Below are 41,618 nucleotides of genomic sequence, written 5' to 3'. Positions count from 1 at the left end.
GCGCCGCGAGGCGCTGCCAGTGCCGCGACGTTGCTCGGAGACGGCGCGGCAGGCGCGCTGCCCAGCGCAACCGTGCGATCGGCCACTGCGGCCAGGCTGGTGCGGTGTGACACCACCACCAAGGCAGTCTGCGGCAACCGCTGCCGCAACATCAGCAGCACCTGCTGTTCAGCCTCCGCATCGAGTGCGCTGGTGGCTTCGTCCAGCACTGCCAGACTTGGCGCGCGCAACAACACCTGCGCCAGCAGCAGCCGCTGCAATTCACCGCCGGACAGGCGCCCTTCCTGGCCATGGATGACGGTGTCCAGCCCCTGCCCGTCGCGTTGCAGGCGGGCACCCAGCCCGACATCGCGCAGCACGTCCCACATCCGCGAATCGGACGCGCCCGGCAGCACCCATTGCAGACAATCGCGCACGCTGCGCTGCCAGGGGCGCACGGCCTGGCTGACGTAGGCGCTGTTGCGGATCAACTGGCGGTAGGCCGCAAAATCCAGCCGACGCCCCTCCACATGCGCCTCGAACAGCAACGGCGGCGTCTGCCCGGAGAGAACGTCCATCAGGCTGCTCTTGCCGATGCCGGACGGGCCGATGACCAGCGTCATCTCGCCTGGGACCAGCAACAGCCCATCGATCGCCAGCGCCGGCAGCGGCGGCGCCAGACCGATGTGCTCCAGGTGCAGCACACCCGGCAGCCGTTCGCCCGCCTCGCACGACACGGGTGTGCACGCCGTGTCCAGCTCCACGTAGCGCCGCCACAGCTGCAATGCCGGCCAGGCCGATCGCAGCTGCTGCACGCTTTGCCGCGTGGTGACCAGATACGGCAGCAGGCGGCCGAGCAGCAGGCCGACCGCGATCAGTGCAGCGCGGTCGGCACCCTGCCACAGGTTGGCCAGCACCAGGATGCCGGCGATGACAGCCACCGCAGTGAGTTCCAGCACCATCCGGCTGCCGGCCACCAGTTCCTGCTGACGCGCATAGCCCTGCCCCAGGCGGTTGGACATGTGCTCGTAATGCCGGAGTTCCACCGCTTCGCGCTGAAACGAACGCACATGGCGCAGGCGGCGTGGGAAGTCCTCGCTCAACCAGAACAACTGGGTCATGTCGGCCACGTAGTCGCGGCTGATGCGCGCCTGTGTCTCGCTGCCGGAGATGCGCAGGCCCAGCCAGGCCAGCAGCGCGAGCAATGGCGCGGCGAGCAGCAGCGCCGGAACGATCAGGACCGCCACGCACATGCTGACCAAGGCCGTGATGCCGGCCACCAGCAGCTGCAACACCGCACTGAACCCCTGCGTGGCGATTTCGACGTTGTAGGTGAGCACGTTGGCGATTTCTGCCGAACTTGCGCCCGACAGGGCTGGCAACGGCGCGCCCATCAGTGCGCCATGGACGCGGCGGCGCAGGCCGATCGCATAGCGGCTGGTCAGGCGTGCGGCCAGCCGTGCGCCATGCCAACGCGCCAGCGCGAACACCATGCTGACGACCACGAACAGCCCTGCCTGCACCGCCAAGCCACCTGGCAAGATCAGCAGATGGCCGGCCAGCTGCACGCTGTGCCCGGGCTGCACCAACGGCAACAGACACACTGCCGCGATGCTGCCGACGCATGCAGCCGCCAGCGACACCGCGACGTACATCGCGACGGCCAGCCGGTCTGCCCGCTCCAACGTATCGACGAAGCTGCACAGCGCGGCCCGGATCCGATCATGCGCACCGCGAACCATCAGTCGCACGCATCGCCGCTGGTGCCGGCCTGTGCATGCCGCCGGTGCTGCAGTGTCCTCATTGCAGCAGGTCCAGCAAGGCGTTCAGCGAGGCCTGCGGGTGCGGGCCGCGGTGCAGGGTGAACATGCCGATGCGCTGTACCTGCGCCACGAAACGTTGCCAGCCCGGCTGGCCGGCGGCATAGGGTTGGTCGCGCTGCAGGCACTGCGCAATCTGCGCGGACGGCACCGCCGCCAAGCCAGTGGCCGATGTGCGGGACGGCAGTGGCGAGAGCATCACCACCGCGCATAGCTGCAAGGGCACCGGCGCAAGCGTGGCATGCCCGTGGCGGATGTCGACTTCAAACTTTTCCACGCCGCTGCGGCGGCGGATGACGGGCGAGGCGCCGATCCATGCGCGCGTTTGCGCATCGACCAGCGCCAAGGCTTCCGGCCTCAGATGCAGGAAGTTGGCGACACCGGTGGTCAGCAGGCTGTCCGGCGCCACGAACACGCCGTCTTCGGCGATGAAGTCCAGCCCGTGCAGCAGGCTGTGCAGCGCCAGCGTGGACTTGCCCGCCCCGCTGGCACCGAGCAGCAGCACGCCGCGGCCGCGCCGCCCTACGCAGGCGCCATGCAGCGGCACCAACCCCATGCCGCGCGCCGCCAGCAGGAACACCGCAAACTCGATCAGCTCGTAGCGCACGTGATACGCATGCGCCAGCATGTCCTCGGAGACCACCAGCATGGCGCGGCGCTGCGGTACCGACAGCATCAGATAGTTGCAGGCATCCATGACGCCACAGACCAGGCCGCCCGCCGCGTGCGTACGCACCGGCGGCGGCTCGCCGGCGACGCTGGCCTGCGCTGCGGGCACCAGATCCAGCGTGATCTGGAACTGCGGCGCATCGGGCAGACGATGCGCGGGAAGCCCGGCGTAGGCGGTTTCGACCAGGGCCAGCAGCGCGGGGCTGTCGCTGTGGAAGTGAAACCGCGCACCGAGAATCTGCCGCTGCACGCTGAAAGCGCGCAGGCGTTGTTCGCCGAACGGGTCTGCCGCCACGGCCGCCTGCGCCGCGTCGCGTGCGCGCTCTTCCAGCGGCTGGTATTGCGCCAACGCAGCCGACTGCGGCATGCCTGTCATCCAATGCACCGATCAGCCGGTGTGTGCCGGCTGCACGCGCAAAGGTTGCATCGCTGTAGGCACTGAACAGGGGTCACCGGTTGCCACCTCACGCAGCGCAGCAGCGCAACCAAAGACGCCTGTGCGCGCACCTACTGCCGAGCCGAATGCCGGTATATGCGCAGCCCGTTGCGCGTTGCCCGGCGTCAGAACGAGAGCCGCGTGCAGATGCTAAAGATTCAGGTCAGTCATTCGTATTTCCTGCGTTACGACCCAAAACAATGGGAGCGCGGCAAGCCGTATCCGCCGCTGGCCACCCTGCAGATCGCCGCATTGCTGCGCGAGCGCGGACACAGCCTGAGCCTGTTCGACGCGATGCTGGCCGACGATGTCGAGGACTACACCAAGGCCTTGCACGATGCGCAGCCGGAGTTGGTGGTCTTCTACGAAGACAATTTCAACTTCCTCACCAAGATGTGCCTGAGCCGCATGCGCGAGGCGGCTTGCCGCATGATCGGGCAGGCGCGCGCGGCCGGCTGCCGGGTCTTGGTGGCCGGCTCGGATGCCTCCGACAACCCGGACGTGTTCCTGGCCGCCGGCGCGCATGCGGTATTGATCGGCGAAGGCATCGCCCCGTTGATCGCGCTGCTCGAACGCCTGGAAGCCGATGCGCAGCTGGACACCACAACCTGGCTGACGGGCGTGCAGCGCATCGCCACCGGGCAGCCTTCCGGGGCGTTGCTGCATCCAGGCGCGCAACCACCGGACGCGCGCCTGAGCGGGCTGCCTGCCTGGGACCTGGTCGACATGCCGCGCTATCAACGGTTCTGGCGGCAACGGCACGGATATTTCAGTCTGAACATGGCCGCCTCGCGCGGTTGTCCGTTCCGCTGCAACTGGTGCGCCAAGCCGATCTGGGGCAACCACTATGCCCGGCGCGGCGCAGAGGACGTGGCGGCCGAAGTGATCCACCTCAAACGCAACTTCCAGCCCGACCATCTGTGGATGGCCGACGACATCTTCGGCTTCCATATCGACTGGGTGGAGACATTCGCGCAGCGGCTGAGCGAAGCCGATGGTGTCGTGCCGTTCACCATCCAGACCCGCGCCGATCTGACCAGCGACCGCATGGCAGCCGCCCTGGCGCGCGCCGGGTGTTCCGAAGCCTGGATCGGCGCGGAGAGCGGCAGCCAGCGCATTCTGGACAAGATGACCAAGGGCACGCAGGTGGCCGAGGTGATCGCGGCCCGCCAACGACTGGCTGCACACGGCATCCGCGTGGGCTTCTTCATCCAGCTTGGCTACCTGGGCGAGGAACTGGACGACATCCTGGCCACGCGCGCCCTGGTGACCCAGGCCGATCCGGACATCATCGGCGTCAGCGTGTCCTATCCACTGCCGGGCACCAAGTTCTATGAGGAAGTGAAGAATCAACTGGGCGGCAAGACGCATTGGCAGGACAGCGACGACCTGGCGATGATGTTCCGTGGCGCCTACGACACCGAGTTCTACCGCAGTGTGCGCGATCTGCTGCACACGCAGGTTGACCTGCAGCAGGCGCGTACGCGCATGGACGCCGCTGCGCTCGCGCAGGCGTCCGAGCAGTTGGAAGCGCGTTGGTCCGCGCTGATCGCCTCCGAACATCTGCACCGCAACGTACCGCTGAGCGAGGTTGCCGCACGCGCGCGGCGGCCACTGGCTGCGGTGCTGGTGGGCTGAGCGCGTCGCACGCGAGCCGGGCCGACGCCGCTCACCGGCATCACCGTCCGATCCTCATCAGGCAAGCATCGTTCTGCCGATCTTCTTCCGATTCTCCGGGATACCCATGCAGCCTTCGCTACGCACCATCAGACACGGCCTGCGCACCGCCACCGAGCGTCTTGCGCAGGAGCTGGCCCAACCCGGCAACGACGCGCCGCAGTGGAGCCGGCTGCAGTGGCAGCTGGCCGCCGCCGCCGCCGCTGCGCACGGGATCTCGCCACTACTGCAGCGACGCTCGCTGTGGCAGAACGCCGACTGGACGCATTTCCTGAGCGAACAGCGCCTGCATGTCGAGGACCGGCATCGGCGTATCGCGCTGCTGCTGACCCAGATCGACAGCGCCGCGCGTAGCGCCGGCATCGCACTGGTGGGGTTGAAGGGCACTGCACTGCACCGGCTTGGGGTGTATCTGCCGGGCGACCGCCCGATGGCCGATATCGACCTGCTGGTGGAACCGGACGATGCGCCGGCCGCAGCGGCACTGTTGTGCGCGCTCGGCTACAAGAGCGCGTTCGAACAGTGGAAACACCAGGTGTTCACGCCAACGCACGGCGCTGCGATCGCCGGCCTGGGCGAGCACCGCGATGCGCCGATCAATATCGAGTTGCACACCCGCATCCAGGAACGTCTGCCGCTGCGCAGCGTGGACATCACCGCACGCATCCGGCCCGAGCGCCCGCAACCGGGGTTGAATCCCTACCCCGGCGTCGGTGCGCTCATGTGCCATCTGCTGCTGCATGCCGCCGGCGGCATCTGCCATCGCAGCATCCGGCTGATGCATCTGCACGATCTCGCACTGCTGGCCACGCGCATGGGCCCGCGCGACTGGGACGTCCTATGGGAAGACCCGGAAGTGACGCCCTGGTGGGCATTGCCGCCGCTGCTGTTGCTGCAACGGTACTACCGTACCGTGGTGCCGACGCAGGTGATGACACGGCTGCATGCGCACTGCCCGCGTCTGCTGCGCCTGCGTGTCGCGCAGCAGACGCTGACCACCGCGTCCTGCTCCAACCTGTGGCTGTCCGCACTGCCAGGCATCGCATGGTGCGCCTCGCTGGAGGAGGCGCGCCGGTATCTGCACAATCGGGTGGCACCACCGGCAGAAAGCCGCAAGGAACGCGCGGACATGTTGCGGACCCAGCTGTGGCTGCAGGACCGCCCGTGGGTCCGCCAGACCCAGACCCAGCGCCTGCTGACACGCCTGACCCGGCCGGTGCCGCGCACCGATATGCTGTACGTGGTGCGCGCCGCGCTTGACGGGTATCTGCGGCCGGCGTAGCGCCTAGCGCCGCGCGTTGTTTGATCGCGGCAGAGCGAGCATCGTCGTGATTCGACGAGCCAAGACGTCATGAACGCCGTGGTGCAGGCGCCATCGTGCAGGAACGCGGCCACGCGCGAAGACCTTATCGGTCACGCCTGTCGCGCCCGGGTGCGCTCCTACGCACGATGCGTTGTTTCTCGCAATGCTCGGCGCGTACCGGATGGCATCATGCATCGCCTGGCACGCATGCATCGCCCGATCACGCTGCGTGCCTGGCGGACTGGCCGCGACATATCCTCGGTCGACGGGCGCCGCACGCAGGATACGTCCTCAGGACAGCGGGCGCTGTTCGCACAATCGGCGATGGATCTGCTCGAAGGCACGCGTGGTGAAGCCTGCGTCTTCGCGCACGGCGCGGCACTGCGCAGCCCAGGCCAGGCGCAGGCGCAGCTCGTCGTCGGCGAGCACCTGACGGATGGCCTCGGCCAAGCCGGCCCAGTCGCCCGGTGGCACCGCCAGCGCGGCGGTCGGTGCCCATTCGAGCAGGTGCCCGACCCCGGTGCCTACCGTCGGAACGCCGGCGACCGCCGCTTCCAGCAGCACCATCGGCCCGGCTTCGTGCAGCGACGAGTGCACCAGCAGATCGGCCGCCAGCATCAGCGGGCGCAGCTCCCGCTGCGTCTTGAAGCCGACGAAACGCACCTGCTCGTGCAGGCCCAGCTGCCGCGCCAGACCTTGTATCGCCCCGTCCAGCGTATCGACGCCGACCACCTCGAGCACGAAGGCCACGCCGGCGCGCTTGAGCGCAGCCATCGCCTGCAGCAGGGTGGTCTGGTCCTTGACGGGATTGAGGCTGGCCACATGCAATAGCCGGGCAACGCCGCTGGCGCGCGCGCGCGGCGGCGCGATCGGCCAGGCGCGCAGATCCACGCCCAGCGGCACCCGCTGCGCGGCGATCCCCAGGGCCTGCAGCGACGCGATGATTGGCGCACTGGCGGCGGTGACGCAGCCTGCCATGCGCAGGATCACCGCCTCGCGCAGACGCCCACGCCATTTGCGACGACCGCCGTAGCCGATGGCATGCAACGCGATCAGCTCGCCGCCGGCGATATGCACCAGGCTGGGCCGCCGCAGCAGCGTTGCCGCAGCCACGGCGATCAGGCTGCAGTGGCCGGAGAAGATCGCCTGAATCACATCGAATGGTGCACGTCGGTGTTCGTCGCGGATGGCGGCGATGGCCCGCAGCCGCGTACGCGTCGCGCCGATGTTGTGGATGGTGGCGCCTCGCAAGGTCCAACTGCCCGGCAGCGGCTCCTGATGCAGCACGAACACATGTACCTGGTGATTGCGCGCCAGCCATTCGATCAAGGTCAGCACCACCGGGATCACCCGCCTGTCGCCACTGCGGTCCACTCCCCCCGGCACCACCAGGGCCAGCTTCATGCGCCCTCCCCCGGCACGCGCGACAACAGCCGTGCATACGCCTGTGCCCAGCGCTGGCCCACCGCGGCAAACGACAGGCGCGCATCGAAATGAGCCCGTACCTGTACCCGTCTGGGCGGTTGCCGGGCGATGCGCAACAGCAGGGCTGCCAACGCCGCGGCATCGCCCACCGGCCATAGTTCACCCATCGTGCCGCTGTCGCTGAGCGCGCGAAAGGCCGGAATATCGGTGAGCAGCGGCAGGGTGCCGCAGGCATAGGCTTCCATCGCAGCGTAGCCGCAACTCTCGCGATGGCTGGCGGAAACGAACAGGTCGCTGGCACGCAGCAGCTCCTGCACGTGCGCATGCGCTGCCTTGCCGAGCAGATGCACGCGCTCGGCCAACAGCGGATCCTCGCGCAGACGCTGCTGGATCTGTTCCAGCAAGGGCGCCTGGTCGAACACGCACCATAGCTGCGCCTGTGGCAGCTCGCGCACGACGATCGCCATCGCATCGAGAACGCACAGCGGATCCTTCTCCGCGCTCAGGTGTCCGACCCACAGCACGCAGGGCTCGCCATGCAGCTGCGTTCGCGCGCGCGCACTCACCCGATCGCCAGGGGTGAAGCGGCTACTGCACTCGGGAATCGCAAAGAGCGGCATGTCGGCGCGAAACAACTGCGCACGCTGGAATGGCCGTGCCAGTTCCAGCGAAGTGAAGGCGATGGCGGCGACAGCGCGGTAACGCACACGCCACCGCCACCGGCTCCACCAGCGCGGTGGCGGGTTGGCATGGTCCTGCAGCAGGATCGGCCGTGTCGGCAGCAGCCGTGCAAGCCGCTTCGCGTCGGCGGCGAATTCCAGCCCATGCACATGGATCACCTCGCAGCCGAGCTGTTGCAGCAGCGCGGCCAGCGTTGCGGCGCGCGCGGCGCTGCCGCGCATGCCCAGATCGACGAAGCGGTAATGCACGCCCTCGCGCACGATGTCCTGCGCGAGCAGGGATGCCTGAATCACGGTGACGCGTACCCCGGCACTGGCCACGGCTTCGGCGATGTCGGCCAGCGACGGCCACTGCGCAAACACCTGCTCGACGCTTGCCCCTTCGGGGGTGGGAACCAGATTGAGCTGCGCGACATGCAGACTCATCCGGCCCGCCTCGCAGATGTTGTTCGCGCGCAACCGAGATATCCGCGTTGCGAATGCGCAATAGCATCGTCGCACCAGCCTGCGCCCCGCGCGCGGCAACCGTGCATGCTGGATGACCCCATGCTGGTCATGCAGTGCGCCGCAGCCGCAACACCAACGCCACCGGCACCCGCAACGCAGCCGGATCGAAGCGCGCACCGGCGGGAATGTCGGCCGGATCCAGCATTGGCTCGGCCACTGCCTCGATCGCAAAGCCCAAGGCAGCGCATGCAGCATGCCAATGGCTGTACAGATGCTGGGTGTGGCGTACGGCGTAATGCCCGCCGCCGGCCTTGAAGTCGCGGCGCCAACCCAGCGCATGGCCGATCGGATGCACGTCGCTGCACAACACGATGCCATTGCTGCGCGTGATGCGATACAGCGCTTCCAGTGCCGGGCATAGCCGCTCCAGATGTCCGACCACCAGCCCGCAGATGCTCAGATCGGCAATGCCCTCGGCCAGCGGCAGCCGTTCCAGGCTGCCCTGGCACAAGCTGACGCACGCAGCCGGCCACTGCTGCTCCAGTTCCATCTGCGCGCGCCGCAGCATGGGGAGCGACAGATCCACCCCGGTGATGTGTCGGGCGCCGCGGTGCAAGGCGTGCAGCATGTAGCGGCCGCTGCCGCAGCCGACATCCACCACGTGTTGGCCCTGCAGGTCGGCCGGCAACAGACCGAGCATGGCGCGTTGTTCGGCCTGCATCACCGGATTGTGCGCGTGCGGAGGATAGCTCTGTGCCCACAGCGCGTAGGCGGCTGCGGGATCCAGCAGCGGTGGCGCGCTCACGATATCGCTCCGATGCGTGTGGTATCCGGTAGCGACGCACTCCTCATGGCCGACACTGGCTCGATAGCCGGCTCCAGCGCCAGCACGGCTGGATCTGCCAATGTCGCCTCGAGCAACTTGGGGCGCCCATCCAGTAACACCGGCACGGTCTGCAGCCCTGCAGCCTCGAACCAGGGAGCGAAATCCGGATCGGCGATGCGTGGCTTGCCGTCGCGGATCACCGCACGCAACTCGCTGCGCGCGCAGCCGACGATGCTTGCCGCCGGCTCACCGCCGCGGTCGTGCGCGATCACCAGATCGGCCACCGCACCCGGCGCGATGCGCCCGCGTTCCGGCAGGCGCAGGATGCGTGCCCCGTGGTGGGTGACCAGCCCAAGCAGCAGATCCGCAGCCAGCCCGCTGTCGGTGGCGATACGCAACTCCTCCAGCAGATCGCGTGCGCCGCTGAGGCGCGAGTCGCTGCCGAGCGTCAGCCGCCCGGCCATGCACAGGCGCCATGGATCGAGCGTGCGCCCCAGCAGCGCCAGATTGCTGGACGGGCACCACACCACCGCTGCACCGCACGCGATGACGCGTTCGATATCCCGCTCGCCCATCCCCACGCCGTGGATCAGTACGGTGTTGGACGCAAGGCAACCGAGCCGATCCAGTGCGTCCAGCTCGGCCGATGCCACTGCATCGGTGCCTTCGGCCAGATGGATCATCCACGGAAAGTCCGAAGCGGTAGCGGCAAAGCTGCCTTGCACGGGAGGGCCGTAGCCGGTCCAGCCCAGCGCATAGCTCCATCCGAAATCACGCAGCAGGCCGACCGGAAAGTCAGCTGCGTCCAAGGCAGCATGCCAGGGATCGTGCTGCGCAACGCAGGTGACCCCTGCCAGCAAGTTCTTCAGCCCCCCGTGGCGTAGCCGCACTGCCTTGGGCACACGCAGCGCCGCCGCGACGGCCGGATGCCCGAAATGGGTCTGAAACGCCTCGATCCACGCATAGCTGTTGGGAAACGGCGCAACCTGCGGCAACGGCGGCACGCAGTTCACCTGCAAATGATCGTGGGCGTTGATCAACCCCGGCACCAGCACATGCCCGCGCAGGTCCAGTCGCAGGGTGCCGATGCCGAGCGTGCCGCCGAAACGGCCCCCACGCAGGTGCAGCGGCGCGTGCGACGGGCCGGCCAGGGTGAGCGTGCGTGCGCCCTGCAGGCAGACGTCGGCCATGGACATTGCCATCCCCCTCAGCGCTTGCGCAGCACGATCAGGAAGTGATCGCCCATCTCGCGCAGCAACGGCAATCCACCAAGGCGGTCATCCAGGCGACCCAGGCCTGCAGACAGCCGCGGATTCCGCTCGCAGAACTCCACCAGGTAGGGCGGCGGCAGGAACAGACTCAACGCGCGATAGCTGTGCAACGCGAAGTGCGGCTCGAACGCGCGATAGAACTCGCGCGGCAGGTGGTACCAGGTCCAGATGGTGTGACCGTTCATACCGACGGCCGTAGCCCCTCTGGCTGCGCGTACCGCCGCGCGCCTGAAACGCCCGCGCAGCGCATAGTGGCCGATTTCCCACGGGCAGATGCGCCCGATCACCGAGAACACCAGGCAGCCATCCGCACGCAGTAGGCGCGCGCATTGCGCAGCCACCGCCGGCAGATCCGGCGCACAGTTGAGCGGGCCGAAATTGGAGTACATGCCATCGAACGGGCCTGCGAGCTGATCCAGCTGCTGGATGCCCACATGCGCGGCGGCCAGTCGCGTTTCCAACCCCTGGGCGGCGGCGCGCTGGCGGGTTCGCTCGACCATGGCCGGCGACCAGTCGGTTGCCAGAACGCGGTAACCACGACGCGCGAATTCGCCGGCATCCAGGCCCGTGCCGCACCCCAGATCCACCAACGATGCACCCACCGGCAGCTGCGCCGCCACCGTGTCCCACAAGGTGGTACGCATGCGCTGGATCAGCGCATTGTTCCCACGCGGGCCGTCGTAGTCCGGCGCCACGCTGTCGAAGGCGCGCTGAGTGTCCAGCAACTGCTCGGGCGCGACCGTGCCGCCGCGCGCCGCATGCTCACTGGCCAACGCCATGCGCCACCTCCCTCGCCTGTCCTGCTGACTTCACTGCACTCTCCACATGCGCGATGCCTCCGCGGCATCGTCGATAGATCGGTGGGTGCCGCCCGCTGCCGGTTTGGTTGCAGCTGCGTGGGGCGCTGTCCACCCCGGGGCGGACAGCGCCAACATCCGGCGGGCACCCGGCCGGCGTGCACGGACAGTGCGGCGCCAGATCGGCGATATCGTCCACAAGGGCTGCGGCCATCGCGCCACCGGCTGCACCGGGCCAATCGTGGGACTCAGGCGGTGACGCCTGCGCCCACCTGCCTGCGGCGGCGCCAGGCATTGCGCACCACCGCCATCAGCACGCCCAGCCCTGCTCCGGCCAGCAGACCGACCGCCCACACCATGATCGCGTTCGGAAACGCCCGCTGTTCGGGCACGTACAGCGGCCACGCCAGCGAGGTCTGATAGGTATAGCGTGCGGTCAGCCGGGCGACCAGATCGTCGCGCTCGCCCTTGATCGCGCGAATGGTGGTGTTGCTGTCGGTCAGCAGCACCCCGGCCAGTATCTGCCCAGGTGTGGCAGCGGCGGCATCGTCTGCAGCCTGCAGTTGCCGCTGCAGCTGCGCACGATTGAGCAGAGCCACGCGCAGGTCCTCGTTCAGCCCCTGCAGACGCGTGCGCGCCAGCGCCAGCGCCGCGGCATTGGTCTGGCCATGCAGGGTCTGCAGTTGGGCCAGCGTTGCCTCCGCCAATGCCCGCGCCTGCTGCTGCGACGCGGCGCGGATCGTGATGCCGATCAGGTTGGCGTACGGGTCCGGATCCGGTTTCAGGCTGCTGCGGTACATCTGCGCGGCACGGCTCCTGAGCGGCACCCCGGCCTGGCGCAGGACCGCATCCTGGAACAACCGCGTCCTCATGCGATCGATCACCCGCTGGAAGGGTTCGACCTTGGGATCGCGCCCGGCTGGAGTCGGCCCGATTTCGCCCACCTGGATCCAGGCCGTGGCTTCCCACTGCGGCTGGGCCACGCGCAGGAAAGCGAACGTGATGCCCAGCACCAACACCAGGGCGGCCAGTGCCCAACGCCACTCACGGCGCAGGATGCGCCACAGGTCGATCAGATAGATTTCGTCGTGCTGGGTCATGGTGCGCTGGCTCGAAACGGAAGAAACGGAGAAGCCGCGGTCACGCCGCGGATGGAAGCGCTGCGTTGCGATTGGGCAGCAGTAGCGTGCAGACATGCAGCAGCAGGCACAGCGCGATGAAGCCGAAGTTGGTCCAGGTGAAAGCCTGCGGTGCGAATGGCGACATCAGGCAGGCATAGGCCAGGCGCAGGAAGATCAGCACATGGAAGATCGACACCGAATCATTGAGGCGGCGCACGCTCCACACCAGCCCGGCATACAACGCCAGCAGCGCGACCACCGCACCCGGTGCGCCCCAGGCCATCAGAAACGGAAAGAATTCGGTCCCCACGTTGATGTTGGGCGCATCCAGCGGGATGCTGGTGCCGGCCGTAGCGACGGACCCACTGAACGGCACGATCTGATTGATCAGGAAACTCGCATTGACGTAGCCCTTGGCCAGAATCGCGCTGAAGTTGTAGGGGCCGGCACTGATGTACAACAGCAGCCATTGCACGCCCTGCGGCATGGCCCGATAGAACGCACCGAACGGCAGCGCCACGCTGGCCAACGAACCGGAGCGCAGCGCGCCAAGCAGCGAAAACACGCCGCCGCCGGCCACCGCCAGCAGGCAGATACGCTTCCACGGCAGCCGCTGCGCCGGGTCGCGCCGCAACAGCATCACCAGCACGAACGAGAACAGGCCGGCAAAGATGCGGTTGCGGTCGATCACCATGATCGGGAACACGAACCCCAGCGTCACCATCGCCACGCGCAGCCCGCGGTGACGCACGCAGAGCAGCGCGATCGGCGGCAGGATCCAGCACATGTTGGAGACATGCCGCACATGCGAGCGCAACGGACTCAAGGTCGCATACGAGGACGGATCGCTGAACAACGGAATCGGAAACAACACCACGTCCACGATGCAGAACGCAGTCACCCCCGCCGCCAGCGCCAGCGCAAGGAATGCATCGCGCGTGCCGGTGTAGCGATAGTCGCGGAACCGCTCGGCGCCAGGCAGCCGCGTTCCCAGAGCCGCATCCAACAGCATGGCCGCCGCCGCGGCAATCGCCAGCAAGGCGACACCTGCGATGTAGTCGCCGGGCAAGCTGTAGGTCAACAGCGTCAGCGCACAGGCGAGCAACATTGGCAACGCCAGATAGCTGGCAGGCCGGCGCAGCAACGCCTTCATGCCGGCTCCGAGGCGCCGCGCACCGACCCGGCACGACGCGAAAAAGGCGATGACAGCCAGGCAAAAGCCGCCAGATGGCCGACCACGTGATGAGGTCGGCGACGCAGGAACGCCACCTTGGCTGCGATGTAACGTGCCTGGGCGCGCAGCAGCGTGCGTTCGGGCTCATCGAACAATGCCACGCAGCGCAGCGCAACCTGACGCGATTCATCGAGGTTGGCAATGCGCGAAGCGACGTCTGCCGTCTTGCTCAGATTGCTCCCATGCAGGCGATAGGCGCATACCGGCATGTCGATGAATCCCAAGGCGTTGCGTGCCGCCAGCCTCAGGAAGAAATCCCAGTCTTCGATACGTAGTGATTCGTCCCAGCCATTGCGTACATCGAACGCGGAGCGCCGCAGCATCGCGACCGCACCGCTGACCGCCCAGTGACGGATCACCGCGCGTGCGATAGTGGACGTGGAACGATACAGATCGACATCCACCCCGTGCAGGTCACGCATGGCACTGGCATGCAACAGCTGCCCATCCGGATCGACCACACAGGCATCGCCGATCACCGCCAGCGCCTGCGGGTGCCCGCGCAGATAACGCACCTGCGCGTCCAACCCACCTGCCAGCAGATAGTCGTCGCTGGCGCCAAGGCGCAAGTACTCGCCGTTCGCGCGCAAGGCCAGTTCGTTGAGCGTCGCCGCGACCCCGCGGTTCTCGCGCCGGACGAATTGCACCGGCAGCCGCCCCCCGTGCATGGCGACCCATTGCGCGATCTTCTCTGCGGTCGCATCGCTGGAGCCGTCGTCGACGATGACGATCTCCTTGCTCGGGTAGGGATCCTCCAGCACGCTGTCCAGGCAGCGCTGCACGAAACGCGCGTGATTGAACGCCGGGATCAGCACCGACACCAGCGGCCAGCGCGCGCGCGCGGATGGTTGCGCCTGATCGCTCATACCGGCCGTACCAGATATCGCCGCACTACCAGCACATTGAACAGCAGATAGAGCGCATAGTTGGCGACGAAGGCGTACATCGCGCCGATCAGCCCGAACCATGCGCTGAACAGATACACCAGTGCCAGGTAACTGGCGGCGAATACGCACTCCGACACCACGAACAGCCGTGTCATCGCCTTGGCCAACATCACATAGGACAGCACGAAGGCGGCGATCTTGATCACATCGCCCACCAATTGTGGCGCGTACAGAGGGACAGCGTCCGCGAAATTGGTATCGAACAGGAGCCATGTGATCCAACCGCGGCAGGCATACACGCCCAATGCCATCGCGACCACGGCTGGCATCACGTGGCGATACGCGCTGCGCAGTTCGCGCGCCAGGTCGGCGCGTTCGTGCAGGGAGGCGAGCTTGGGCAAGTAGTACACATTGATGGCGGTGGTGAAGAACAGCAGATACGCATCCGACACCCGGCTGACGGCTTGCCAGTAACCGACCTGTTGCCATCCGAATTGCGTGACCAGATGATCGCGCACCAGGATGATCGACAGCTGCGGCACCAGCGTGGACGTCAGCGTCATCAGCGAGAACGCGGCCAGCCTGCGGGTCATCGCCGCGTCGAACCGTATCCGAAACATCTCGCGGCGGAAGTACGGGCTGCAACGCACCGCCGGCACTCCGGCCAACAGCCATAACACCTGTCCCAAGATCAGGCCCAGCAAGGCGCCCTGCAATTGGGCACGGCTGGACAACCAGGTCACCAACGCCACGCTCATCGCCGCTCCGCTCACCTGCACGAAGGCAAGGCGGCGCACATCCATGAAGCCGTTCATCACTGCCAACCCATAGTTGACTGCGGCGATTCCCAGTTGGGCGATCGCCAGCACGCAGATCAGCGGTCGGTAGCTGGCATCTCCCAACAGGCGTTCGGCGATCGCTGCACTGAACAGCAGCGTCAACGCTGCCATCAGGCAGGCGGCCCAGAACGCGTACCACAACGCCGCCCCGAACAGGCGCGCCAGTGCCTGAGGATCGTCGCGATACTGCGCCACATACTTGACGACCCCAGCGCTGATGCCGCCGCCCGCCACGACCGCCAGCACCGACATCAGATTGAGGAACTGGCCCAGCCGGCCGATGCCTTGCGGCCCGGCATGCACCGCCACCAGCTTCACGACCACCAGTGCAGCCAGGAGCTTGGCCAGGGTGGCGATACCGGTATAGACGCTGCTGCGAACGACATTCATGCGCTGCCTTCGAATGCCTGGCATGCGGCAATCACGCGGCCGACCGACGCCGCGTCCAGGGTCGGACCCATCGGCAGACTCAACACTTCCTCGTGCAGGCGTTCGCTGATCGGAAGGTGGGCGTCGCCCAACGTGGCGTAAGCTGGCTGGCGATGTGCGGGGACTGGATAGTGGATCTGGGTCTGCACGCCATGCTGTAGCAAATGTGCCTGCAAGGCGTCGCGCCGTGGGCTGCGTACCACGAAGAGGTGCCAAACGTGCTGCTCATCGGACACCACGCTGGGCAGGGCGATCATGGGATGATCGATCTCGCGCAGATAGCGCTGCGCCACGGCACGTCGCAGTGCTACCTCCTCGTCCAGATGCCGGAGCTTGACCCGCAGCATCGCCGCCTGCAGTTCGTCCAGTCGTGAGTTGACCCCCTGGCACTGGTGGTGATACTTCACCTCCGAACCATAGTTGCGCAAGGCGCGAATGCGCTCAGCCAATCGTACATCGGACGTCAGCACGGCCCCGCCATCGCCCAGCGCTCCGAGATTCTTGGTCGGGAAGAAACTGAAGGCGGCTGCATCCCCGAAGGCACCCGCACGTACCCCGTGTGCGGCAGCGCCGTGCGCCTGCGCGGCATCCTCGATCAGCAATAGCCCGTACCGGTGTGCCAGCGTGCGCAGCGATGCCATGTCCGCCAGCTGCCCGTAGAGATGCACCGCCATGATCGCGCGTGTGCGTGGGCGGATCGCTCTTTCCACGCTGTTCGGATCCATGTTGAAGGTTGCCGGATCCGGCTCCACCGGCACCAGCACCAGCTGGTTCTGACTGATCGCCAGATACGTGGCGATGAAGGTATTGGCCGGCACGATGATCTCGTCGCCTTCGCGTAGCACGCCTAGCTCGCGATATCCACGCAGGATCAACGACAACGCATCCAGGCCATTGCCCACGCCCACCGCATGGGCAGCGCCGCAATAGCGGGCGAACTCCATTTCGAACGCGGCCAGCTCCTGGCCGAGTACGTACCAGCCGGCATCGATCACCCGCGCGGCGGCGGCCTTCAGCTCATCCGCATAGCGCGCGTTGACCGAGCGCAGATCCAGGAACGGCACAGTTATCACAAGGTCCACCGATAGGAATCCTGCACCACCGCACGCGCGCCAAAGCGCTCCTTCTGTTCGACCAAGCCCTCATTGAGCACCTGCCCGCCTTGTTCGGTGGAGATCCCGAAGCTGAAGCATTCGCGCTGCGCATAGACCCGGGTGATCAGCTCCGACAGCAGCAGGCTCAGCGCATCGAGTCGGCGTCCGTGCTCGGACACAGCCAGATACTGGGTGTGCACGCTACGGCCGAAATCCAGCACCAATGCTGCCGCGAGCAACTGCCCCTGCGCATGCGCCTCGTGCAGCACGATGTGATGCGGAAAGCGCCGCTGCAGCAGCTGCAGCTCGTCCAATCGGTGCGTGGGCACCACGCCGTGCCTGAGCAGGACCTCGCTCAGCAATGCGTGAAACGCCTCCAATGTGGTGCCGATCTGCACCTGTACCCCCGCCTTGCGTGCCTTGCCGATCGACCGCCGCCGCTCGGCACTGAACGTGAACGGCTGGCGCAGCGCAATCACCGAGGACAGGTCGCGCCGGTACAACTGCGCACCGACACGATGCAATGCGTACAGCTCCTCTTCTGCCGGGTAGGTGTGGAAGACATGCGGCACCGGCTTGTACACGATCTCGTTCACGCCACGCGCGCGGTAGTGTTCCGCGATCTGCTCGAACACCTGCAAGGTCGCCCCGGCGCGAAGCGCCATCGACGACAGCAGCCCGGCGTAGGTCAGCCCGGCATGACTGCTGACGCGGTCGCCGCAGACATTTGCGGGAAACGCCGCGACCGGCTCACCGCCCCGCTCGATCAGCAGGGACGCATCCACGAAGCGATCGGCGTGGTAGTCCATGTAGCCGCGTCGGTGCAACAGATTGCCATTGCGCGAACACGCCACCAACGCATCCCAGGCGGCCGCATCGCTGGGGAGATAAGGTCTAACCGAGTACATGGCCGCCCTGCAGCTCCCTTGGCATCGCGGCGTCGGCCAGGCCGAAGCCGGCATGGCCCATGGCATTGCCGTTGTAGAACATCAACACGCGCTCGCCCTGCTGGATCAGTGCCGGATAGCACAGCGCCTGCGCATCCCAGCCCGTGTCGGACAGCTCCACGCCAAGCTGGCAGTCGTCGCGTTTCCAATGCAGGCCGTCGTTGCTGAAGGCGATGCCAGGAAAATAGCCACCCCTGACATCCCCGCGGGTGAAGTACATCAGGTAGCGCTCGCCAAACCGGTACACGCGTGGACGCCCGATACGGTATTCGTCGCCGAGCGGCAGCAGGCAGGCGATGTCGTCGCTGGAGATGCTGTGCAGGTCGTCGGTCTCGACGTAGCGGATGTGATACCGCGGATACGGCTGGCCATGGATGTACTCCCAGTCGTTCCCTGCCGCATACCACAGCCGCCAACGGCCATCTTCGTAGCGCACCGAATGCACGGCAGCGATCGTGCTACGGCCGGAAGCACGGTCCAGCAGCGGTGTCTCCTGACGACGCTGGAAGGTCCCACCCCCATCGTGCGACACCGCCAGGCCGGTGAAGGCAAGAAACTTGGCCTTGGCCACGCGCTGAAATCCCACGTAGAACATGTAGAGCCCATCCGGCCCGGTCACCACGTCGCCCAGGATCATGCCGTTGTCGTCGAAACAACCGTCGCGCCCGATCTCCAGAACCGGCTGCCGACTCACTCCGACGACCCGGGTGGGCGCGTCGGCACATACGTCCACATAGCCGATCCGGCTTACCCCTTGGGTGTCGCGGAAACCCGCATAGATCCGCAGCACCTCAGCCGAGAGCCGGTACGGCGTCGGGGTCAGTGCCGCATGCTGCATCCAACCGCCCACTCCGTCGCGCGCGACATCGAATACCAGGCCTCGCTTGCGCCAGACGAACATGCCGTCAAAGCTCCACATCGAAACTGGACTTGCCCGCCACTGCGCGCGCCGGCGAACCGACGTAGACCCGTCCGGCTTCGGTATGCCGTGTGACCAGCGCGCCGGCGCCGATGATGTTGTCCGCAGCGATGCATACCTTGTCGCTCAATGTGGCGTTGACGCCGATGAAGCTGCCACGGCCGATTTCGCAGTAACCGGAGATCACCGCATGCGAGGCGATGAACACGTGATCCTGAACGACCGTGCGATGGCCAATGTGATTACCGCTCCACAGGATGCAGTTATCGCCAATACGGGTGAAGGGCTGGATGACATTGCCTTCGAAGACGAAGCAATTGGCACCGAGCTGCGCATTGCGCCAGACGAATGCGCGCGAACTGACGTAGCTGGCACAGTGATACCCTCGCCGCAAGACGTCATCGTAGAAGCGCATCCGCAGGCGATTCAATCGCGTCGCAGGAATCGCAACGAACACTTCATGCTCATCGGGACGATAGCGCTGCTCCAGCTCTTCGTAGGCGACTACCGGCAACTCTGCCAAAGTGGGGCGGATCAGGTAATCGCGTTCCACGCTGAAGGCGACCACTTCATAGTCGCTGTCGTGTCGAAAATATTCGCAGGCGATCTGCGCGAATTCTCCTGCGCCAACGATCACCAGCCGCTTGCGTGCGCTCATGCTTCCAGCCTGCACGCTTCGAGTCGACGTTCGCCACGCACCTCGCTGAGGAACTGATCGTAATCCAGGATGTAATCCGTCGGATCGTAAAGCTGATCGGCCAGCACCATCAGGACGCAATCGGGGGTGAACCGATACAGATCGCGCCATACCAGGCGGCCGAGCAACAGGCCTTGCGATGGATCGTCCAGCACCACTTCGGTTGGCCCGTCACCCTTGCCTTCGTCCACCAGGATGGTCACCGAACCGTGCAGGGCCACCGCCAGCTGGGTGAGCTGGCGATGCGCGTGCTGCCCGCGGTGCACGCCGGGGCGGGTTCCGAACAGGTAATACACGCGACGTATGTCGAACGGGACATTACGCGCCTGCTCCAGGGAAATGAGCAGGCCACGATCGTCGCCGTGGGTGTGCAACTGGATGCGTTCGATAGCCATGATCGGTGGGCGTAAGCGCTGACTGCACGTGGTGCGACATGCCTGAGTGCGTCGGGGTGCGTGAAAGGTTGCGCCCCGTCGCGGCCCACGAAACGATGCGCGCGAACGCGTAGCTGCGAACCAGCAGTCCTCCTGATGCGAACCTGCGACAAGACGCCCGTATCGCAGCCATGCAACCTTTCGTCGGCATCGCCGCACATATCCGTGCACGTTCACCTGGCCGCAGTCCGGCCGGCGTGGGGAGCCAGGCCTGGTCGCGCAGCGCGCGTCCGGAACCAACGACCACCACCGGTGAGGACACCGACCCAATGCATTCTTCTCACCAGGCGCCCGAGCTCGCCGCCGCCGACAACGCCACGGCGCTGCCGTTGCCCGAAAACGCGTCATCGCCTGGGCGCGTACTCCCCCTGCCCAAGCCGATGCGTGTGCTGCACTGGCTGACCGTGGCCTGCCTGATCATGGCCGCAAGCCTGATCCTGCTGCGAGCGGAGCTGGATGGGCGCGCCCTGCGCCAATGGCTGCTGGAAGGGCATCGCCACTTCGGCCTGATGGTGTTGCTGCTGTTCTTCCTGCGCGTCGGGCTGCGTCTACGCCTGCGCAGGCTGCCTCCCGGCCCGCCATCGCCGCTGCTGCTGCGGCTGGCCGCCGGCGGTACCCACGTTGCCATGTACGGACTGATGCTGGCCCTGCCGCTGATCGGCTGGTCGCTCAGCAATGCCTTCGGAAAGCCGGTCTACCTGTTCGGATTGACGCTGCCGTCGCTGGTCGCGCCGGATGCGGATCTGGGCGACACCCTGGGCAGCTGGCACTTGAATGCCGCCTGGGCACTGCTGGCGCTGGTCGTCCTGCATATCGTCGCTGCGCTCTGGCACCACCTGGTGCTGCGCGACGGCCTGCTGCACCGCGTGCTGCCGCGCAGGCAGCCGTGATGCCCGGCACTCTCGTTGATTCCCTCACCGTCGAATCCCGCACCGTCGAACAAGGATTTTCCATGCCTACGCCCTCGCCCGCTTCGCGCCGCTCCGTCCGGACCCGCACCGCGCCCCTGACCTCGCTGCTCTGCATGTCCGGCCCCTTGCTGTTGCTGGCCAGTACGCAGGCGCAGGCGATCCCGTCGTTCGCACGCCAGACCGGCTCGTCCTGTGCGGATTGCCACGTCGGCTCCTATGGCCCGTCGCTCACGCCGTATGGCATGCGCTTCAAGCTCGGTGGCTTCACCGACACCGACGGCAACGGCACCAAGATTCCGGCCTCCGGCCAGCTCACTTGGTCCAGGCGCAATCCAAGCCGAGGCGACAGCACCGCACGGCTCACCCAGGCCGACCTGTACCTGGCCGGCCGGGTCAACGACAACATCGGCGGCTATTCCAAGATCCGCTCCAACAACAGCGGCAATGCCACCTTCACCACGCAGCTGGACGATGTCGACCTGCGCTTCGTCAGCAAACCGTTCCAGCTCGCCGGCAAGGACGCCATGCTCGGCGTCAGCGTCAACAACAACCCCGGCATCTCCGATCCGATCCACGTGCTGCCGAATGCGTCCACCTTCACCCCGGCCTCAGTGAGCAATGCCTCCACCATGCTGAGCTCGTCCGCGCTCTCCAACCGCGTGATCGGTGCCAGCGTGTACGGGCTGTACGATCGCAACTGGTATGGCGAAGTGGGCAGCTACAGCGCGCTGTCGGTCGATGCGCAGGATCACCTGGGCTGGCAGCCCAATGGCGACCCTGGCAAGCTGAGCGACACTGGCTATGCACGCCTGGCTTACATGAAAGACATGAAGCGGCAGTTCTTTTCGGTCGGTCTGAGCGCCATGACCACTCGCCGCCAGCGCCCGCGCACCGGCCCCAGCGACGAATTTACCGATCTGGGCTACGACCTGACCTACCAGTTCCTGGGCACCCGCGAGCATGTGCTGTCGCTGGCCTACGTCAACATCTACGAGCGCCGCAGGTACGGCAGCCCGCTGCTACCGAGCGACCCGACGCTGGCCCCGCTCAGCCGCGGCAGCGTCCGCGATCAGACCATCAGCATGAACTACGCCTTCAAGCAGACCTACGGCGTGCTGGCGGCGCACATGATGAACACCGGCTCGTTCGACGCTGCTCGCTACCTGCCTTACGGCCTGCCGGACACCACCAGCAACCTGATCCTGCTGTACTGGACCCCCTTCGGCAAGGAGGGCAGCTACACCTCCAACGCCAACGTGCGCGTCTCGGCCAGCTGGTTCCGCTTCGACAAGTTCAACGGCAGCACCACCAATGTATTCGGTGGTGGCAACCCGATCACCAATCCGCGCGATCTGGACAGCTTCGCGCTGTCGCTGAACGTGTCGTTCTGATCCCCCAGCACGCCCAAGGACCTACATGAAGTCACGCATCCCCCGCTTGTTGTGCGCGCCACTGGCCGGCCTGTTGCTGGCCGGCGCGCTGCCGGCCCCGTCGGCACACGCAGCCGACGGCAAGAGCACCTTTCTCGCCGAATGCGCCGAGTGCCACAGCGCCGCCCAGGGCAAGAACAAGAAAGGCCCCTCCATGTTCGGTGTGGCCGGGCGCACCGCTGCCAGCCTGCCGGACTACAGCAACTACTCCGATGCGCTCAAGGCCAGCAAGTGGCAGTGGACGCCGGCCCAGTTGAAGACCTATCTGTCGCAACCTTCGTCCAAGGCGCTGCCGGGCACCAAGATGAAGTACGACGGCCTGGACGATCCGCAGGAACTCGATGCACTCATCGCCTATCTCAATACCTTGCGTTGACCGATGGGTAGCGATCACACGACCGGGTTCGCGGGGGCAGGTCGTCTGGCCGTGCCGGCGGCCGTCGGCAGATGGAGCCAGCGTTAACTGAATGGGCGCCTTCGCGTTTACGAACGGAACCTCCGCAACGGCGGTTCCGTTCTGCGGGAAGGGCCATTATCGTCTCCAGCTTCGCGTTCATGTTCCACGCCCTTGCCAATCGCCCTCTTCGCCAGGCCAGTCCGACTTCGCCCGCCGCGCCTTGATGCGCGCGGAGCGGCGACGTGGCGGGCGACGGAGGCCGCCGAGGGGGCGTTCGGGCCTGCGATCAAGCCCGCTGCTCTGCGCGACCGGCGGGCGGGAAACCGGCCGCTGCGACCCACAACCTGCCCTGGGCCGATACCCCGCTGGCTGTTGCTGGCCCTGATCCTGCCCCCGGGCGGCAGTGCACTGGCCGACAACGTCGGCGGTGCGGTGGCGGTGGCCTCGAGCCTGATCGACCGCGGCATTTCCATCGCCCCCGACCGCGTCACCCTGCAGGCGGCCGGCTACTGGTTGCCATCGCCGGGCTGGTCGGTATCGGCGTCTGCGGCAGTGCAATCGCCTTCGCTGAGCAAGCCGGTGGCGCTGACCGCACAGGCCGCACGTGCCTGGATGCTGGGCGATCGCTGGCAGCTGCAGGCCAGCGTGCTGTATTACGCCTACCCGGCGGATCGCCAGTCGCGCAGCTTCGACCGCCAGGAAGCCAGCCTGGCCTGGTCGTACCGGGATGTGCTCACGCTCTCGCTGTCCACCTTCAACTTCCCACGTGCGCAGCGCTCGCCGTGGGAGACGGCGATCGACGTCACGGCCAACCTGCCGCTTTCGGCAGAGTTCAGCGTTTCCGGCGGAGCCGGGGTATCGGAATTTCCGGCGATGGCCTACGGCGCGGCCAGCGCTGGCCGCTATCACTACGGGCAGTTGGGCCTGAAGTGGAGTCGCGCCGGGTGGACGGTGAAACTGGAACGCATCTACACCAGCAACGACACCCCACGCGCTCAGGGCGGACCTGGCGAAACCCCGTGGCTGGGCATGATTTCCAGGACGTTCTGATTCCCAACGCAACCTTTTGCCCGGTTGCGGGCACTGACAGGCGTCCAAAGCCATGCCCGATGCGATGACTACCTCCGACACCCTGGGTGATGCGACCGACCGGATGCTGCTGCGTCGCATGGCGGCCGGCGATCGCGATGCCCTGGCCAGCATGTACCACAGCTATCACGGCCGGCTGTGCCGGTTCCTGTCGCGGTTGACCCGTCGCCCCGACATCATCGAAGAGGCCATCAACGACTGTTTCTGGATCGCTTGGCAGAAGGCGGGCGACTTCCGCGGCGACTCCCAGGTCTCCACCTGGATCATGGGCATCGCCTACCGCTGCGGGCTCAAGTGCCTGCGCCAGCACGACGGCGACGGCATCGACGATACCGCCCAGGTGGAGGATCACGCGCCCAGCGCCGACGACAACGACGATCGCGAACTGCGTGACTGGCTGGACAAGGGCATGGAACGGCTGTCGCCGGATCAGCGACTGGTGATCGAACTGGTCTACGGCGTCGGCCACAAGCTCGAAGAAGTCGCCGACATCATGCAGTGCCCGCTGGGCACGATCAAAGCCCGGCTATTCCACGCCCGGGTCAAATTACGCAATGTGCTGCCCGGCCTGGCCGGTAGCGCCCCTTATTCGGAGACACTGCTATGAAGACCTTCTTCATCGCGCCTGGCAAGGAATGCTCGCACGCTTGGGAACTGATGCCAGCGGTGCTGCTGGATAACGCCACCGAGGAAGAAAACAGCTGGCTGATCGCGCATGTGGCCAAGTGCAGCGCGTGCAGCGCAGAGTTCGCCCAGCAAAGCCGCTTGCGTCAGGCGCTCGCGCTGCCCTCGGCAGTGGCCGTAGACCCCGATGCCGGTCTGCAGCGATTGCTCGGCCGGCTGGATACGGCCGAACGATCCGTCGCCGCAGCACCCACCGCGCGCCGCACCGGCAGTTGGACCGTGCGGGCGCTGGCTGCCGCGGCCCTGGTCCAGGCCATCGGCCTGGGCGTCATGGGCGTCAAGCTGGCCTCGCCCGCTCCAGCGCACGACTATCGCACGCTCAGCACCCCGGCTGCAGCGCCGGTGTCGCAAGGCGCCATCCGCGTGGTGCCCGATGCCGGGATGACCGTCGCCGACTGGGACCGCCTGCTGCATGCGCAGCAGTTGCAGGTGGTCGGCGGACCCAATGCGATGGGCGCCTACACCGTGGTGCCTGCCGCGCCGCAGTCGTCGCAGCAGACCCTGCAGCAGTTGCGCGCCACGCCGGGCATCCGGCTGGCGGAGATCGTCTCGGCGCCATGAAGCGGTCTCTCTTCCTCGGCGGCATTGCCGCGCTGATCGGCCTGTGCGCGCAGCTGGTTGCGCAGGCCACGACCACACCGCCGCCGTCAGCGCAGCCTGCCGACCGCACCGATGCGACGGCGGAAACGAACACGCCTGACAGCAGCCGCGACATCCTGCTGGCGGTGGCCAATCCGCTCAGCGCGCCGCCGGCGCGTGCCGGCTCCAGCCTGATCGGCTATGCCTCCAGTTACTACGGCGCCGGTCAGAAGGCCGCCGCGCGCATGCAGGCCATCAAACAGCGCTACCACCTGCGCGAAGTGTCCGGCTGGCCCATCACCTCGCTGGGCCTGTACTGCGCCGTGCTGCAGCCGCCACAAGGGGTTTCGCGCGACGAGCTGGTCAGCGCGTTGGCCGACGACGACGGCGTGGAACTGGTGCAGCCGGTCCAGGAATTCTCGGTGTTCTCCACCGATGCCTCGGACAGGCACACGCCGCTGTCCGGCTACAACGATCCATACGTGGACATGCAGCGCGGCTTCATCGCCACCGATGCGGCCAGCGCGCAGACCGTCACCCAGGGCCGTGGCGTGGTGGTGGCGGTGGTCGATACCGGCGTGGACATCAGCCATCCCGATCTGAAGGCGCGCATCCGCGAGGTGCACGACCTGGTCGGCGACACCCAAGCAGGCTCCAGCACCGATTCGCATGGCACCGAAGTCGCGGGAATCATCGCTGCCGGCAGCAACAACCACCAGGGGATCGTGGGCATGGCACCCAAGGCCATGCTGAGCATCTACAAGGCGTGCTGGTATGCGCCCACGGTCGGCGCCACCGCACGTTGCAACACCTTCACCCTGGCCAAGGCGCTCGCGGCGATCAACGACAGCTCCGCGCGCGTGGTCAACCTCAGCCTGGGCGGCCCGGCCGATCCGCTGCTGAGCAGGATGCTGCTGCGTCTGGTCAAACAGGGCCGCATCGTGATCGCGGCGATGCCGCCGAACGGGCGCCTGGATGGGTTTCCCAACGATGTGCCCGGCGTGTTGGTGGTGCGCAGCAGCGGCGCCGGCGCCGTCATGCCCGGGGTGCTGAGCGCGCCCGGCAACGACATCCTGACCACCCAGCCCAACGGACGCTACGACTTCACGTCCGGCTCGTCGATGGCCACCGCGCACGTCAGCGGCACGGTCGCGCTGCTGTTGTCGATGTCGCCATCGATCGATGCCAGCGCGCTGCGCGAGCTCCTGCAGCGCACCAGCAAGGTCAGCGAAGGCCAGCTGCAGGTCAATGCCGGCGCCGCAGTCGATGCGCTGTCGCCTTCCAGACATTCCAACTGACGACACCGGCATGGCCAAGTGGATCCCGTTGTGGCTGCACAAGCTCGGCTCACCGCCGATCTTCTACCGCGTTGCCGGCAGCGTGCGCCCATGGGCGCTGGCGCTGGCGCTGCTGCTCGGCGCGGTGGCTGCCTACGGCGGGCTGGTGCTGGCGCCACCGGACTACCAGCAACGCGACGCCTACCGCATCATCTTCGTCCATGTGCCCAGCGCCTGGATGAGCCTGTTCGTCTACGCGGCGATGGGCGCCTCGGCTTTCGTCGCGTTGGTATGGCGGATCAAGCTCGCCGAAGTGGCCACCATGGCCTCGGCGCCGATCGGCGCGGCCTTCACCTTCATCACCCTGTGCACCGGCTCGCTGTGGGGCAAGCCGATGTGGGGCACCTGGTGGACCTGGGATGCGCGGCTGACCTCGGAGCTGTTGCTGCTGTTCCTGTATCTGGGCGTACTTGGCCTGTATCACGCGGTGGAAGACCGCCGCCAGGCGATGCGCGCTGCCGGATTGCTCGCCCTGGTGGGCCTGGTGAACCTGCCCATCGTGCATTACTCGGTGGTGTGGTGGAACACGCTGCATCAAGGCTCCACCGTGCGCCTGCTCGGCCCCTCCAGGATCGGCATGGAAATGCTGTGGCCGCTGCTGACCATGATGCTGGCCACCAAGTGCTATTACATCGCCAGCCTGTGCGGACGCATGCGCGTGGAACTGCTGGCGCTGGAAACCGGCAAGGACTGGGTGCGCCGCATCGTGCTGACCGAGCGCACCGCATGAGCAGCCTGCTGGCCATGGGCGGATACGGTCACTACGTGTGGACGGCCTATGCGCTGTTCGTGCTGGTGCTGGCTGCCGACCTCGCAGCGCCCTGGCTGCGCCGCCGGCGTCTGCCGCGCGAACTGCGCGGCCGGTTGCAGCGGCAGGCGCCACGCAGTTCGCGTGAGACAGCGGCCCCGACGCTGGAGCGAGACGTGCCATGAATGCCACCCGCAAACAACGCCTGTGGCTGGTGATCGGCGTGCTCGCCGCCGCCGTACTGGCCGTGACGCTGATCGTGCTGGCGCTGCAGCGGAACATGAGCTACCTGTTCACCCCCAGCCAGGTCCGTGCCGGTGAGGCATCCGGTTATCGGCAGTTTCGCCTGGGTGGCATGGTCAAGGCCGGCTCGATCCAGCGCGCCAGCGACTCGTTGAAGGTGAGCTTCACGGTCATCGACAAGCACGCAGCCACCCAGGTCGACTACACGGGCATCCTGCCGGACCTGTTTCGCGACAACCAATCGGTGATCGCCAACGGGCGCATGCAGGGCGGGCGTTTCGTCGCCACCGAAGTGCTGGCCAAGCACGACGAAACCTACATGCCGAAAGAACTCAAGGACGCGATGGCCGAAGGCCATGTCGGCAAACCGATTCCCGCCACCGCCGCGCCGTTGACCACTCCGCGTTGATGCGGCGCCAGCCGCGTCGCCCCGCACCGATGACCTCCTCCTGCCGCAGCGTGTGACTTCCCATGACGCCTGAACTCGGCCAGATCGCATTGATCCTGGCGCTGCTGCTCTCGCTCGCACAGGGCGTGTTGCCGCTGATCGGTGCCTGGCGCGGCAGCGCCGCGCTGATGAGCATTGCGCGGCCTGCCGCCGCCGGTCAGGCGGTGTTCGTGTGGATGGCGTTCGGCCTGCTGGCCTGGTCGCTGTTGTCGCTGGACTTTTCGGTGGCCTATGTCGCCGCCAACGCCAACCATGCCCTGCCCTGGTACTACCGCGTCGCGGCGGTCTGGGGCGCGCACGAAGGCTCGCTGCTGCTGTGGATCGCCATCCTGTCCACCTGGACGGTCTTGCTGGCCGCTCGCAGCCGGCATCTGCCGCAGCATTTCGCCGCCCGCGTGCTGGCAGTGCTGGGACTGATCTCGATGGGCTTTCTTGCCTTCATCCTGTTCACCTCCAACCCGTTCGGGCGGCTGTCGCCGATTCCGCTGGATGGCACCGAACTCAATCCGGTGCTGCAGGATCCGGGCATGACCTTCCACCCACCGGTGCTGTACACCGGGTATGTCGGGTTTTCGGTGGCGTTCGCGTTTGCGGTGGCGGCCCTGCTTGGCGGCGAACTGGAACAGGCCTGGGTGCGCTGGGCGCGACCATGGACCAATGTGGCCTGGGCCTGCCTCACCGCCGGCATCGTCGCCGGCAGCTGGTGGGCGTATGCGGAACTGGGCTGGGGCGGCTGGTGGTTCTGGGACCCGGTGGAAAACGCCAGTTTCATGCCGTGGCTGGTCGGCACCGCCTTGATCCACACCCAGGCGGTCACCGAAAAACGCGGCAGCCTGCGCGCCTGGACCATCCTGCTGTCGATCCTGGCGTTTTCGCTGTCGTTGCTGGGCACCTTCCTGGTGCGCTCGGGCGTACTGACCTCGGTGCACGCGTTCGCTGCCGATCCGCGACGCGGCCTGTACATCCTGATGTTTCTGATCGCGGTGGTCGGCGGCTCGTTGCTGCTGTACGCGCTGCGCGCGCCCAGGATCGCCAGCGGCAAGCCCTTCGCCGCAGTCTCGCGCGAGACCGGCATTCTCGTCGGCAACCTGCTGCTGACCGTTGCCGCAGCGATGGTATTGCTGGGCACCTTGTTTCCGTTGATCGCCGACGCATTCGGCATCGGCAAGGTCTCGGTCGGCCCGCCCTACTTCGGCCTGCTGTTCCCGCTGTTGATGCTGCCGGTGGTGTTGCTGTTGCCGTTCGGCCCGTACCTGCGCTGGGGCAAGGCCGAGACAGCGCCGTTGAAGGCCTTCGGCACGCGTGCCGGCATCGCGGCGATCGCCTGTGCGCTGGCCGGCACTGCGTTCGCCGATGGCCAGGCCAAGGCGATCGCCGGCATCGGCGTGGCGGCCTGGGTGGCCGCCGGCACGGCGCTGTACGTGGTCAAGCGCTGGCGCGAGTTGCCGCGCGGGCGGCGCTTTCCGGCCGAAATGGCCGGCATGCTGCTCGCACACGCGGGCGTGGCGGTGTTCGTGGCCGGCGTGCTGGTGTCCGAAAGCCTGTCGGTGGAGCGCGACGTGCGGCTGTCGCCGGGCCAGAGCACGCAGGTCGCCGGCTACAGCTTCCGCTTCGACGGTGTGCAGCTGGTGGACGGGCCGAACTGGAAGGCCGAACAAGGCAGCGTGCAGGTCAGCCGCGATGGCCAGGTCGTCGCCCACCTGCATCCGCAAAAACGCCTGTACAGCAGCGAGCGCATCCAGACCGAATCGGCGATCGATCCCGGCATCACCCGCGACCTGTACGTAGCGCTGGGCGAGCCGCTGGACGATCAGCACATCGAAAACGACTGGACGCTGCGGCTGTACTACAAACCCTTCATTCGCTGGATCTGGGGCGGCGGCCTGCTGATGATGCTGGGTGGGTTCGTCAGCGCCTGCGCCCGCCGCTTCCGCGCGCCGGCACCGGCCGGCAACACCGTGATCCCATCCGCTCCCGATGGCCTGGCCATCGCACAGGAGTCGCACCCGTGAACCGCATGCTGCCCCTGCTGGGCTTCGTGTTGATGGCCGCCCTGTTCGGCTTCGGCATCTACTGGACCAGCCAGCACAACCCGCGCGAGGTGCCGTCGCCGCTGATCGGCAAGCCGGCCCCCGCGTTCTCGCTGCCGCAGTTGGATCGACCGCAGCAGCAGATCACCCGCGAGCAATTGCTGGGCAAGGCCTACGTGCTCAACGTGTTCGGCAGCTGGTGCGCCGAATGCGTGCACGAACACCCGGTGCTGATGGCGCAGGCCAGCCGTCTCGGGGTGCCCCTGATCGGCTACAACTACAAGGACGCACCCACCGACGCCAAGGCGTGGCTGGCCCGCCATGGCAATCCGTATTCGGTGGTGATCGCCGATGAGCAGGGGCAGACCGCGATCGACTTCGGCGTCTACGGCGCACCGGAAAGTTTCCTGATCGATGCGCAGGGCAGGATCCGTTACAAGCACATCGGTGTACTCACGCCCGGGGTCATCGACCGCGAACTGCTGCCGGCCATCGCCGCGCTGCGCGAGCGTGCACCGTGAGCACGCGGCACCGCCCTCTGCCATGGTACTGGCGCCGGCAGGGCCGGCAACTGCGCCTGCTGCTGATCCTGTGGCTGGGCGTGCTGCTCGCCCCTTCGCTGTGGGCGCAGGCGGTGGACCCGCTGCCGTTCAAGAACCGCGGCGAAGAAGTGCGTTACCAGCGGCTGACCGCGCAACTGCGTTGCCTGGTGTGCCAGAACGAGAACCTGGCCGATTCCAACGCCAGCCTCGCCCGCGACCTGCGCCACCAGGTGTTCGCACAACTGCAGGCCGGCCGGAGCGACGCACAGATCAAGCAGTACATGGTCGAGCGCTATTCGGATTTCGTGTTGTACGACCCGCCGGTCACACGCGGCACCTGGCTGCTGTGGTTCGGGCCGGCGCTGCTGCTGGGCGCGGGCGCGGGCATGCTGATCCACACCGTGCGCAGGCGCGCCCGCCTGGGAATGCCGGCGGCGGCGCAGGCCGAGGACGAATGGTGATGGCCGGCTTCCTGTTCGCCACTGCCGCACTGGTGGTCGCTGCCGTGCTGCTGCTCTTGCTGCCGCTGCTGCGCCATCGCACGCACGCCGGCATCCGGCGCTTTGGCCTGCCGCTGGTGCTGGCACTGGGTCTGCCATTGGCCACTGCCGGTCTGTATCAGATGGTGGGAACGCCGCAGGCGATCGCGCCGCGCACCTACGCAGCGCCCAGCCCCCTCGGCTCGCCTTCCCCATCCGCTGCCGCCGACAATGCACCGGCACCGGACCCCAACGCTGCCGAACAGGCGCAGTGGCAGGCGCTGGACGCCTGGATGCAGCAAGCCAGAACGCACGAGCGCAACGACCGGCCCGCTCAGGCGCGCGATGCCTATGCGCAGGCGCTCAAGATCGCCCCCGATACCAGTGCCGCCATCGTGGGCTGGATCGCGGCCGACATGGCCACCCGCAGCGACTTCGCCATCGATGCCGGCGCGCGCACGCGGCTGCAGCAGGTGGTCGCCCGGGAGCCGGACAACCAGCGCGGCCTGTGGCTGCTGGGCATCAGCGATTTCCAGCAGCACGCGTACGCGGCCGCCACTGCGCACTGGCGCCACCTGCATGGATTGCTGGAGGACGGCTCGCCGATGCAGCAGGCGGTCGCCGAGAAGATTGCGGTGGCCGAATCGATGGCACGTGCGCGGCAGGCCGCGCCGGCCGCACGCTGACTCGCAGGCGACGCGCTGCCCCACTGCCCGTGGGCGACGGCGCGGCGGACCAACCAGCGCGCTCCAGCGCCTGGATGTACCGCACCGTGCCTGCCGTTGCCCATCACAGCGCGGCATGGCGGCCCGCCCCTACGCACAGCGCGCCGGCTGCGCACTGCCGGCTCAGACGGACGGGCCCAGCACCTCGTGCAGCTTTGCGCTGAACTCGCCCAGCGTGAAGGGTTTGGCGATCATGCTCATGCCTTCACCCAGGAACTCGCCGCGATCGCGTGCGGTTTCGGCGTAGCCGGTCATGAAGATCACCGGCAGATCGCCACGCGACTGCCGCGCAATCTCCGCCAGTTGGCGCCCGTTGAGCCCGGGCAGCCCGACGTCGGTGACCAGCACATCGATCCGTCGCGGCGAGGACAGAATGGGCAGCGCGGCGTCGGCATCGGCCACCACTTCGGCCTGATAGCCCAGCTCGCCGAGCAGTTCGGTGATCAGCAAACGCACCTGTTCGTCGTCTTCCACCACCAGCACCTGCTGGCCCTGCCCGGCACGTACCGCTCCGTCCTGTGCCTGCGGTTGCGCGGCCTGCACGCTGGCCCCGACCGGCAAATACAAGCTGACCGTCGTGCCGGCGCCCGGTTGCGATTCCACCCACACCTGGCCGTTGGACTGCTGCATGAAGCCATAGATCATCGACATGCCCAGACCGGTGCCCTGCCCGATCGGCTTGGTGGTGTAGAACGGCTCGAACACGCGCTCCAGCACGTCGGCCGGCATGCCGGTGCCGGTGTCGGCCACCGACACCACTGCGTAGTCGCCCGGTGCCAGCGCAACGCCGCGACCGAGTTCCAGCGGTTGCTCGGCGACCTGCACATGCCGCGTGGCGATGCACAGCTGCCCACCATCGGGCATCGCGTCGCGGGCGTTGATGGCCAGGTTGAGCAGTGCGCTCTCCAGCTGGTTCTCGTCCACATACGCCGGCGGCAGTTCCTGGCACAACGCGGTCTCCAGGCGTACCGACTCGCCCAGCGTGCGCGCCAGCAGCTCCTGCAGCGACACCACCAGGTCGTTGACCTGCAGATGCCGCGCCTCCAGCGACTGCCGCCGCGAAAACGCCAGCAAGCGCTGGGTCAGCGCGGCCGCGCGCAGGCCCGATGCCGAGGCGACATCCAGGAAGCGGCCCAGCCCATCGAACCGCCCCTGGTCGATGCGCAGCCGCGCCAGGTCCAGCGCCGACAGGATGCCGGTGAGCATGTTGTTGAAATCGTGCGCGATCCCGCCGGTGAGCTGGCCCACCGCTTCCATCTTCTGCGCCTGGCGTAGCGCCGCCTCGCTGGATTCGCGCGCCTGCATCTGCTGCTGCAGCTCGGCGGTGCGTTCGGCCACCTTGGCCTCGAGCAGGCTGGCCTGCTGCTGGATCGATTCCATCGCCATCATGCGCGCGGTCACGTCGGTCGCGAACACATGGAACCCATCGACCTGGCCGCTCGCGTCCCGGCGCGGCATGTAGCGGATCTCCGCATCGCGACGGCGTCCGTCCGCGTGCGGCCAGCGCGTTTCCACGGTCAACGCCTGCCCGGCCAGCGCCGCTTCGATCCAGCCGCGGCGCTCGGCCACCACCGCAGGCCCCACCACATCCACCAGTGGCCGTCCGATCACCTCTGCCGGCGGGATGCCGATCCAGTCTTCATACGCGCGGTTGGCGAAGCGGTACACCAGATGCTTGTCGATGAAGGCGATCAGCACCGGCAGTGCATCGGTGACGCGGCGCAGCTCCGCTTCGCTGGCAGCCAGCGCGGCCCGGCCCTCGGCCAGCTGCGCCATCTGATCGCGGATCAGCAACTGTTTCTGTCGCGAGCGCAGCGCCGTGGAGATAGCGCTCAGCAACGACGCCGAACTCAGCGGGCGCTCCAGTTCGATGACATTGGACATCTCCGGCAGCGGACCAGCGCGGCGCCCTTGATACGCACCGCGCGGCGCACGCAGCAGCACGAAGGGAATATCCGACCACGCTGCCTGGCCTTGCAGGCTCCGCCGCAACGGCAGCAGGTCCCCGCTCACCGCTTCTTCGGTCAACACGACAACGCCCGAGCTGTCGCACAGGTCCCTGGCCAAGGCCACCAGCGATCCATACACCCGTCGCGTCAGCCCCCGCTCGCCGGCGATTGCGGCAATGCTCTCGGCGTCGCGTCCGAACGGCGCAATGATGTGGACGATCGCGCCATCCGCAGCGTCACTGGCCAATGACAGGATCCAGTAGCGGCTCGTCGACGCCCACCAACTGCGGCGTACCGGTCAGGACACCATGGAACTTCTCCAGCGGCCGGCTCAGGCTCAGGCCACCGCTGCCGATATGCAGCTCCCGGATCGAATCCTCGTGCGCGCCGCTCCGGTTCTTGAGCACCGACAACGCCTTGCGGACACGCCCTTGCGCTTCGAAAAAGCGAAACAGCACCACGGTGTCGGCCATGTAGGAGACATTGAGGCTGCCGGTCGCCATCGTGCCCACCAGGCCCTGCTGCGGATTGACCAGGAACGTGGTCACACCGCTCTGGTTGAGATACGAGAGCAGCTCGTGCAACTGCAGCATCAGCTGCTTCTCCTGCGGCATCGAGGTCAGGTAGCCATTGAGACTATCGATCACCAGGATGCGGCAGTCGCGCTCTTCCACGCTGGCCCGCACTGCCCAGGCGAACTCGCCCGGGGTCAGCTCGGCCGGATCCATCTGGTGCAGCTCCAGCACTCCCGACGCCAGGTGTTTGCGCAAGTCCATGCCCAGACCATCGGCACGCGTGAGCAAGGTGCCGGTCCGCTCGTCGAATTCCAGCACGCAACAATGTTCGCCGCGTTCGCAGGCCGCACTCACGTACTGCAGTGCCACGTTGGTCTTGCCCGAGCCGGCCGGCCCGGTCAACAGCGTACTGGTACCGCGCAGCGGGCCGCCGTGCAGCAGCGCATCGATGCGCTGCACACCGCTGGAGACCGCTTCACCGACGAACGGAACATGATGATTCGAGGCGATCAGCCGCGGGTAGATGCACAGGCCGCCGGTCGCGATGGCGACGTCGTGATAACCGGCGATGAAATCGACCCCGCGCAGCTTCTGCACCTGCATCCGCCGCCGCGCCGCCCCGAAGTCCAGCGTCATGCGCTCCAGCGAAATCACTCCATGACACAGGCTGTGCAGATGCGCATCGCGCTGACCGTATTCGCCGGTGAGATCGTCCACCAGGAACACGGTGATGTTGCGCGGCGCGAAAAATTGCTTGAGCGCCAGCACCTGCCGCCGGTAGCGCAACGAATCCTGCGCCAACAGCCGCAGCTCGGACAGGGAATCGAACACGACCCGCGTCGGCTTGACCCGGTCCACCTCGGCCTGGATGAGCTTGATGGTGCCATCCAGCTCCATCTCCCACGGATGCAGGATCGACTGCTGGCGCCCATCGCCCAGGAACGCTTCGGCCGAGGCGAGTTCGAAGACATGCAGCGGCTGCATCGACCACGCATGCGAGGCAGCCACCTCGGTGAGCTCGTCGATAGTCTCGGACAGGGTCACATACAGGCAACTCTCGCCCCGGGCCGCGCCTTCGAGCAGGAACTGCAGCGCCATCGTGGTCTTGCCCGAGCCGGGCTGACCTTCGAGCAGATACAGTCGGTTGGCCGGCAGGCCACCGCGGAGAATGCTGTCGAGCCCCGCTGTCCCGGTCGTGATGCGGTTTGCAAACATAGGCTTCACATTTTCCATCCCTTCAATTTATCACGCCCGCACTCCCCGGCCCCGCGCACGCCTGAATAGATCAGCTTGTTTGGTCGACACTCCGCAGCCTGTCCACCTGCAGACGTGATCGTCGTGCATTTCCGCTGCGTGCGCCATGGATACGCACCGAGGGATGCCTCATTCGGTTGGTACCTCGGCAGCGGTGCGACAACGCTCTGCTATCTGCATGCGTGAGGTCATCGACGAGCGCATCGCGCGTTGTTGCGATTGCCGAGGGACAGCAGTGAACGAGATCACGGAGCAGCGCACGCACTTTCGCTGACAGCGGACAACAATGCCCTTCTTGCGATCGCAACGACCTGTTCGCTCACGCCTGCGACGGCGCTGATCCAGATCTCCCTCTGCAAGGTGCGCGCCGATAAAATTGGACGCAGGCCAAGGAACTCCGCACGGTTGCAGACATGCACAATCACGACGACTTCATCCACCCGCAGGCGGCCGTGGCGCCCGGCTACCTGGCCAATCACGCCGCACGGGTCTTCAACCGGCTGGTCGACGCGCAGCTGCGCCCCCATGGTGTCTCGCTGGCATTGATCGGCCCGATCATGCTGCTGTCCTGGAAAGGCCCGATGCTGCAGCGTGATCTGGTCACCGCCTCGGCAGTGAAACAACCGGCGATGGTGGCATTGCTGGAGAAGCTCGAAGGCCTGAAGTTGATCAAGCGCGTGCCCACGCCGCAGGACCGCCGCGCCGCGCTGGTTTCCCTCACCGCACGCGGCCGCAAGATTGCCGCAATCGGCGGTCAGGTCCTGATCGACATGAACGCGGACGCCCTGCGCGGTTTCTCCAAGGATGAGGCCGCCCGGATCGTCGTGCTCATGCAGCGCCTGATCGGCAACATGGAGGCGCGCGGTCAAAAGATGTAATATCACCTCTGATATTCATTGCTCGAGGTGATTCGGCATGACGCGGCGCATTCTCATCACCGGCGCGAGCATTGCCGGCAATACCGCTGCCTGGGCGCTGGCACGGCTGGGTGTCGAGGTCACGGTAGTGGAGCAGGCTCCGCACTTCCGCGACGGCGGCCAGAACATCGACGTCCGCGGCGTCGGCCGCCAGGTATTGCAGCGCATGTCGCTGGAACAGGATGCGCTCGACCAGGGCACCGGCGAGGAAGGCACGGCCTGGATCGACGCACACGGCAATGCCGTTGCAACCTTCAAGACCGATGATCTGGACGGTGACGGCCCCACCGCCGAACTGGAGATCCTGCGTGGCGATCTCGCGCGCCTGGTGTACGGCGCCGCGCGCGATACCGTTGCCTATCGCTTCGGCGACCGCATCACCCGCATCGACGACGGCGCGGACGCGGCAACGGTCACCTTCCAGAGCGGGCGCTGCGACCGCTTCGATGCGGTGATCGTGGCCGAAGGCGTTGGCTCGTCCACCCGCGATCTCCTCTTTCCAGGCGAAAACGAACCGCGCTGGATGGACCTGACCATTGCCTACTTCACCATCGCACGCACGGCCGACGACGACCGCCTGTGGCGCTGGTATCACACCACCGGTGGCCGCAGCATTTCATTGCGCCCGGACCGGCATGGGACCACCCGCGCCATGCTCTCGCTGCAAAAACCTCCCGAGGGCGAGCAGGACTGGAGCGTTGCCAGACAGCAGGCCTATCTGCGCGAGCGCTTCGCCGATGCCGGCTGGCAGGCGGCCCGGGTGCTGGAAGGCATGGACACCACCGACGACTTCTACTTCGACGTGCTGCGCCAGGTGCGCATGCCACGCTGGCGCAAGGGCCGCGTTCTGCTGACCGGCGACGCCGCCTGGTGCGTGACCCCGTTGGGTGGCCTCGGAGCCACCTTGGCAATCACCGGCGGCTATGTGCTGGCCAATGAAATCGCGCGTGGGCACAGCCTGGAAGACGCCGCTGCGGCATACGAGGCTGCCATGCGCCCGATGGTGGACAGCGTGCAGGGCATTCCCAAGCTCGGGCCACGGCTGATGAACCCACACAGCCGGCTCGGCATTCATCTGCTCCACGCCGCCCTGAAACTCGCCAGCCAGCCCAGCGTGCAGAATCTGGCGGTTCCGCTGATGACACCGTCGATCGAGGAACCGGATCTGTCGCGCTACGACTGAGCCAGCCCAGGGGCAACAGCGCCAGAGCCCACCATCGCCACCCGATGATCGCCAGCAAGCGGCGACCGGCGTTGCCTGGCTGCCGCTGCATCCCCGCATGCGGCTCTGCCCACGGCAGGACGCCAATCAGAGCTGAATCGGCGTCCTTTAGCAGGTCAAGAACCAAAGGCCGAGGCCGCTAACCAACATTGCGCGCATTTCCCGTGTGCAGGCCCGTCGTGCCCACCGGCGGCGTCGCCTCGCCTGCTCTCCACTCCTGCCACGGCCGGGGTGCCCTCTTCTCCCGCCAGTCGGATCGTCGATCTTCCCATGCATCTGCTTTCGAATCTGCGCATTGGCCAGCGCCTGGCCCTCGGCTTTCTCTCGCTCATCGTGCTGATGGTGATCCTCACCGTGGTCGGCATCCAGCGTGTCCGCAGTATCGACCGGCAACTCACCGCCATCAATGAGGTCAACAGCGTCAAACAGCGCTATGCGATCAATTTCCGCGGCAGCGTGCACGACCGCGCGATCGCCTTGCGCGATGTGGTCCTGATGAAGGACCCGGCAGATCGCCACGCTGCCGAGCAATCGATCGACAAGCTCGCCGCCGACTATGCCCGCTCGGCGCAGCCGCTGGACGACATGCTCGCCGCGTCTACCGATGGCAACGAGAAGGCCATCCTCGAACGGATCAAGTCCATCGAGCAGCGCACCATGCCGCTGATCGCGCAGGTGCGTGCATCTCGCGAGGCCGAAGACACATCGAACGCGGAGCAGCAATTGCTGCAACAGGCACGACCGGCCTTCATCGACTGGCTGGCCAGCATCAATGCCTTCATCGACCTGCAGGAAGCCAAGAACCGTGCAGCCGCCAAGGACGCCGTCGCCACCGCGCGTGGCTTCGCCATGCTGATGGTGCTGTCCACTGTCGTTGCCTTGCTGCTGGGCGCAGCCATCGCCTTCCTGCTGACCCGCAGCGTGGTGCTGCCACTGCGCCAATCGCTGCAGCTGGCACAGCGCATCAGTCAAGGCGACCTGCGCAGCACGGACATCGGCGCGCGCAATGACGAATCCGGCCAGCTGCTGCGCGCCATGCAACAGATGCAACGCCGCCTGCAGGAAGTGATTTCGGCCCAGCGCGACATGGCCGCGCGCCACGATGCGGGCCAGATCAGCTATCGCACCGACGCCCAGCGCTTCCCCGGCGAATACGGCCACATGGTGCAGGACACCAACGCGCTGGTGGACGCGCACGTGCAGACCCAGCTCCGCATGACCGAGGTCATGGGCCGTTATGCAGTCGGCGACCTGGCACCGGAGATCGAGCACTACCCTGGCGAAAAGGCCACCATCACTACCACCATGCAGCAGGTGAAACAGAACCTGCGCGCCATCAACGCGCAGATCCACGCATTGACGCAGGCCGCCTGCGCCGGCGACTTCGCGCTGCGCGGCCAGCCGGAGGCCTTCGAGCACGATTTCCGCCTGATGGTGGAGAACCTCAACACCATGATGGCCACCGCCGACACCAACCTGGCCAGGTTCTCCGAACTGTTGCGTGCCATCGCCGACGGCGACCTCACCGTGCGCATGTCCGGCAATTTCCATGGCGTATTCGCGGCCATGCGCGATGACGCCAACAGCACCGTGCACCGGCTCACCGACATCGTCACCCAGATCCAGACCACCTCCAACAGCATCGGTTTCGCTGCCGAAGACATCGCCAGCGGCAATCAGGAACTGGCGCGCCGTAGCGAACAACAGGCCGCCAGCCTCGAAGAAACGGCCGCCTCGATGGAGGAGCTGACCTCCACCGTCAAGCAGAATGCCGAACACGCCGGCCGCGCCAACCAGCTCGCGCTCGGCGCCGCCGCCATCGCCTCGCAGGGTCGCGACGTGGTCGGCCAGGTGATCGCGACCATGACCGGCATCGAGGACGCCTCCAAGCGCATCGCCGACATCATCTCCGTCATCGATGGCATCGCCTTCCAGACCAATATCCTCGCGCTCAACGCCGCCGTCGAGGCCGCACGCGCCGGCGAACAGGGCCGCGGATTCGCGGTGGTCGCATCGGAAGTACGCACCCTTTCGCATCGCTCGTCGGACGCAGCCAAGGAAATCAAGCGACTGATCGACGACTCGGTGCAGCGCGTCGCCGATGGCTCGGCGCTGGTGCACAAGGCCGGCACCACCATGGGCGAGGTCGTCACCAGCGTCCAGCACGTCACCGACATCATGGGCCACATCTCCGCCGCCTCGCAGGAACAGGCCGGCGGCATCGAACAGGTCACCCACACCATCGCCCAGATGGACGAAACCACCCAGCAAAACGTTCGCCTGGTCGAAGCGGCAAGCACCGCCGCGCGCACGCTGGAAGACCACTCCACGCACCTCAGCCGCGCGGTCGAGGTGTTCAAGGTCAACGCTGGGGTGATGTGAGATGCCGGCATTTCCTGCCGGCCATCACGCAGCTGCGAAAGTATGGGACAGAGCGTGTGACGCATCGCCGAGGCTCGAAAAAGATGGGCTGCTCAAGGCTTTGCGTCTATAACTGGCGGAGAGAGTGGGATGTGAAGTAATACCCCTAACCCACTGATTTGCAAGAAAAAAACAGACCAGATTGTGTGCTGGTGTGTGTCTGGCAAGTTTAGAGTCACCCGAGATCAGCGGCAAGTGCGAAGACTTCAGCGGCAGGTCAGGGCATCACCAAAAGATCTCCCTTTGACGCCAATCGCCCCGCCCCGACGAGCGCTTCACAGCGATCAAGAATGACCCTGCGAAGTTGTGGGCTCGTGCTCTTGTAGCCGAGCTGCCGCGAGACCATCGTCACCAACTCCTCAGCCTTCGCGCCCAGATTGTCTTGCACGAGCTTGATCAGAGCCGCATCGATTTCGGAAGGAGGCAAGAATTCTGGCCGGCGCAGGGTCAGTGACTCGACCATAGAACGGTCCCGCACGCGGACCTCTTTCCTCGGAATGGCCAAGAAGTCCTTGTCGACGATCTGCACCCCACCCAGCGACACTACCGACCCAATCGCCTCTTCAACCGCCTGTTGGATGCGCGAGCCAGCACGCTGCAAGCCCCAAAGCGTCCGGGCGCGCGTGACGACCTCGCTGCGATGAATGGGGCTTTCCACCTCAACGATCTGACGCACGATGGTGGCGAGTTGTCCTATTGGGGCCAGATGCAATTCGAATTGATTGCTTGGCACTGTAAAGGACGCCTCGATGTAAGGCTCAGTGTCCGGCGGACTTAGCGCCTCGATGAGTCCCATCTCAGTGACCTCACCGCGATCGACGGTGAGAATCTCCACTGGCACCGCACGGTGCGAAGACTTGGGACTTGGCTCTAAGGTGCCTGACTCCGACTTCGCTCTTTCAATGGCTACCACAAGTTTTTCAAGCTCTGCCTCAGGACGGTGGAACCAGTCCGAACTCCAAATCCGATAAACCTGCCAGCCCTTGTCGCGCAGCACGCTGTCACGCAAGCGATCGCGATCGCGCGCGCTTCTGGCATCTCGATACGACTGCCCGTCACACTCAATGCCTAAAATGTAGCGCCCAGGCTCCTCTGGATTAGACACCGCAATGTCGACGAAGAAGCCAGCAAGGCCCACATCGGTGTGCAGATCGTAGCCTCGCGCGCGAAGTGCTTGGGCCACCTCTTGTTCGAATACGCTGTGCTTAGCGTCTCGCGCCTGGGTGGCGAGGGTAAGGCGGCCCGTCCTTGCGTAGTTCAAGAAGAGCTTTAAAGCAAAGGTGCCCTTACCCTTGGCACGATCGGTGTCGATATCTTCATCGGTGATCGAGGTAAAGACCTCGCAACGCGATTTGGCGCGGCTGATGAGCACATTCAAGCGCCGCTCGCCGCCGTCATTACTCACAGGACCGAAATTCATCGTGATGTGGCGCTGCGCATCACGCCCATAGCCCACAGAAATATAGATGACATCGCGCTCATCACCTTGGATGTTCTCCAAACTCTTCACAAAGAAGGGCTCTGCTGGATGATCGGCGAAGAACCCTTCCGTTTCCGGGTGCTGGCGGCGCAAGAGTTCGAGTTCATCCAAAATGGCGCGGCGCTGGGCTGTCGAGAAGGTCGTGAACCGCCCCGGGAACCCCAGAGGCTCCATTACTTGAGAAGATGGAGCCATGAGCAGAGCAAGCAGGTTTTCCCCAGAGGTCCGGGAGCGATCGGTGAAGATGGTGCTGGAGCACCAGGGCGGGTACGCGTCGCAGTGGTCGG

Annotated in this window: 38 protein-coding genes and 1 pseudogene; 19 read left to right on the top strand and 20 right to left on the bottom strand. The window is 66.4% G+C overall.

The annotated features are described in order from the left end of the window. On the bottom strand, positions 1 to 1,721 hold a 1,721-nt coding region (locus LL962_RS18655), incomplete at its 3' end, for an ATP-binding cassette domain-containing protein (RefSeq protein WP_228317994.1). 58 nt (positions 1,722 to 1,779) lie between these two features. Beyond that, the gene (locus LL962_RS18650; RefSeq protein ID WP_228317991.1) at positions 1,780 to 2,835 is read right to left on the bottom strand and encodes a serine kinase; all 1,056 of its coding nucleotides are present in this window, start codon (positions 2,833 to 2,835) and stop codon (positions 1,780 to 1,782) included. 165 nt (positions 2,836 to 3,000) lie between these two features. Between LL962_RS18650 and LL962_RS18645 the strand changes: the two genes are divergently transcribed. Beyond that, positions 3,001 to 4,542 carry a B12-binding domain-containing radical SAM protein gene (locus LL962_RS18645; RefSeq protein ID WP_228317990.1) on the top strand — a complete coding sequence of 514 codons (1,542 nt, stop codon included), beginning with the start codon at positions 3,001 to 3,003 and terminating at the stop codon, positions 4,540 to 4,542. Positions 4,543 to 4,648: 106 nt separating this feature from the next. After that, the gene (locus LL962_RS18640) at positions 4,649 to 5,863 is read left to right on the top strand and encodes a nucleotidyltransferase family protein (RefSeq protein WP_228317989.1); all 1,215 of its coding nucleotides are present in this window, start codon (positions 4,649 to 4,651) and stop codon (positions 5,861 to 5,863) included. Positions 5,864 to 6,175: 312 nt separating this feature from the next. On the opposite strand, the gene LL962_RS18635 is transcribed toward LL962_RS18640, so the two are convergent. The 14 genes from LL962_RS18635 to LL962_RS18570 all read right to left on the bottom strand — a co-directional run bounded on the left by LL962_RS18635 (position 6,176) and on the right by LL962_RS18570 (position 19,892). Beyond that, positions 6,176 to 7,288 carry a glycosyltransferase family 4 protein gene (locus tag LL962_RS18635; RefSeq protein ID WP_228317988.1) on the bottom strand — a complete coding sequence of 371 codons (1,113 nt, stop codon included), beginning with the start codon at positions 7,286 to 7,288 and terminating at the stop codon, positions 6,176 to 6,178. Next, positions 7,285 to 8,415, bottom strand: a complete 1,131-nt coding sequence (locus tag LL962_RS18630) for a glycosyltransferase family 4 protein (RefSeq protein WP_104588358.1) — start codon at positions 8,413 to 8,415, stop codon at positions 7,285 to 7,287. Before LL962_RS18630 ends, LL962_RS18635 begins: the two co-directional genes overlap by 4 nt. Positions 8,416 to 8,542: 127 nt before the next feature. Then, complete coding sequence (locus tag LL962_RS18625) at positions 8,543 to 9,241, bottom strand: class I SAM-dependent methyltransferase (protein ID WP_228317987.1); 699 nt, start codon at positions 9,239 to 9,241, stop codon at positions 8,543 to 8,545. After that, positions 9,238 to 10,458 carry an amidohydrolase family protein gene (locus LL962_RS18620; protein ID WP_228317986.1) on the bottom strand — a complete coding sequence of 407 codons (1,221 nt, stop codon included), beginning with the start codon at positions 10,456 to 10,458 and terminating at the stop codon, positions 9,238 to 9,240. The genes LL962_RS18625 and LL962_RS18620 overlap by 4 nt, the downstream gene beginning before the upstream one ends. Positions 10,459 to 10,469: 11 nt before the next feature. Continuing rightward, on the bottom strand, positions 10,470 to 11,312 hold the full coding sequence (locus LL962_RS18615) for a class I SAM-dependent methyltransferase (protein ID WP_104588283.1): 843 nt from the start codon (positions 11,310 to 11,312) through the stop codon (positions 10,470 to 10,472). 266 nt (positions 11,313 to 11,578) lie between these two features. Then, a complete protein-coding gene (locus LL962_RS18610; protein WP_228317985.1) occupies positions 11,579 to 12,430 on the bottom strand; it encodes a Wzz/FepE/Etk N-terminal domain-containing protein in 852 nt (283 codons plus the stop codon). Positions 12,431 to 12,470: 40 nt separating this feature from the next. Further along, positions 12,471 to 13,604: a hypothetical protein gene (locus LL962_RS18605; RefSeq protein WP_228317984.1), complete on the bottom strand. Its 1,134-nt coding sequence runs from the start codon at positions 13,602 to 13,604 to the stop codon at positions 12,471 to 12,473. After that, the gene (locus LL962_RS18600) at positions 13,601 to 14,551 is read right to left on the bottom strand and encodes a glycosyltransferase (protein ID WP_228317983.1); all 951 of its coding nucleotides are present in this window, start codon (positions 14,549 to 14,551) and stop codon (positions 13,601 to 13,603) included. The genes LL962_RS18605 and LL962_RS18600 overlap by 4 nt, the downstream gene beginning before the upstream one ends. Next, on the bottom strand, positions 14,548 to 15,801 hold the full coding sequence (locus LL962_RS18595; RefSeq protein ID WP_228317982.1) for an O-antigen translocase: 1,254 nt from the start codon (positions 15,799 to 15,801) through the stop codon (positions 14,548 to 14,550). Before LL962_RS18595 ends, LL962_RS18600 begins: the two co-directional genes overlap by 4 nt. After that, complete coding sequence (locus LL962_RS18590; RefSeq protein WP_228317993.1) at positions 15,798 to 16,910, bottom strand: DegT/DnrJ/EryC1/StrS family aminotransferase; 1,113 nt, start codon at positions 16,908 to 16,910, stop codon at positions 15,798 to 15,800. Before LL962_RS18590 ends, LL962_RS18595 begins: the two co-directional genes overlap by 4 nt. Then, the gene (locus tag LL962_RS18585; protein WP_228317981.1) at positions 16,910 to 17,842 is read right to left on the bottom strand and encodes a GNAT family N-acetyltransferase; all 933 of its coding nucleotides are present in this window, start codon (positions 17,840 to 17,842) and stop codon (positions 16,910 to 16,912) included. Before LL962_RS18585 ends, LL962_RS18590 begins: the two co-directional genes overlap by 1 nt. Continuing rightward, the gene (locus LL962_RS18580; RefSeq protein ID WP_228317980.1) at positions 17,829 to 18,782 is read right to left on the bottom strand and encodes a hypothetical protein; all 954 of its coding nucleotides are present in this window, start codon (positions 18,780 to 18,782) and stop codon (positions 17,829 to 17,831) included. Before LL962_RS18580 ends, LL962_RS18585 begins: the two co-directional genes overlap by 14 nt. A 4-nt stretch (positions 18,783 to 18,786) precedes the next feature. Beyond that, the gene (locus LL962_RS18575) at positions 18,787 to 19,458 is read right to left on the bottom strand and encodes an acetyltransferase (RefSeq protein ID WP_228317979.1); all 672 of its coding nucleotides are present in this window, start codon (positions 19,456 to 19,458) and stop codon (positions 18,787 to 18,789) included. Continuing rightward, positions 19,455 to 19,892: a sugar 3,4-ketoisomerase gene (locus LL962_RS18570; protein WP_104588275.1), complete on the bottom strand. Its 438-nt coding sequence runs from the start codon at positions 19,890 to 19,892 to the stop codon at positions 19,455 to 19,457. Before LL962_RS18570 ends, LL962_RS18575 begins: the two co-directional genes overlap by 4 nt. Before the next feature lie 308 nt (positions 19,893 to 20,200). On the opposite strand from LL962_RS18570, the gene LL962_RS18565 reads away from it, so the two are divergent. From LL962_RS18565 to LL962_RS18500, 14 genes are all read left to right on the top strand, one after another. Beyond that, positions 20,201 to 20,821 (top strand): cytochrome b, encoded by a 621-nt coding sequence (locus LL962_RS18565; RefSeq protein ID WP_228317978.1) that lies wholly within the window; start codon positions 20,201 to 20,203, stop codon positions 20,819 to 20,821. A gap of 62 nt (positions 20,822 to 20,883) precedes the next feature. After that, the gene (locus LL962_RS18560; RefSeq protein WP_228317977.1) at positions 20,884 to 22,233 is read left to right on the top strand and encodes a cytochrome C; all 1,350 of its coding nucleotides are present in this window, start codon (positions 20,884 to 20,886) and stop codon (positions 22,231 to 22,233) included. 25 nt (positions 22,234 to 22,258) lie between these two features. Then, positions 22,259 to 22,648, top strand: coding sequence for a c-type cytochrome (locus tag LL962_RS18555; protein ID WP_228317976.1), 390 nt, complete (start codon positions 22,259 to 22,261; stop codon positions 22,646 to 22,648). 351 nt (positions 22,649 to 22,999) lie between these two features. Next, the gene (locus tag LL962_RS18550; protein ID WP_425478188.1) at positions 23,000 to 23,719 is read left to right on the top strand and encodes a hypothetical protein; all 720 of its coding nucleotides are present in this window, start codon (positions 23,000 to 23,002) and stop codon (positions 23,717 to 23,719) included. Positions 23,720 to 23,783: 64 nt separating this feature from the next. Then, positions 23,784 to 24,365 carry an RNA polymerase sigma factor gene (locus tag LL962_RS18545; RefSeq protein WP_104588353.1) on the top strand — a complete coding sequence of 194 codons (582 nt, stop codon included), beginning with the start codon at positions 23,784 to 23,786 and terminating at the stop codon, positions 24,363 to 24,365. Continuing rightward, entirely contained in the window at positions 24,362 to 25,003 is a 642-nt protein-coding gene (locus tag LL962_RS18540; protein WP_228317975.1) for an anti-sigma factor family protein, read from the top strand. Before LL962_RS18545 ends, LL962_RS18540 begins: the two co-directional genes overlap by 4 nt. Then, positions 25,000 to 26,319: a S8 family serine peptidase gene (locus LL962_RS18535; RefSeq protein ID WP_228317974.1), complete on the top strand. Its 1,320-nt coding sequence runs from the start codon at positions 25,000 to 25,002 to the stop codon at positions 26,317 to 26,319. The genes LL962_RS18540 and LL962_RS18535 overlap by 4 nt, the downstream gene beginning before the upstream one ends. Before the next feature lie 10 nt (positions 26,320 to 26,329). After that, positions 26,330 to 27,088 (top strand): heme ABC transporter permease, encoded by a 759-nt coding sequence (locus LL962_RS18530; RefSeq protein ID WP_104588270.1) that lies wholly within the window; start codon positions 26,330 to 26,332, stop codon positions 27,086 to 27,088. Then, positions 27,085 to 27,291 carry a heme exporter protein CcmD gene (ccmD, locus tag LL962_RS18525; RefSeq protein ID WP_228317973.1) on the top strand — a complete coding sequence of 69 codons (207 nt, stop codon included), beginning with the start codon at positions 27,085 to 27,087 and terminating at the stop codon, positions 27,289 to 27,291. The genes LL962_RS18530 and ccmD overlap by 4 nt, the downstream gene beginning before the upstream one ends. Continuing rightward, positions 27,288 to 27,758: a cytochrome c maturation protein CcmE gene (gene ccmE / locus LL962_RS18520; RefSeq protein ID WP_228317972.1), complete on the top strand. Its 471-nt coding sequence runs from the start codon at positions 27,288 to 27,290 to the stop codon at positions 27,756 to 27,758. The genes ccmD and ccmE overlap by 4 nt, the downstream gene beginning before the upstream one ends. 62 nt (positions 27,759 to 27,820) lie before the next feature. Further along, entirely contained in the window at positions 27,821 to 29,809 is a 1,989-nt protein-coding gene (locus tag LL962_RS18515) for a heme lyase CcmF/NrfE family subunit (RefSeq protein ID WP_104588267.1), read from the top strand. Then, positions 29,806 to 30,348 carry a DsbE family thiol:disulfide interchange protein gene (locus tag LL962_RS18510; RefSeq protein ID WP_228317971.1) on the top strand — a complete coding sequence of 181 codons (543 nt, stop codon included), beginning with the start codon at positions 29,806 to 29,808 and terminating at the stop codon, positions 30,346 to 30,348. Before LL962_RS18515 ends, LL962_RS18510 begins: the two co-directional genes overlap by 4 nt. After that, on the top strand, positions 30,345 to 30,830 hold the full coding sequence (locus LL962_RS18505; protein WP_228317970.1) for a cytochrome c-type biogenesis protein: 486 nt from the start codon (positions 30,345 to 30,347) through the stop codon (positions 30,828 to 30,830). Before LL962_RS18510 ends, LL962_RS18505 begins: the two co-directional genes overlap by 4 nt. Further along, complete coding sequence (locus LL962_RS18500; protein ID WP_228317969.1) at positions 30,824 to 31,534, top strand: tetratricopeptide repeat protein; 711 nt, start codon at positions 30,824 to 30,826, stop codon at positions 31,532 to 31,534. Before LL962_RS18505 ends, LL962_RS18500 begins: the two co-directional genes overlap by 7 nt. 162 nt (positions 31,535 to 31,696) lie before the next feature. Here LL962_RS18500 and LL962_RS18495 read toward each other — a convergent pair whose 3' ends face one another. The 3 genes from LL962_RS18495 to LL962_RS18485 all read right to left on the bottom strand — a co-directional run bounded on the left by LL962_RS18495 (position 31,697) and on the right by LL962_RS18485 (position 35,818). Continuing rightward, on the bottom strand, positions 31,697 to 33,769 hold the full coding sequence (locus LL962_RS18495) for a hybrid sensor histidine kinase/response regulator (protein ID WP_228317968.1): 2,073 nt from the start codon (positions 33,767 to 33,769) through the stop codon (positions 31,697 to 31,699). Then, positions 33,759 to 35,270, bottom strand: a complete 1,512-nt coding sequence (locus LL962_RS18490; protein WP_228317967.1) for an ATPase domain-containing protein — start codon at positions 35,268 to 35,270, stop codon at positions 33,759 to 33,761. Before LL962_RS18490 ends, LL962_RS18495 begins: the two co-directional genes overlap by 11 nt. 266 nt (positions 35,271 to 35,536) lie before the next feature. Next, positions 35,537 to 35,818, bottom strand: a complete 282-nt coding sequence (locus LL962_RS18485) for a hypothetical protein (protein WP_228317995.1) — start codon at positions 35,816 to 35,818, stop codon at positions 35,537 to 35,539. Here LL962_RS18485 and LL962_RS18480 point away from each other — a divergent pair. The 3 genes from LL962_RS18480 (at position 35,705) to LL962_RS18470 (ending at position 39,812) form a co-directional block, all read left to right on the top strand. Further along, the gene (locus LL962_RS18480) at positions 35,705 to 36,169 is read left to right on the top strand and encodes a MarR family winged helix-turn-helix transcriptional regulator (RefSeq protein ID WP_228317966.1); all 465 of its coding nucleotides are present in this window, start codon (positions 35,705 to 35,707) and stop codon (positions 36,167 to 36,169) included. The genes LL962_RS18485 and LL962_RS18480 overlap by 114 nt on opposite strands. A gap of 37 nt (positions 36,170 to 36,206) precedes the next feature. Beyond that, positions 36,207 to 37,391: an FAD-dependent monooxygenase gene (locus tag LL962_RS18475; RefSeq protein WP_228317965.1), complete on the top strand. Its 1,185-nt coding sequence runs from the start codon at positions 36,207 to 36,209 to the stop codon at positions 37,389 to 37,391. A gap of 309 nt (positions 37,392 to 37,700) precedes the next feature. After that, complete coding sequence (locus tag LL962_RS18470) at positions 37,701 to 39,812, top strand: methyl-accepting chemotaxis protein (protein WP_228317964.1); 2,112 nt, start codon at positions 37,701 to 37,703, stop codon at positions 39,810 to 39,812. A 256-nt stretch (positions 39,813 to 40,068) separates the two neighbouring features. Here LL962_RS18470 and LL962_RS18465 read toward each other — a convergent pair. Continuing rightward, positions 40,069 to 41,475 (bottom strand): annotated as a pseudogene (locus tag LL962_RS18465) (DUF3320 domain-containing protein); the annotation flags it as partial. Between the last annotated feature and the right edge of the window lie 143 nt (positions 41,476 to 41,618).

Origin of the sequence: Xanthomonas sp. NCPPB 1067 (genome assembly GCF_020783795.1) — a bacterium.
Taxonomy (GTDB): domain Bacteria; phylum Pseudomonadota; class Gammaproteobacteria; order Xanthomonadales; family Xanthomonadaceae; genus Xanthomonas; species Xanthomonas melonis.
Note: the sequence above shows the minus strand (reverse complement) of the source record. Positions and strands in the feature narration are given on the sequence as shown.

Coding starts and splice junctions, on each gene's coding strand:
- LL962_RS18515 (WP_104588267.1), top strand. CDS start 27,821: ATGACGCCTGAACTCGGCCAGATCGCATTGATCCTGGCGCTGCTGCTC.
- LL962_RS18545 (WP_104588353.1), top strand. CDS start 23,784: ATGACTACCTCCGACACCCTGGGTGATGCGACCGACCGGATGCTGCTG.
- LL962_RS18470 (WP_228317964.1), top strand. CDS start 37,701: ATGCATCTGCTTTCGAATCTGCGCATTGGCCAGCGCCTGGCCCTCGGC.
- LL962_RS18475 (WP_228317965.1), top strand. CDS start 36,207: ATGACGCGGCGCATTCTCATCACCGGCGCGAGCATTGCCGGCAATACC.
- LL962_RS18565 (WP_228317978.1), top strand. CDS start 20,201: ATGCATTCTTCTCACCAGGCGCCCGAGCTCGCCGCCGCCGACAACGCC.
- LL962_RS18560 (WP_228317977.1), top strand. CDS start 20,884: ATGCCTACGCCCTCGCCCGCTTCGCGCCGCTCCGTCCGGACCCGCACC.
- LL962_RS18605 (WP_228317984.1), bottom strand. CDS start 13,604: ATGAAGGCGTTGCTGCGCCGGCCTGCCAGCTATCTGGCGTTGCCAATG.
- LL962_RS18580 (WP_228317980.1), bottom strand. CDS start 18,782: ATGTTCGTCTGGCGCAAGCGAGGCCTGGTATTCGATGTCGCGCGCGAC.
- LL962_RS18490 (WP_228317967.1), bottom strand. CDS start 35,270: ATGGAAAATGTGAAGCCTATGTTTGCAAACCGCATCACGACCGGGACA.
- LL962_RS18650 (WP_228317991.1), bottom strand. CDS start 2,835: ATGCCGCAGTCGGCTGCGTTGGCGCAATACCAGCCGCTGGAAGAGCGC.
- LL962_RS18585 (WP_228317981.1), bottom strand. CDS start 17,842: ATGTACTCGGTTAGACCTTATCTCCCCAGCGATGCGGCCGCCTGGGAT.
- LL962_RS18555 (WP_228317976.1), top strand. CDS start 22,259: ATGAAGTCACGCATCCCCCGCTTGTTGTGCGCGCCACTGGCCGGCCTG.
- LL962_RS18540 (WP_228317975.1), top strand. CDS start 24,362: ATGAAGACCTTCTTCATCGCGCCTGGCAAGGAATGCTCGCACGCTTGG.
- LL962_RS18645 (WP_228317990.1), top strand. CDS start 3,001: ATGCGCAGCCCGTTGCGCGTTGCCCGGCGTCAGAACGAGAGCCGCGTG.
- LL962_RS18635 (WP_228317988.1), bottom strand. CDS start 7,288: ATGAAGCTGGCCCTGGTGGTGCCGGGGGGAGTGGACCGCAGTGGCGAC.
- LL962_RS18535 (WP_228317974.1), top strand. CDS start 25,000: ATGAAGCGGTCTCTCTTCCTCGGCGGCATTGCCGCGCTGATCGGCCTG.
- LL962_RS18620 (WP_228317986.1), bottom strand. CDS start 10,458: ATGTCCATGGCCGACGTCTGCCTGCAGGGCGCACGCACGCTCACCCTG.
- LL962_RS18600 (WP_228317983.1), bottom strand. CDS start 14,551: ATGAGCGATCAGGCGCAACCATCCGCGCGCGCGCGCTGGCCGCTGGTG.
- LL962_RS18615 (WP_104588283.1), bottom strand. CDS start 11,312: ATGGCGTTGGCCAGTGAGCATGCGGCGCGCGGCGGCACGGTCGCGCCC.
- LL962_RS18570 (WP_104588275.1), bottom strand. CDS start 19,892: ATGGCTATCGAACGCATCCAGTTGCACACCCACGGCGACGATCGTGGC.
- LL962_RS18500 (WP_228317969.1), top strand. CDS start 30,824: ATGGTGATGGCCGGCTTCCTGTTCGCCACTGCCGCACTGGTGGTCGCT.
- LL962_RS18480 (WP_228317966.1), top strand. CDS start 35,705: ATGCACAATCACGACGACTTCATCCACCCGCAGGCGGCCGTGGCGCCC.
- LL962_RS18595 (WP_228317982.1), bottom strand. CDS start 15,801: ATGAATGTCGTTCGCAGCAGCGTCTATACCGGTATCGCCACCCTGGCC.
- LL962_RS18530 (WP_104588270.1), top strand. CDS start 26,330: ATGGCCAAGTGGATCCCGTTGTGGCTGCACAAGCTCGGCTCACCGCCG.
- ccmD (WP_228317973.1), top strand. CDS start 27,085: ATGAGCAGCCTGCTGGCCATGGGCGGATACGGTCACTACGTGTGGACG.
- LL962_RS18610 (WP_228317985.1), bottom strand. CDS start 12,430: ATGACCCAGCACGACGAAATCTATCTGATCGACCTGTGGCGCATCCTG.
- LL962_RS18575 (WP_228317979.1), bottom strand. CDS start 19,458: ATGAGCGCACGCAAGCGGCTGGTGATCGTTGGCGCAGGAGAATTCGCG.
- LL962_RS18640 (WP_228317989.1), top strand. CDS start 4,649: ATGCAGCCTTCGCTACGCACCATCAGACACGGCCTGCGCACCGCCACC.
- ccmE (WP_228317972.1), top strand. CDS start 27,288: ATGAATGCCACCCGCAAACAACGCCTGTGGCTGGTGATCGGCGTGCTC.
- LL962_RS18485 (WP_228317995.1), bottom strand. CDS start 35,818: ATGGGGGCGCAGCTGCGCGTCGACCAGCCGGTTGAAGACCCGTGCGGC.
- LL962_RS18630 (WP_104588358.1), bottom strand. CDS start 8,415: ATGAGTCTGCATGTCGCGCAGCTCAATCTGGTTCCCACCCCCGAAGGG.